This is a genomic window from Flavobacterium nackdongense (assembly GCF_004355225.1).
Lineage (GTDB): Bacteria > Bacteroidota > Bacteroidia > Flavobacteriales > Flavobacteriaceae > Flavobacterium > Flavobacterium nackdongense.
This window is the reverse complement of sequence record NZ_CP037933.1, coordinates 1441786-1499456: the sequence shown is the minus strand read 5'-3', so window position 1 is coordinate 1499456 and position 57671 is coordinate 1441786. Positions and strand designations below refer to the sequence as shown.

Genomic DNA, 57671 nt, shown 5'->3' with positions numbered 1-57671 from the left:
GAGGTTTCGAAACTTTTTAATTTCAGAAATTCGATAGCCGGATGATCCTTTTCGTATCCTCTTGGCGGATTTTTCAAAACATTAGTTTCATTTCGATCGAAATCAGTAAACTCCTTTTTGAAGGTTTTTTCGCGTAGAATTTCCTCCAAGTCTTCGTAGAAGTAAGCAATCTCTTTGCGCACTTTTTTCAAATCCTCAGCTTCGGGACAGTAAAATCCTCCCGCTATAAAACTGCCTGAACGGGCAATGTGAACGTAGTATCCTGCTCGATTATTTCCTTTAGATCCGCTAGATAACCAAACTCCAAGGTGGTCTTTATAAGGAGATTTGTCTTTAGAAAATCGAATATCACGATTGATTCTGAACGTACAATTTTTGACTTCAAGCATTTCAAGCGAAGGATCGAGCGGTTTCATAACATCGAGAAAAGCGCCAACCAATTGATGATAGTCTTTTTTGAAAACCTCATACCGCTTTTTATTGTCCAAAAACCAATCGCGATTGTTATTGGCTTTTAAATCATCCAGAAATTGTAAACTGTCTTTTGAAAGCATATTTCCTTGGTTATTGTAATTGTTTTTTCAAATCTTCTTCGCTCATAAAACCAGTGTGTTTCCATTGTAATTCCTTGTTTTTATATAACAATAGCGTCGGAAGTTCATCAATTTTCATTTCGTTGATTAACGTTTTATTTTCGTCAGCGTCCAAACGGATAATAAGCAGTTGGTCAGCCATTTCCTTTTGGATTTTGTCTATATACGGAGCCATTTTTTTGCAAGGAGCACACCATTTCGCATTAAAATCAATCAGCACTTTCTTGTCGGTATTCAGTAAATTGGCAAATTCCTGCGGGCTCATCCCAATGATTTTGTTGCTTGGTTTGGCTTCGCCCTGTTCGCCTTCGGCTCGGGTGGATAAACCGGCGGCATCCCATTTCATTATTCCGCCTTCGAGGTTGTAGATTTTTTTGAATCCTAATTCTTCTAATTTTGCTGCAGCTTTTGCACTTCTTCCACCACTTTTACAATACACAAAAATAGGTTGGGATTTGTCCAGTTTTTCAGTAGCGGCGACAAAATTATTGCTCAGCCAATCGATATTTTCAGCGTCTAAAATATGTCCTGCATTGAATTCGCCTGGAGTCCTCACATCTATAAGTTGAGGTTCTTCTAGCTGTGCTATTTCTTTTGAAAAGGTTACTGGGTCTACAGATTTTAAACTTTTACTAGGTTGTCCGGTGCACGATAACATTGTAAAAGTTACAAATGAAATAAAAATAAGAGAACGAAATTTCATAATAAGTATCAATTGATTTATAAGGGCTAAAATAGGCAATTTCTATCTCAGATTTTGAAAGTAAAAGTTAAAATATTTGCGTTTTAAAGATTAAAAATTTTATAGGTTTGATGGGTCGATTTGACGATTTTTTCAGTTCGTTCAGGATGGGTGTCTGAAATAAATAACTGTCCAAAGGTGTCGCTGTTGACCATTTCTACAATTTTCGACACTCGGTTTTCGTCTAATTTGTCGAAGATGTCATCGAATAATAAAATGGGTTTAAATCCACTTTGTGTTTTAAGAAATTCGAATTGCGCGAGTTTCAAGGCAATTAAGAACGATTTTTGTTGCCCTTGGGAACCAAATTTTTTAATCGGAAAATTATCGATTTCAAAGGATAAGTCGTCTTTATGAATACCCACGCTGGTGTAATGTAAAGCCCTGTCTTTATTGATATTTTCCTCTAATAATGACAATAAATCTTTTTCGAATAAATGGCTTTCGTAAACCAATTGAACTGTTTCTTCTGAGCCCGTAATGGCTTGATGATGTGCATTGAAAATCGGAATAAACTGTTCTATAAATTCTTTTCTTTTTTCGAAAATGTATTTGCCAAAAGTATCGAGTTGCTCATTGTAAATGGAAAGGGTGTCATTGTCGAAAACATAATTCAAAGCGAAATATTTCAATAAAGCATTGCGTTGACTCATCACTTTTTGGTACTGAATGAGTTGTTTCAGGTATTGCGAATCGAGCTGCGAAATGACGCTATCCATAAATTTACGTCGGGTTTCACTGCCCTCGACAATTAAATCTCGATCGGCAGGCGAAATGATTACTAAGGGAATAAAACCAACGTGTTCCGAGAATTTCTCATAGATTTTTCCGTTGCGTTTGAGGATTTTTTTTTGTCCTTTTTTGAGGCTACAAACGATTTGCTCGTTTCTTTCGTTGATTTCAAATTCGCCGTCAATGACAAAAAACTCCTCGCCGTGCTTGATATTTTGGACCGCTTGGGGATTGAAATAGCTTTTTCCTTGAGACAAATGATAAATAGCATCCAAGACATTGGTTTTTCCGATTCCGTTTTTGCCAACAAAACAATTTATTTTGCTAACCAATTCGAAATTAGCTTCCGAAAAATTTTTGTAATTGAATAATGAAATTTTTTTTAAATACATTTTGGTCTTGCTCGAGTGGAAATTTAGCTTCTTTCAGAGGGCGCAAATTATTGAAAATTATCCATAAAAATGGCTTTTATGCAATTTCAAATGGTAAAAATTTTTCAATTGGAAAGAAAGGAATACATAAATAGTAGATAATGTATTTTTATTTGAATTTAAAGTTACTTTTTTTATGACGATATGAATAAAAATTTTATTTTTGCGGCTCACTAAATTAAAATTTAAATGGCTACTTATAACAAAAGAGGATATAAACCAGCAAAAGAAAAAGAAGTTAAAGAAGTTAAAGAAGTTTCCGAAGATATTTCTGTATTAGAAAAAAACAGTACTACAGCAGAAGTTTTTTCTACCCTTGATGCCACTGCATCAAAAACAGAAGATTTTGTAGCCAAAAATCAAAGAATCATCATCGGTGTTGTAGGGGCAATTGCATTATTGACCGTGGGCTATTTAGCTTACCAAAAATTTGTAGCTACACCTAAAGAGGAAGAAGCTGCCAACGAAATGTTTGTTGCGCAACAAAATTTTCAAAAAGCGACAGACGGTGTTGCAAGTGATTCTTTGTATAAATTAGCATTGAATGGGTCTGAGGGTAAATTTGGTTTTGTAAAAATTGCCGATGAATATTCAGGAACCGATGCCGGAAACTTGGCAAATTATTATGCGGGTATCGCTTATTTAAACACAAAAAAATACACAGAGGCAATTGATTATTTAGGGAAATTCAAATCGGAAGACCTACTATTGTCTGCTATGGCAACTGGCGCTATAGGTGATGCTTATTCTCAAAAAAATCAAGCCAAAGAGGCGTTAGAATATTACGTAAAAGCTGCTGAATCGAATAAAAATGATTTCACCACACCACGTTTCTTGTTGAAAGCTGGAAAAACTGCTTTGGCGATGGGAAATAAAGAAGAAGCTTTGAAATATTTTACCGATATTAAAGATAATTACGATGCTTCACCAGAAGCAGCTACCATTGATGGTTTGATTGGTTTAGCACAATAAATCCAGAGGGCAGTTGACTAGATGGCAGTTTTTCTGCAATCTGCAATCTGCAATCTGCAATCTTAAATAAGAGATGGCAACTATAAATAAAAACTTATCCGAATACGATAAAAACACAATCCCAGACGCGAAAAATTTTCGGTTTGGGATTGTTGTTTCAGAATGGAATGATACCATAACAGAAGGGCTTTGTTATGGGGCAGTTACTGGCCTTTTGGAAAATGAAGTGCCATCGGAACACATCATTCGTTGGAATGTGCCTGGAAGTTTTGAGCTTATTTACGGAGCAAAAAAAATGCTTCAAACTCAAAATGTCGATGCGGTAATTGCTATTGGATGCGTGATTCAAGGGGAAACCAAGCATTTTGATTTCGTTTGCGAAGGCGTCGCACAAGGTATAAAAGATTTGAACGTGCAAACCGATGTTCCCGTTATTTTTTGTGTATTGACCGACAATACGATGCAACAATCTATCGATAGGAGCGGAGGAATACACGGTAATAAAGGAACCGAAGCCGCTATTGCAGCGATCAAAATGGCGTATTTGCGACACCAAGCTTCGTTCAGTCACCAATTGAAAAATCAGCAACTCCTATCAACCGGACCTTTACAAATTGAAGGTTTGAAAATGATAGAAGAATAAATACTATTTTTACTTCCGATAGCTGTCGGAAATAAAACCTATACTATTCTGATGATGGTATAGGTTTTTTTATGATTACTTTAGGTAGTAATCCCAATAGAAATTACTTAAATTTGTGAACTTTGGGTTTAAACCTTAAACCCTAACTTTAAACCATTTTTTAATGTCGAGTATCATACAATTACTTCCTGATCACGTTGCTAATCAAATTGCCGCTGGCGAAGTCGTACAGCGTCCGGCGTCGGTTGTCAAGGAATTACTCGAAAATGCCGTCGATGCTGGAGCTACCGATATTAAATTGATACTAAAAGACGCGGGAAAATCGCTGGTTCAAGTGATTGATAACGGCAAGGGAATGAGTGTGACTGATGCGCGATTGTGTTTTGAACGTCACGCCACTTCCAAAATTCGTCAGGCCGAAGATTTGTTCTCTTTGCACACCAAAGGATTTCGTGGCGAAGCGTTGGCGTCGATTGCTGCAATTGCTCATGTCGAAATGAAAACCAAGCAAGACCAAGAGGAATTAGGAACTCATATCGTAATCGAAGGCAGTAAATTTGTATCGCAAGAAGTAGCGGTTTTGCCAAAGGGAACTTCGTTTGGGGTCAAAAATTTATTTTTTAATATTCCGGCTCGTCGTAATTTCCTGAAATCGGATACCGTGGAATACCGCCATATTGTGGATGAATTTCAAAGGTTGTCCTTGGCACATCCCAAAATATATTTTACCTTTTTTCATAACGGAAGCGAAATGTTCAATTTGCCTCCTTCCAGTTTGAGGCAGCGTATTGTGGCTGTTTTTTCGGGTAAAACCAATGAAAAATTAGTACCGGTGACCGAAGAAACTGAAATTGTAAATATTCAAGGTTTTGTTTGTAAACCCGAATTTGCAAAAAAAAATCGGGGAGAACAGTTTTTCTTTGTCAATGATCGATTTATAAAAAGTGGGTATCTGCACCACGCCGTTATGGCTGCTTATGATGGTTTGCTCAAAGATGGTGCCCAACCCAGTTATTTCATTTACCTGCAAGTGCCACCCCATACGATTGATATAAATATTCATCCCACGAAAACGGAAATCAAATTTGATGATGAGTCGGCTTTGTATGCCATTTTACGGGCATCTATAAAACACAGTTTGGGGCAGTTTAATGTGGCGCCCGTATTGGATTTTGAGCGTGATGCCAATTTAGACACACCTTATCATTATAAAGACCTAGAGGGAGCTACTCCAACCATTCAAGTGGATCGAAGTTTCAATCCTTTTGCGGAAGATTCCAAACCCAATAAGCATTTTACCAATTCCAATTCTAGTTTTAGAAAGGCAGAGCCAAGTGCAAACTGGGAAAGTTTGTATGTAGGCCTTAAGCAAGATTCCGAGGAAATAGACACCACGATATTTGAAAATGAAGCGGTAACTTCTTCCTTATTCAACACGGATGAGGTGGAGCAAAAAGTCAATAAAACTTACCAAATTCATAAAAAATATATTGTAAATCCGATAAAATCAGGAATGATCATTGTCGATCAGCAGCGGGCACATCAACGGATTTTATACGAACAATTTTTGACCAATATCACGGTTCATCTAGCGTCGAGCCAGCAATTGTTATTTCCGTTGCATTTGTATTTTTCCATAGATGAAATGCAGTTGATAGCCGAGTTGAAACCTTCGTTGACCAATACTGGTTTTGTTTTCGAAGAAACCTATGAAGATAGTGTAGTCATTTCGGGATTGCCTGTCAATGTTTCCGAGAGTGAAGCTTCGATAGTTTTAGAACAGCTTTTGAGTGATTTACAAAACGGAATTCCCGAAAGCAGTTTCAGTCAAAACGATACGATTGCCAAATCGATGGCTCGAAGTTTAGCTGTAAAAACAGGTACCTATATGACCGAAAAAGAACAAGAAAACTTGGTCAACGGTCTTTTTGCCTGCAAAGACCCTAATGTTTCTCCCTTTCAAAAACCTACTTTCATCACCATCCGTGTGGAAGATTTAGACAAAAAATTTGCCTTATGATGAACATCACACCGGTTGTAAAACAACTATTGATTATTAATATTTTATTCTTTATTGGTTCCTATTTTGTACCAGTAGCCTATGATTTTTTTGCGCTGTATTACCCTGAAAGCGATAGTTTTAAGGGATGGCAATTCATAACTCATATGTTCATGCACGCGCCATTTCCGAATATTGCACATATTTTATTCAATATGTTTGCGCTTTATTCTTTTGGAAGTGCTTTAGAACATTTTTGGGGTGGAAAAAAATTCTTGTTTTTCTACATTTCTTGTGGGCTAGGCGCTGCTTTGTTGCATACAGGAGTCAATTATTATGAAATACATTCCTTGTTATCCGATGTGTCCAATTTGAAATTAACTTCTTCTGAAATTCATCTTTTATTGAATGCTGATTATAGCTCCTTATTTGATGCCAAAGGCCAAATGATGGCGGGCGAAATACAAAGTATTTTAGAGCGAGTGAATTGTAGCCAACAACAGTTCAATACTATTGTTCAGGCTTCGATGATTACCAAAGGCACTGTTGTAGGTGCTTCAGGAGCTATTTATGGATTATTGGCGGCCTTCGCTTTTATGTTTCCCAATGCTGAATTGGCTTTGATGTTTATTCCAGTTCCCATTAAAGCCAAATATTTTGTACCCGGAATTTTGGCGATCGATTTGTTTTTAGGATTCAAAGGAAGTTCCATTTTTGGGGCAGGAAGTACCGGAATTGCCCATTTTGCACACGTTGGTGGAGCCATAACAGGTTTCCTGATGATGTGGTTTTGGAAGAAAAATCAATTTAATGGAAATCGTTGGAATTAAACCTCCACACGAGCGATAGTGAGCTGGCGAAGCAAACCCTCGAAGCGGGAATTAGTAATAAACTTTATATTTAAATGGCTAGTATAATAGATGACTTAAAAATGCAGTACAAATTCGGTGGATTGGCCCAAAGGCTGATCTATTGGAACGTAGCCTGTTTTTTGGTATCCTTGTTTTTTTATGATTTTGCTGTGGGAGCTTTTAGGTTCCCAAATTGGATTGCACTCAGTTCTGACCCCTTGGTTTTTATCACCAATCCTTGGACTTTGCTGAGCTATGCTTTTTTTCACGATGGATTTGGGCATATTTTTTTCAACATGATTATTTTGAACTTTTCCTGTACCTTATTTCTAACTTTTTTCACTCAAAAACAATTGCTTGGATTGTATGTTTTGAGCGCCATATTTGCTGGAATGGCTTTTGTAGCAGGATATTATTTTTTGAATTTAAGTGCTTCTATAGTTGGTGCTTCGGCGGCGATTATGGCTGTTTTGGTGGCCACTACCACTTACAGTCCTCTAATGAATGTACGGTTGCTACTCATTGGTAATGTCAAACTTTGGCACATCACCTTGGTCATTGTCGTTATTGACCTGATGCAAATCCGGATTGAAAATACAGGCGGACATATAGCGCATTTGGCTGGGGCATTTTTCGGTTTTCTTTATATTAAATTTCTTGAAAACGGAACCGATTGGAGTAAAATTGTTTCGAACGTATCCGATTTTTTTGTTAATTTGTTTACTAAATCATCATCAACGCCTCTCAAAACGGTGCATAAAAATTATAAAAAACCGGAAACAAAGTCAACATCAAGAATAGTTGTCAAGGATAAAACCCAGCAGCAAATCGATGAGATTTTGGATAAAATAAGCCGCTCGGGTTATGATTGTTTGTCACAAGAGGAAAAAGAATTTTTGTTTAAAGCAGGGAAATAAAAGGTTTGTAGTTTGGAGTTTGTAGTTTGGAGTTGTTCGAAACCGCAAACTAAAAACCATAAACCATAAACAACAAACATAAAATGAAAAACCTTTCTTGGTTTAATAAAGTGATGTTTATTTTGAATATAGTACTAACTGTATCCACATTTGTTGCTTACGTTTTACCTTTTTTAGCACCTACATTATTCCCCATACTTTCCGTTTTTACACTGTTTATGCCCTTGTTTTTTATATTGAATGGGCTATTTTTTTTCTATTGGGGAGTTCAATTCAAAAAGCGAATGATTTTGTCCGGTTTGGTGCTTTTGATGGGCATTACTTTTATTAATAAATTCTATAAGTTTTCTGCTAAAGAGTATCCCGAAAACGAAAAAGATTTTACTGTGATGAGTTATAATGTTCGCTTGTTTAATGTGTTCAAATGGCTGAGCAGAGATGACGTACCCGATAATATTTTGACCTTTATCAATGAAAAAAATCCTGACATTTTGTGTATTCAGGAATATTCAAATTCTGCCGATATCGATTTGAAAGTGTACCGTCATAAGTACATCCTGATGGAAGGCAATCAGATTAAGACTGCTCAGGCTATTTTTTCTAAATTTCCGATCATCGACCAAGGAAATATCGTTTTTCCCAATTCGAATAATAATGTGGTTTATGCGGATATCAAAAAAGGGAAGGATATTATTAGAGTCTATAATATGCATTTGCAATCGATAAAAATTTCGCCGGATGTCTCGGAAATCGATGAGAATATTGAGACCATCAATCAGGGAAAATCGCAGAAATTGTTTTATAGAATTAGCAAGGCTTTCAAAAAGCAACAGCAGCAGGCGGAGATTATCAAAGAGCACAAAAAAGATTGTCCTTATCCTATCATTATCTGTGGGGATATGAATAATAGCGCGTTTTCGTACGTGTATCGAAATATTAAGGGTTCCTTGAATGATACTTTCGAAGAGGCGGGAGTTGGTTTTGGAGCAACCTATAAATTCCGGTATTATCCAGCTCGAATAGACTACATTTTTGCCGATGATAAAATGAAAGTCAGAAGATTTGAAAGTTTTCCAGATTTCGAAAATTCAGATCATTACCCGATTATGGCAAAACTTTCGATGGAGTAGAGGAATTCCAACTTCATTAAATTGACTTTTTTAACCACATAGATTACATTTTTTTGACATAGCTTTTTAGATTTTAAAAAAGAAAGCTTCGCTTTTGGATAGAAAGGCATAGCTATGAGTACAATGAAATTTCTATGTCTGCCTTTTAAAGTTAAGATAAAATTAGAACTATGTGGTTTAAAAAAAAGATGATGCTTTTAAATAAACTTCTGGCTTTTCAGATAATCCAGAGCATATTTCCCTTCGTTGAACAACAAATCCAAAACGCTTAAGTTGCTTAAGAATCCGTGTTTGTCATCAAAAACTTGGGTGTAACTTTCGAATTGGGATTTATCTTTTTTTCCATCAGCCAAAAACCTAAAATCTTGAATAGAATTTGAATCTACTTCGTGGAAATATTCTGTTGTAGTCTCGAAATTCAATTTCAATCTGAGGCATTTTGAGACAAATTCCATCGTTTCAAAATTCAAATCCATCAAGAATTGGTGTTTTTTTTCGAAAATTGGGAAAAGTTCATCTTCAAAAAACTCAAAGAAAGGCGAAGTTCTATAAGCAGCTTCTAGTGATTTGAAATGCTGTTTTTGCCAATTGAAATCATTTTCGATCCTGATTTCTTTTGTTTTTTGGTGCGCTTCTTTCGAATGTTTTACAGGAATATTCAGCAACTGAATGCCATTAGGGCTATAAATATACGTTCTATTTCGGTTGGTTTGTTTTTGGAAATTATCCTCCATTTCAAACACAATTGTATCACATTGAGCCATCGCAACATAATGGCTAATCGAGGGGAAATAGGAGGGGTGTATAAGAATGTTCATTTATTAATTGTTTAAGGTTTAAAGTTTAAGGTTTATGCGATATTTAACCTTAAACTTTAAACGCTTTTAAACTTTTGAATTTTTTGCTTTTCTCTTTTTCCAAAAATAGTCACCTATAAAAAAGACTGCCAAAAGTATCAAGAAAATTTGGAAATACGATTGTGGTTGTCCATCACCGCCGACAGTAGTAAATAGGCGTTCCCAACGAATTTTGCCCAATCCTTTGCCATTGGTATCCCAACTCATCCAAATAAAAACGGGTTTCCCTACGATATGGTCTTCGGGAACAAAACCCCAGTAGCGGCTGTCTTCTGAACGATGGCGATTGTCTCCCATCATCCAATAGTAGTTTTGTTTGAAGGTGTACGATTTGGCAATTTCACCGTTTATTTTTATGGCTTGACCATTGTTTTCCAGTGTATTGCCTTCGTAACTTTCGATAATTCTTTTGTAAAGAGGAATGTTTTGTTGCGTCAATTGAACTGTTTTCCCTGCTTCAGGAATTGTGATTGGACCATAATTGTCCACAGTCCAATTGGTATTGTGCGGAAAAATACTGGGATCTACTACAGTTTTTTTAGCAATATGTCGTATTACAGAATCGATTGCCGTGTTTTTGCGCAATTCCGCTGCCGCTTTTAAGGTAAGATTGACATCGTTTTTGGCATCGTACACTTCTTGAGCATAAATTCCTGTTTTTTGGATGACACTCAGTGGAATTCCATTAAAACCAGTCATCACCGTAAAGGATTTGTCTTGGTTTTGTGATGCGTTTAAAACGTAAGGTTGCACGGCGGCAATTTGCTCCTCACTATTTGGTTTTAAGATATAAACTCTATTAAATTCGGTTGATCCAGAAGCGACCAACAGCTCATTCGAAACCCCTTTTGCCGAATACACAGTATGTTCGTATTGTGATTTGGCTCTTTCAGGCAGCACTAAAGGTTTACCGTCGATATAGACCATTCCCTCTTTAATTTCCAGAACATCACCCGGAGTTCCTTGGCATCTTTTTACATAATTCGATTTTTTATCAATAGGTTTAAGAACCGCTTTTCTGCCTGATCTATCAAAAAATTGGTACACTGTATCGGCAGGCCAATTGAAAACTACAATATCATTTTTTTCAATTTTCTGAAACGAAGGCAATCTCAAATAGGGTAGTTGTGGCCAACTCAAATACGACTTCTTTTTCGTCAACGGGATAGAGTCATGAACCATGGGCAGAGCCACTGAGGTCATCGGAACTCTCGCGCCATAATTCATTTTGCTTACAAATAAAAAATCACCTATCAATAACGATTTTTCTAAGGATGAGGTGGGAATAGTGTAAGGTTGAATGAAATAAGTGTGTACAAAAGTGGCAACGATTATCGCAAAAAGTAAGGAACTCACTGTGTCTGCAGCTTTGTTTTCAGGATTTAATTTTCTGTCAGCAATGTAATGTAAGGGTTGAGTATAATTGATATAATAAAGGTAAAAACCACAAGTAACTACGCCTAAAAAAGTATCTAATGAAGATCGTTTTCCGAAGCTTCTTAGGGTTTCGACCCAAATAACCGGAAACATAATCAGATTGATAATTGGAATGAAAAGTAATAGTGTCCACCAACTGGGACGACCAATTATTTTCATTAAAACGATAGCGTTATATACTGGAACAGCGGCTTCCCAACGTTTTCTGCCTGCTGCTTCATACAATTTCCAAGTGCCTAAAAAGTGAATTAGTTGTACCAGTAAGAAAAATACAAACCATTGATATGCTGTCATAATATTTTAGATTTCAGATTAACGATTTCAGATTTTGTATCTGTATGAATAGGTTTTAATTTTGGAATTTGGAATTTTTTATTTGGAATTTAATTCTAGTACATCTTTCATTGTAAATACGCCTTGCTTTCCTACAATCCATTCGGCGGCAATCACTGCGCCAAGTGCAAAACCATCGCGATTGTGTGCTGTGTGCTTAATTTCGATGGAATCGATACCTGAATGGTACGATACGGTATGTGTTCCGGGAACATCGCCCGTTCTGACAGCTTCAATATGAACCTGATTTTCTTTCGCCTCGTCCAAGGTCCAATTGGTGTAATTGCTGTTTTCGATTACGCCTTTGGCTAGAGAAATTGCGGTTCCGCTTGGTGCATCGAGTTTTTGGGTATGATGAATTTCCTCCATTTCGACTTTATACGAATCGAATTTGGACATCATTTTTGCTAGATATTCATTGAGCTCAAAGAAAAGATTGACCCCCAAGCTGAAGTTAGAACTGGAAATAAAAGCCCCATTTTTTTCTGTGCAAAGAGCGAGCATTTCATTGTATCGGTCTAACCAACCTGTCGTGCCAGAAATAACAGGAACGTGGTTATAAAAACAGTTTGAAATATTTTCTACAGCAACCGCTGGAATACTAAAATCGATAGCCACATCGGCATTCGAAAGTCCTTCGTAGGTGTTGAATTCGTCCTTTTTCAAAACAATCTCGTGACCTCTTTCTAAGGCAATTCTTTCGATGGTTTTACCCATTTTCCCGTATCCTAAAAGTGCTATTTTCATTTATTGTACTATTTGTTTTTCAATTCTCGATCTAGGAATTAAAAATTATAATTAAAAGTTAGTCCAAAATTGGCTCGATATGTTACATCATTAATATAAACATCCGGTTTGACCGATAAGTTTTCATTGACATTAAATTGAATTAAAGCCGCGTCAACATTGGCATCCACAATATTTAATACATAAAATCCAACCACAAATAAAGCTGAAAAATCTTTGTTTCGTTGGTAAAATTTTTGTGCAGAAATTAACTGTTCGTCATTGTAATAGCTGAATTCATCGTCTGTATAACCCTCTAATCTCCGTTTGTAGGCATCCCTGTATTGATGGTATTTTTGGCTGCTATCAATATAATAGTACAAACTGACGCCAATTGCTCCATACACAATGGGGATTTTCCAGTATTTTTTATTGTAAGCTTGACCTAAACCCGGAAGAATAGCCGAATAAAAAGCTGCTTTTGCGGGTGTTAAAGGGTCGATGTCCTTTGATTTCAGAGTGTCTTTTGCTATCAAAACTTCCTCTGTTTTCTTTTGAGAAAAAACGGAGCAATTTCCAAATGCAAAAAGGAATAGCACTATGAAATACAATTTATGCACTAGCCTTTTATTAGTTTAATAATTCTGTTGAAATCCTCTTCAGAATGAAACGGAATACTGATTTTTCCTTTGCCATTTCCAGCGATTTTCACCTCTACTTTGGTTCCGAAATAGGTATTGAACGTATTTTTCTCCGCATCGGCAATTTCAAAACCAGCTGATTTTGGTTTTCCTGCTGGCTTGGGCTTCAAGCTTTCCTGGTAATTTTTGACCAAGGCTTCTGTTTCGCGAACTGATAAATTCTGGCTCACGATTTTTTGGTAAATATCGGTTTGAATATCTTGATTTTCGATATTGATAATGGCTCGTCCGTGTCCCATACTGATAAAACCATCTCGGATTCCGGTTTGGATAACGGGATCTAATTTTAATAGTCTAAGATAATTGGCAATAGTCGAACGTTTTTTTCCTACGCGTTCGCTCATTTGCTCTTGTGTGAGTTGAATTTCGTCAATCAATCTTTGGTAGGAAAGTGCAATTTCTATGGGGTCTAAATCGTGGCGTTGAATGTTTTCAACCAGAGCCATAATCAAGGATTCGTTGTCGTTTGCAATACGAATATAGGCAGGAATGGTGGTCAATCCAACCAAGGTCGAAGCACGTAAACGGCGTTCTCCCGAAATCAATTGGTATTTATTGAAGTCTAATTTTCGGACAGTAATAGGTTGAATAACTCCTAATTCCTTGATAGAAGTGGCCAATTCTCGAAGGGAATCTTCGTTGAAATTACTTCGGGGTTGAAACGGATTGATTTCTATCGCCTCAATTTCAAGCTCAATAATATTACCCACCACTTTATCGGCGTTTTTATCGTTTACTGATTTGATATCGTTTTCAGGATCTTTCAATAAAGCCGATAATCCTCTTCCTAAAGCTTGTTTTTTTAGTGCTTGTGCCATAAAAATTAGTTGCTATTTTTCTTTATAATTTCTTGAGCCAGTTGTAAATAATTATTGGCACCTTTACTTGTAGCGTCATAGTTTATAATGCTTTCGCCAAAACTTGGTGCTTCACTCAATTTGACATTTCGCTGGATTATTGTTTCAAAAACCATATCGTTAAAATGTTTCTGAACCTCTTCTACAACTTGGTTGGACAACCGCAATCTCGAGTCAAACATAGTCAACAGCAGTCCTTCGATATCCAAATTTGGATTGTGGATTTTTTGAATACTTTTGATGGTATTTAATAATTTTCCTAATCCTTCGAGTGCAAAATATTCGCATTGAATGGGGATAATCACAGAATCGGCAGCTGTTAATGCGTTCAAAGTAAGCAATCCCAATGATGGAGCGCAATCGATAATAATATAATCGTACTCGCCTTTGATGCTTTCCAACGAATTTTTGAGCATATACTCGCGTTCGGGTTTGTCAACGAGTTCAATTTCGATAGCCACAAGGTCAATATGAGCCGGAATCACATCGACATTGGGAGCAGTGCATTTCAACACAGCCTCCATCGGACTATTGCTGTGTTCGATAATTTGATAGGTTCCAATTTCAACCGTATTAACATCAATTCCAAGACCTGAACTCGCATTTGCCTGAGGATCAGCATCAATCAATAACACTTTTTTTTCTAAAACACCCAGTGATGCTGCCAGATTTACTGAAGTTGTCGTCTTTCCAACACCGCCTTTTTGATTCGCTATCGCTATGATTTTGCCCATTTATTTTTCTAAATTTTGAACGGTAAAAATACAATTAATTATGGTTTCTGAAAATCTATTTTGTTAACAAATGTTAAGGGTTGATTAGCAGTGGTTTTTTGAAGAATCTCGCTATATTTACAACAACAGGCTTTTATTTATTGGTAAAAAAATAAGGGAAATCTAAATATGCAATCCCGTGTTGAAAATGAATAGATTTAGCAATACATTTACCACTAGAAATTTTAATTGCAATCGAAAACTATACAATGACTTTTGCCATCATCACCCATGTTCCTCATATATTGGAGCAAAATCGATATTATGCTTACGCTCCCTATGTACGTGAAATGAATATTTGGACCAAATACGTCGAAAATGTAGTTCTTATTGCCCCCATATCCAAGGCTAAAAAATCACCAATTGATTTGAATTATGACCATCAAAATATTGATTTTGTTGCTATTGAAAGTTTCGATGTTTTAAGTATTTTGGGTATTTTCAAAACGATTTTCAAAATTCCACAAATCTGTTGGAACCTATATTCTGCGATGCAAAAAGCAGATCACATTCATTTGCGATGTCCCGGAAATATCGGTTTGTTGGGGTGTTTGGTTCAGATTTTATTTCCAAAGAAACCCAAAACAGCCAAATATGCTGGAAATTGGGACCCCAATTCGAAACAGCCGTTGTCGTATCGATTGCAAAAGTGGATTTTGAGCAACAGTTTTTTGACTCGGAATATGCAGGTTTTGGTTTATGGCGAATGGGAGGGAAGTGCAAAGAATATCAAACCATTTTTTACAGCAACTTATCACGAACTGGACAAATCGCCAATTATTCCGCGGGATTTACAAGCACAAATTCGTTTTATTTTTGTGGGAACAGTGGTTGCCGGAAAAAATCCTTGGTACGCCATTCAATTAGTAGAAACCTTATATAAAAAAGGATATGATGTCGTTCTAGATGTATATGGTGATGGAATAGAGAGAAGTAAATTGGAAGACTATATTGATCAAAATGCACTAGAAAACTTCATTTCTTTGAAAGGAAATCAGCATCAGGAAACGGTAAAAAAGCAGTATCAAACGAGCCATTTTGTGATTTTGCCCTCGGAAAGTGAAGGTTGGCCAAAAGCCATTGCCGAAGGGATGTTTTGGGGTTGTGTTCCACTAGCTACCAAGGTTTCCTGCGTTCCCTTTATGCTGGATTATGGAGGTCGAGGCATTTTGCTGGAAACTGATTTGGAGCACGATGTACATCAATTAGAAACTCTTTTAAGTAATGAAATTCTTTACAAAAGAATGAGCCAAAACGCTAGTGATTGGTCTCGAAACTATACTTTGGATGTATTCGAAAAGGAGATCAAAAAAATGCTAGTATCATGAGAATTATCCAAATCATAGATTCGCTTGAAGCGGGCGGTGCAGAACGAATGGCGGTGAATTATGCCAATGCTCTTGCCCATAAAATTGATTTTTCGGGACTAGTTGCTACGCGAAAAGAAGGCGCGTTAATCAATCAACTTGATAGTGATGTTTCCTATCTTTTTTTGAATAAGAAAAGCGCATTTGACTTGAAATCTTTAGGTCAATTGCGACAATTTGTAAAAAAAAATAAGGTCGAAATAATTCATGCGCACAGCACTTCATTTTTTACCGCCTTTTTGTTGAAGCTTAGTTGTCCTAAAACAAAATTGATTTGGCACGATCATTATGGCGACAGCGAATTTTTGGCTAAAAGATCCTCTTTTGGGTTGCAGCTAGTGCTTCCATTTTTTAATGGAATAATTGCGGTAAACCAGCAACTTAAAAATTGGGCAGAACAGCAACTGCATTTTAAAAATGTTATTTATTTGCCTAATTTCCCTGCCGCAGACAATAGAATCGCAGCAAAAACCATTTTGGATGGGATGCCAGGGAAACGCATTGTATGTTTGGCCAATTTGCGAGTTCAGAAAGATCATTTTTTATTGCTTGAAGTGGCAAAAAAAATGCAAAAATCCCATCCTGATTGGACATTTCATTTGGTTGGAAAAGATTTTGAAGATGATTATTCTAAAAAAATCCGTGCTAAGATTTTGGACTATAATCTACAGAAAACAGTCTATTGTTATGGATCTAGAAATGATATTTCGGCTATTCTTGAACAATCCGAAATCGGCATATTAACATCACAATCCGAAGGTTTGCCTGTTGCTTTGTTGGAATATGGTTGGCATTCAAAACCAGTTGTTGTGACAAGTGTAGGTGAAATTCCATTAGTGATTCAAAATGGAATTAACGGATTTTTGGTTGAAACAGGTTCGGTAGAATTGTTTTTTGATGCATTGGTCAAATTAATGGAAAAGGAGTCTTTGAGGGCCGATTTAGGGAAAGCTCTTCAACAAACAATAGTAAGTACGTATTCTGAAAAGGCCGTTTTGCTTGAATATTCTAATTGGATAGCAAAAATGATGAAATGAATACAGCGTATCTAGTTTGTAATTTTAAATTCGATTTTTGATAATTACTTGCCATTAGTCGATTTTTTATTGATTTCAGCAGATGTTTATGTAGATTTGTCCACATTGAAGACAGTAGCTTAAGTAAGTATGAATAAAAATAAAAAAATACATTTTGAAGTTTCTGAACGAAAGGTTTTGCTCAGAGGTTTTGATGTCCTTTTTGTTTTGCTATCCTTGTATTTAGTCGGTCACTTTTTCGAAATGCAGTACATTGAATCTTCGGTTGGTACTTATTATTATATGTTATTGCTTGCTTTTTACATCTCAATTATAGGTTCTGTATTTGAAATGTATGACTTACAAGTGGCTAGTAATCAATTTAAAGTTTTAAGAAGTACCATTTTAACCGCTTCTACGGCCGTTTTACTCTATTTATTAACGCCTGTTTTTTCGGCTGAGTTACCCAAGAATAGATTTCAAATTGTTGTTTTTTATTTGACTATACTTTTTGCTTTACTTCTTTGGAGAACTTTTTATGTTAATTTTCTGGCATCCAATCGGTTTGTGCAGAATGTTTTATTGGTCTGTGATCAAGAGCAGGTCGAGCAATTAATTCTTGATCTTGAAAAATCGGATCCTCATTATCGCGTGGTAGCCTATGTAAATTCTGTTAGGAATAATAATGATTTTGCCGAATATAGCTACGTGCAACAAGTTTGGATCGATGATTTAGTTTCATTTGTGAACGAAAATAAGTTATTTGAAATAGTAGTTGCCTCGCAAAATACGGAAGATATTACAGCCGATTTGTATTTGCAATTACTGCATTTGCTAGAATCTGGAACTACGATTCGGGAGTACGTCCAAGTCTACGAAGATAAAACACAACGCATTCCGCTTCAATTTATAACGAAAGATTTCTACAAATTTTTTCCTTTCAATAGAAGCAATAATAATCAATTGTATTTGCTCCAAGTGCGAGCCTTAGAAATTACAATTTCATTAATTGGTTTGTGTGTAGGAGTGCTTTTGATTCCTGTAATTCTATTGGGAAATGCTTTAGGCAACAGAGGAAAACTGTTTTATACTCAGGAACGAGTAGGCAAAAACGGGAACATATTTCAGATTCTTAAGTTTCGGACCATGGTCGCTAATGCCGAGTCGCAAGGCGCTGTATTTTCGGGTGGAAGTGACTGCAGGGTCACTCCGTTTGGAAAATTCATGCGAAAAACGAGAATGGATGAATTTCCGCAATTTGTCAATATTTTAAAAGGAGAAATGGCAGTTATTGGACCCAGACCTGAAAGGCCTTTCTTCGTAAAAGAAATTTCCCAACTTATGCCTTTTTATGAAACACGGCACGTAATAAAACCGGGGCTTACCGGTTGGGCTCAGGTCAATTTTTCTTATGGCGAATCCATAGAAGATAGTCTAATAAAACTGCAATATGATTTGTATTACATCAAACATCGAAGTATTTTTTTGGACTTAAATATTACCATAAAAACCTTTAGTACGATCTTGTTTTATAGAGGTCAATAATCAAATTATTACAGGAATTCGTTTGCTGATTTTATAAATAAGTCTTGCCATTATAAAACTACTGGCCACCACTAATGGCAACACAATGAATAAATGTGCCTTGTTGATCATAATGATGAGGTACACCAGGAGGCAAAGAAAATTAAAAACCGCTAGATTGATAATCCATTTGTCTATTTTCTTTACCGAATAGTAGAGTAAAAGAAGTAAGCTAGGGTTGAATAACAATACGTTATAATTGTTAGCTAACTCTTGGTGAAAAGAATAAAATCCTACCGTAGCAAAGAATATTCCCAACAATCCCATTAGTAAAAGGTAAAAATTATCAAGGTATTTTTTGTTTAAAATTAAAATTAGCCCAAGAAATATCAAATAGGAATACACATTATTCCACCACGAGGCAGGCGCTTGTTTTTCGAATTTTAAAAGAGTTTTACTTTCCTTACAAAGCGGTTGATTTTTGAATTGCGTCTGTTCCAGACTTTGGAGCAGTTGCAAAGGCAAAAAAATGTGATTGCTATATTCGTCCACTTTGGTACCGAAAATAATGCTTGTTCCCAGTTTTTCGTAAAAGAAATTGTCGAAATAAGGGAATAAAATGCTTCGGTAGGTTTTGTCGGTGTCAATTTTAGAAACAATTGCTTTAGATTCTAATGTTTTATTTAACATATCGACCACCATCGATGTGCAGTTTTTGTCAATGAATTTATAGGTATAATAACTTTCGCTTGACGCTAAAACGGCAGTCAAATTATCAAATAATTTTTGTTTGTACGCCAATGGTATATTCAATTCTTGTTCGAAAACACTTCTTTGTTCATAAGTATATTGACTCATAAAGTCCGAAAAGGTATTGGCAACAGCAAAATATTGTAAATCTCCTTTGGCAAATTTTGCCACAAAATTAGGAGTTCTAAAATCAAAAGCGCCGTAATTATAAACCACATCCAAATTGTTTTCTGCATCCGAAATTCGAATGGCGGTGTGACCAAAAAGCGAATAGGATTCGTTACCTGTATCGCAAGTAATTACGCTGGCTTGAGCGTTTTTAGTCAATTGAATATTTTGCCCAAAACTAGAGAGTGTTCCAATAAAAAAAAGGAAAACAATTATATTTTTTAATGAAGAACAGCTCATTTTTAATGTTTTATAATTTAATTTCTAAAAAGTCCCAAATCTACTTTCACCGAAAAGATATTCGAGTACAAAGAAGCACTTTGGTTTCCTAAATTGGTCAGCGCATAGTCGATTTGAATGCCTTTGTATTTGAATCCTAAACCGATATTGGGCTGAAAACCTACTTTCTCAGTATTGTCTATTTGTTGTATATTCTGAAAATTCCCAACTCCAGCACGCAAGAAAACCAAGTCGGTATAACCAAATTCAAAACCCAAAGCGGGATCAATACTCACAAAATCGGTTGAAATAATATCGTTTGTTCTTGTAAACTGCATATTCAAATTGGCGGCCGCCAAAATGCTGTAATCGTAGTGAATTATAAACTTTTTGGACATACCCAATTGTGCTTTTGGAGCCGTAATCTCTGTGCTTTCGGGTAATTCCTGATTTTGTCCCGGAATGGCATCGGCAATTTTTTTATATTCGGCTTCGTCAATGCTCCAAACATTATAGGTGGTCGTAATATCTCGGAGCATCAAACCAAATTTCCAATCATTTCTTTCGAATTGGAGCCCAGCATCAAAGCCAAATCCCCACGAACCGGCAAATTTTCCAATGATTCGATGAATAATTTTAGCATTTACACCATATTGAAATCCGGGAACTTGCAGTTTTCGGGCATACGAAAAGGTAAATCCATAATCGGCTGTCGAAAAAAGACTGATGCGATTGTAATCAATATTGCCCTGACTGTCGATCAATTCAGTGGTATTCAAAATGTCATCTACACCAAAACGGATGAGTGAAATGCCCCAAGCGCTCTCATTATCGATAGTATTGGCGTAAGCGATATAATCGTATTGAGCGATATTCGCAAAATAATTGGCGTGCATTAACGATATTTGATGGTCTTCTAGATGCACCAAACCCGCGGGATTCCAATAACCTGAATTGACATCATTGGAACTTGAAGTTACAGCGTTTGCCATTCCCAGTGCAGCGGCGTCAACGCCAATATTCATAAATTCGTTGGAATATTTTCTGACGGTTTGAGCAGGCGAACTGGCGCAAAGTAGGAGGAGGATGAAGAATTGAATTTTTTTCAACATGAATTCTTTTGCAGACCTGAGGGCTGTTTAATTTTTTCCAAAAATATAATTTTTTACCGAGCTAATCTTTATTTTAACAAGCCTTTCAGAATTGTGCAGGCTGAATAATTAAATCTCTTTTAAAAAACGCACTTCTCTTTCACTTATTATATTAAATTTGTGAACTTTGTCAATCTAATTCATACTCCAATGCAAATTAAAAAACACCTGCCGAATTTTATCACCTTGCTCAACCTTTTTTGTGGTTGCGTCGCTGTCGTTTATATATCGGATTTGAATTTTGAAATGGCATTCTTTTTTGTGAGTTTGGGTATATTCTTAGACTTTTTTGATGGTTTTTTTGCCCGATTATTTAAAGTTACCGGTGACTTGGGTTTGCAACTGGATTCACTTGCCGATATGGTAACTAGCGGTGTTGCCCCGGGATTTGTGATGTTTTGGTTGTTAAAACAAGGACAAAATCCAGCAGATGCCAATCAGATAATACCGTATTTAGGCTTTATTATCACTTTGGGTTCGTGCTATCGATTGGCCAATTTTAATATTGATACCCGGCAAAGCGATTCTTTTATTGGGCTGCCAACGCCTGCCAATGCTTTGTTTATATTGAGTTTGCCTTTGGTTCTAAAATATTCTGATTCGCTGGTGATTTTGGAACTTTTGACCAATCAGTGGGTTTTGCTGGCTATTACTTTGTTTAGCGCTTTTATTCTCAACGCCGAAATCCCGTTATTTTCCTTAAAAATTAAAGAATTTAGTTTTAAAAAATATTCGCTACAAATCATCTTCCTGATTTTGTGTGGATTATTGTTGATTTTCTTTCAATATTTGGCGATTCCTTTGGTAATCCTTACTTATGTTTTGTTGTCCGTCATTAACAATAAATTTTTGAAAAAGTAGGTTGCCGAATGAGCAGAACATCAAGCCGAAGTAAGACCACCTACAGACGAAAACCCCGAAAGAAGACCCCGATTTTCTCAGGAAAGATTCGTAGTTATTCGATAATTGCATTTTTTATCTTGCTGCTTCTTGGAGTGGGCTATCATTACCGAAACGGATTGTTATATTATTTGGGTTTCAAATCCTATAAAATACGCTACGAACAGGCCGAAGCCAAACGCATTTCGGATATTCGTAATTTTCAGGTTTTGGAAAATCATCAAGGAAAATCCATCGGTCTGGATGTATCTGAGTATCAAGGAAAAATTGATTGGAAATCGGTCGAAAACATCGAAGGTGATTACCCTATTGAGTTCGTTTTTATTCGTGCCACAGCAGGAAACGATAGGGAAGACGATAAATTTGATGAAAATTGGCTAGGTGCCAAAAACAGAAAAATCATTCGCGGAGCCTATCATTATTATCGTCCCAACGAAAATTCATTGGAACAAGCTCAACTTTTTATCAAAACAGTTCGACTGCGAAAAGGCGATTTACCACCTGTTTTAGATATAGAAAAACTCCCAAAAGGACAATCTTTAGACAGTTTGAAAATAGGTTTGCGACGATGGTTGAAAGCGGTTGAAGCGCATTATAAAGTGAAACCTATTATTTATACTGGCGAGAAATATTACGATGATTTCTTGAAAAAAGATTTCTCGGATTATCTTTTTTGGATTGCCAATTATAATTTTTATCGCGAAAAAATAGAAGATGATTGGTTGTTCTGGCAGTTCACCGAAAAAGCATCTGTTTCAGGAATCAAAGGCAATGTGGATGTCAATATTTTTAACGGCGATGTGGAGCAGTTGAAGTATATTACAATGGAGTAGTGTCTTCGAGTAATTTGGCTATTTCAATTTTCAGTATAGGTAAATGATTAGTGAGGATAGCCCAAATTGTTTCATCAGAAATATTGTCATAAGCGTGGATTACCTGATTTCTTAAACCAACAATAGCTATCGAATCAGTAATTTTTGAAGAAAAAGAATTGTCGGTTTTTATAATTCTATTTATGGCTTCGCCAATGATTTCAAGATTCCTTTCAACCGCTCTTTTTCTCATAGAATTTTTCTTGTATTCTGAAAAATCCATTTGTTCCTTTATAAAATAGCTTTCGATTTCATCAATCGCGACTTTAACATCAAACAACCATTTTAGAATTTTTTTATCCATAGATTAATTCTTTATTTTCTTCAATGGAACGAATGAGATATGGGTTTTTTAAGGTTTGTTCCTCTAACAAATCGATTTCCCTTCGTAATAATTCTTTTAATTTCGATTTGAAATCAACGTAGTTTATGAAGTACAACTTAAGATCGAAAGGTTTGAATTTTACCAAGAAATCAATGTCGCTTTCTGCGTTGAATTTTGTTGTTGTTGCGGAACCAAATAGATATAGTTTATCCACATTATGTGTTTCGCATAAATTTTTAATAATTTCTTTATTTTGGTTTATTAAATGCATATAACAAATGTATATTTTTTTTGGTATAATAAACGGTAATCAAGGGGATTAGATAATAATTATTTATTGATTTTTGTCATTATCACAACAAACAGAATAATTAGCAGCATCGTAAATACAAACAAAAACACGGAATTTCTATTGGCAAAATTCACTGTCCAACCCATATATGGGATTCTTTTTGGAGGCAATAAGCGTTTGTCTTCTTTATTGTAATAAAACATTCCCCAAATCCAATTATTAGGGTCTTTTCGCCATCTTTCTTTAGTTTTTTGACTTGGTTCTTCTTGATTTTCCATTTTAAAAAATTAAATTTCACCAATTATAACCTGCATTCTGAGATCTGCCATCTGTTATTAAAATTCCAATTTCTTTTTTCGCAATTCGAAATTTTGGCCTAAATAAACGCGGCGCACCATTTCGTCTTCCACTAATTCTTCTGGAACACCGGCTTTCAAAATTCCACCTTCAAACATAAGGTAGGTTTTGTCAGTAATGGCAAGGGTTTCCTGAACATTATGGTCGGTAATCAGTATGCCGATATTTTTATTTTTTAATTGGGCTACAATGCGTTGAATGTCTTCTACGGCAACAGGGTCAACCCCAGCGAAGGGTTCATCAAGCAGAATGAATTTTGGATCGGTCGCTAAGCATCGTGCAATTTCGGTACGACGACGTTCGCCACCCGAAAGCAAATCTCCGCGGTTGGTCCGAATGTGGCCCAAGCTAAATTCTTCGATTAAGCTTTCCATTTTGGCTTCTTGTTCCTCTTTGGTGTATTTTGTCAATTGCAAAACACTCAAAATGTTGTCCTCCACACTTAGTTTTCTAAAAACAGAGGCCTCTTGAGCCAAATAGCCAATGCCTTGTTGGGCTCTTTTGTACATTGGAAATGCTGTAATGTCTAAATTATCTAGGTAAATATTGCCCATATTGGGTTTTACCAAGCCTACAATCATATAAAAAGAAGTCGTTTTTCCGGCACCATTGGGACCCAAAAGACCTATAATTTCGCCCTGATTTACCTCTACCGAAACGCCTTTTACAACACTTCGTCCTTTGTATGTCTTTACTAGATTTTCGGCTCTTAACTTCATTTTTTATTTGTTATGCAAAATTATTATTCAAAACTTCCAACTTCTAACTTTTCTAGTTCTTCCCAAAATTCATAGGCTCTGCGCAGATGCGGAATAACAATCGTTCCGCCAACAAGTGTCGCAATTCCCATAGCTTCCATCATTTCTTCTTTCGAAATCCCTTCTTTGTGGCAATTTTCTAAATGGTATTTTACACAATCATCGCATCTGAGAACGGTCGAAGCGACCAATCCCAGCAGTTCCTTAGTTTTTACATCAAGTGCTCCCTCGGCATAGGCATTGGTATCGAGATTGAAAATTCGTTTTACTATTTTATTGTTGTCTGCTAATAATTTTTCGTTCATTTTAGAACGATAATCATTGAAATCTTTAACTAAGTTGCTCATTTTTTATTTTTCTTTTGTAAACTATGGAGGAAATTATTACACTCAATTCAAAAATAATCAGCATCGGAATGGCGACAATGGTTTGGCTCACTACGTCGGGTGGCGTTACAATGGCAGCTACAATCAATACAATGACGATGGCGTATTTTCGGTATTTTCGAAGGAATTCGGGGGTTACTAATCCTAATTTGGTTAAGAAATAAATGATGATGGGCAATTCAAAAAACAATCCGCCTGCAATCACCGATGTTTTAAACATTCCGATATAGGATTCTAAGGTAAACTGGTTTTTAACCATTTCACTTACTGTAAATGTAGCCACAAAATTGACCGACATCGGGATGATAATAAAATAACCAAATAGTACGCCAAAGAAGAATAATAAGGAAGAAATAAAAATGAAAAATTTGGCATTTTTTCTTTCGTTAGGATACAAAGCAGGACTAATAAAACCCCAAATTTGCCATAAAATATAAGGAAAAGCGAGGATGAAACCGGCTAATAAACACATCCAAACAAACATGTTCACTTGACCTTCCATTTCCGTATTTTGAATTATAAAAGGCAATTCTTCGATACAAATACTTTCGCCAAAATTCAACTGGTGTGATAAATCACAAAACCAACGGTAAGTATAAAAAGAAGGTCTTGTTGGGCCAAATATTATGGTATCGAACAAGTAGTCACTCACAAAATACGTCAGGAATGCCATTATTATAATAGCTAAAGTACTTCGAACTAATAACCATCTTAATTCTTCGAGATGGTCTAAAAAAGACATTTCTTTGAGTTGTTTTTGTCCCATTATACGATTCCTTCTTTTAATATATCGTGTAAATGAACAATTCCTTGGTATGCTCCATTATCTGAAACAATCAATTGTGTAATTGAAAAGTCTTCCAGAATATTTAATGCCTCAACGACCATCGTTGTGGATTGAATCATTTTTGGCGTTTTGGTCATAATATCTTTTGCGGTCAAATGCGCGAACGTATCATTTTCGTTAAGCATTCTACGAATATCCCCATCGGTAATTACTCCGATTACTTTTTCGTTTTCGACTACTGCTGTAGCTCCAAGTCTTTTTTCGGAAATTTCGAAAATAACTTTTTTTATAGAAGTGTCAGGAGATACCGTTGGTTTCAATGAATTTTCGAGCAAATCTTTTACTTGCAGTAATAGTTTTTTGCCCAGAGCCCCACCTGGATGGTATTTTGCAAAATCTTCTCGAGTGAAATTGCGCATATTCATTAGGCAGATTGCCATCGCATCACCCATAACGAGTTGAGCAGTTGTGCTATTGGTCGGAGCGAGATTTAGCGGACAAGATTCTGCCTCAACCGTCGTATCCAAAACATAATCAGATTCTTTCGCTAAAAAGGAAGTTGTATTTCCTGTAATGGCAATTAATTTGTTGCCAAAACGTTTTATTAAAGGAACTACTATTTTTATTTCAGGGCTGTTACCGCTTTTTGAAATACAAAGAACTACATCATCCGTTTGTACCATACCCAAATCGCCGTGAATGGCTTCGGCAGCGTGCAAAAATAGAGCTGGAGTTCCAGTAGAATTAAAAGTGGCAACCAATTTTTGAGCTATTATGGCACTTTTTCCGATGCCGGTGACAATCAATCGTCCTTTGGAATGATACAGTAATTGTGTGGCTTCTACAAATTGAAGGTCAATATAATCAATGAGTTTGGCAATAGACGCGCTTTGGGATAAAATGGTGTTTTTTGCTAAAATCAAAATGTTTTCTTTTGTGTCCAAAATAGAATTTTTATAAAAATTTGTAAATATGAAAGAAATTAGTATCTTTATGAAACGCAAATTTAGATAAAATACCATTAATAAAGAATGAATTCAAACGAAATTGACATCCACAGAGAATTAAAGAAGTATTTTGGCTTCAGCCAATTCAAAGGTTTACAAGAGCGAGTTATAAAAAGTATTCTTAATAAAGAAAACACTTTTGTAATTATGCCTACAGGCGGTGGCAAATCGCTTTGTTACCAACTGCCTGCTTTAGTTCAAGAGGGAACAGCGATTGTTGTTTCCCCTTTAATTGCCTTAATGAAGAATCAAGTCGATGCCATTCGTAGCTTGTCATCCGACAATGGAGTGGCTCATGTATTAAACTCTTCACTGACCAAAACTGAGATTTCCCAAGTAAAAAAGGATATTTCTGCAGGAATAACCAAACTTTTGTATGTGGCGCCGGAATCGTTGACTAAAGAGGAGTATGTTACTTTTTTACAGTCGGTGCCCTTGTCTTTTGTAGCAATTGACGAAGCGCATTGTATCTCGGAATGGGGGCACGATTTTAGGCCTGAATATCGAAATCTAAAACATATTATCAAGCAATTAGGTGACGTTCCAGTCATTGGACTTACCGCCACGGCTACTCCGAAAGTACAAGAAGATATTCTTAAAAATTTGGATATGGTCGATGCAACCACTTATAAAGCGTCGTTCAATAGGCCTAATTTATATTACGAAGTTCGTACCAAAACCAAAAACATAGAATCGGATATCATTCGTTTCATCAAGCTTCATAAGGGAAAGTCCGGGATTATTTACTGTTTAAGCCGCAAAAAGGTGGAAGCGATTGCCGAAGTTTTGCAAGTAAACGGAATCAGTGCAGTGCCTTACCACGCTGGCTTAGATGCAAAAACGCGTGCCAAACATCAAGATATGTTTTTGATGGAGGATGTAGATGTTGTTGTGGCTACTATTGCTTTTGGGATGGGAATTGATAAACCCGATGTTCGTTTTGTAATACATCATGATATTCCAAAATCATTAGAAAGTTATTATCAGGAAACTGGACGTGCTGGCCGTGATGGAGGAGAAGGTCATTGTTTGGCTTATTACTCCTATAAAGATGTAGAAAAGTTGGAGAAATTTTTATCCGGAAAACCAGTCGCGGAGCAAGAAATTGGTTTTGCATTATTGCAGGAAGTGGTGGCTTATGCCGAAACTTCTATGTCTAGGCGAAAATTCCTTTTGCATTATTTTGGTGAAGAATTCGATAACGAAACCGGCGAAGGAGGCGATATGGATGACAATGTTCGCAATCCAAAAGTGAAGGTAGAAGCCAAAAAAGAAGTCGTAAAATTACTTGAAGTAGTTCGCGATACCAAGCATATTTATAAATCCAAAGAAGTAGTTTTTACTTTGATTGGCCGCGTAAATGCGATTATAAAAGCACATAAAACCGATGTGCAAACTTTTTTTGGTTCTGGTGTGGATCAGGACGAAAAATATTGGATGGCCCTGTTGCGACAAGTTTTAGTAGATGGTTTATTGTCTAAAGATATTGAAACCTACGGTGTGGTGAAAATCACGAAAAAAGGACTGGATTTTATAAAAAATCCAACTTCTTTTATGATGTCTGAGGATCACGAATACAACGAATCCGAGGACGAAGCGATAGTAACTGCAGCCAAAGGTACAGGCGTTGCCGATGAGGTTTTGATGGGAATGTTGCGTGACTTGCGTAAAAAAGTAGCCAAAAAATTAGGCGTACCACCCTTTGTCGTTTTTCAAGATCCTTCGCTCGAAGACATGGCTTTGAAATATCCCATTTCAATGGATGAATTGATTAATACCCACGGAGTTGGAGAGGGAAAAGCAAAAAAATATGGTTCTGAATTTATCGCTTTAATCAATCAATATGTAGAGGATAATGACATTATTCGACCAGAAGATTTGGTGGTAAAATCAACAGGAGCCAATTCGATTAATAAACTGTATATCATCCAAAATATAGATCGGAAATTATCGCTTGATGATATTGCTTCTGCCAAAGGTTTGACGATGGAAGCCTTGATTACCGAAATGGAACAAATCGTTAATTCGGGAACTAAACTCAATATTAAGTATTGGATTGATGAAATGCTTGATGACGACCAACAAGAAGAAATTCATGATTATTTTATGGAGTCACATTCCGATAACATCGAAGATGCACTCAAAGAATTTGATGGTGATTATGATATCGACGAATTGCGCTTAATGAGAATTAAATTTATTAGTGAAGTAGCTAATTAAAAAAAATCCAATTAAAAAATTCCAAATTCCAAACTTGTTGATTGGAATTTGGAATTTTTTAGTTGGAATTTAACTTTCAAAAACTTCCCCTCGATGTGGTTTTAAGGCATCTCGAACTTGAATCATCGTTTCATCCGTTACGACCATAAATGCAGTCGCATACATTTCGTTTAGAATTTCAAAGCCGGTAATATTAGGTGATAATTTCTCGGCAATGATATATTCTTTCAAATGAATTTCGTGATGCTCGGCCGTTTTTGCTGAAGCTGGACCTCGAAAATCCCAGATTAATTTTATTTTTCTAGACATGATAAACTATTAATTTTTCAAAGGTAACTTTTTGTTAATTTTGAAAAAAAATTATGCAATGAAAAATTATAAATATTTACTACTATTTTTTTCGATTACAAGTTTTTCTCAAGAACTTACCATCGTACAAGCAAATCATTTGGCTTCTCTTCCAATCAAGTGTATACAGCAAGAATATCCGAATAAATTAAGTCAAATGCTTTTAGATAGTACCGAAATTCAATCACCCAAAAAACTTCATCCCGCTTTTTATGGTTGTTTCGATTGGCATTCTTCAGTTCATGGACATTGGAGTTTGGTTTATTTGCTGAAGCGTTTTCCGAATTTAGAAAAGAAAGAAGTAATTATATCCAAACTCAAAATCAATCTGTCAAAAGAAAATATTCAAAAAGAGATTGAATATCTTTCAAAAAATCATGAGAAATCATACGAACGGACTTATGGTTGGGCTTGGATTTTGAAATTACAATTGGAATTAGACACTTATAACGAACCTTATGCGCAGGAATTAGCGCAAAATTTAAAGCCTTTGACCAATTTATTTATCCAACGATATTCTGAATTTTTGCCAAAACTATTATACCCAATCCGAGTTGGAACACATACGAATACTGCTTTCGGATTGTCATTTGCATACGATTATGCACTGTATTCTAAAAACCTAGCTTTTCAAAAAGTGATTAAAGAAAATGCTATACGAATGTATCAAAAGGACCAGAATTGTCCTTTTAATTGGGAACCAAGCGGCACCGATTTTCTTTCACCTTGTTTGGAAGAAATGGGTTTAATGCAAAGAGTTTTGTCTAAAAAAGAATTTTTTGTGTGGTTGAAAAAGTTTGCACCTCAACTTTTTAATCCTAAATTTTCTTGGGAAGTAGCTAAAGTTTCCGATAGAACAGACGGACATTTAGTGCATCTCGATGGATTAAATTTTAGTCGCGCTTGGAATATGTATCATTTGATGAATCAGTATCCAAAAGAATTTGCTCATCTAAAAACTTTGGCGGATAGTCATTTCAATTTTTCTTTGTCTACAATAGTCGATGGGAATTATGAAGGCGAACATTGGTTGGCTTCTTTTGCTTTGCATACTTTTGAAGAAAAAAAATAACTGCAATTCCGTACTTTTGCCAAAAATAATTTCATGCCACAAGAACTTCTTTTTCAAGTATCTCCAGAAATAGCTACAAACGAATTGTTGCTGAAACAACATATTTCCAAATTGATTCGGGTCGATCTCAAAGAAATTCAGCATGTTTCGATTTTAAAACGTTCGATAGATGCACGTCAGAAAGCGGTGAAATTCAATTTGAAAGTCAGTATTTATTTGGTTGGTGAACCCATTCATGAAGCTAAAATTGAATTGCCAGACTATAAAAATGTCGAAAATTCCCAAGAAGTTATCGTCGTTGGAGCAGGTCCTGCGGGATTATTTGCCGCTTTGCAATTGATAGAATTAGGCTTGAAACCAATAGTTATCGAGCGAGGGAAGGACGTTCGCGGAAGGCGAAGAGATTTGAAAGCCATCAATAGAGACCATATTGTCGATGAAGATTCCAATTATTGTTTTGGTGAAGGTGGAGCAGGAACTTATTCGGATGGGAAATTATATACTCGTTCGAAAAAACGCGGAGACGTAACTCGAATTCTCGAGCTATTTGTTGCTTATGGAGCTTCACATGATATTTTGGTCGATGCCCATCCGCATATTGGAACCAATAAGTTGCCCCAAATCATTCAAGATATGCGGGAGAAAATTATTGAAATGGGCGGTAAAGTCCTTTTCGAAACCCGATTGACGGATATTATCATCAAAAATAATGAAGTTCAAGGTATCGTGACCAAAAATGGCGACACGATTTTGGCCAACAAAATCATCTTGGCAACAGGACATTCTGCACGAGATATTTATGAATTATTAGATAGAAAACAAATATTTATTGAAGCCAAAGCCTTTGCCTTGGGCGTTCGAGCCGAACATCCACAATCCTTAATCGACAGCATTCAATACAGTTGCGATTACCGAGGACAACATTTGCCACCATCGCCTTATTCTATCGTCAAGCAAGTAGGAGGTAGGGGAATGTACTCTTTTTGTATGTGTCCCGGTGGTGTGATTGCACCTTGTGCGACAAGTCCCGGCGAAGTGGTTACTAATGGTTGGTCGCCCTCTAAAAGAGATCAAGCTACTGCCAACTCTGGGATTGTGGTCGAACTTAGACTCGAAGATTTCAAACCGTTTGCTAAATTTGGTGCTTTGGCTGGAATGGAATTCCAAAAAAGTATCGAACAAAAAGCTTGGCATTTGGCTGGAGAGACCCAAAAAGTTCCTGCTCAAAAAATGGTCGATTTTACCCAAAAGAAAGTTTCGTCTAATATCCCGAAAACTTCTTATGTTCCCGGTACAACTTCGGTGGAAATGGGCGAAGTTTTCCCCGGATTTTTAACACAAATATTGCGAGAAGGTTTTGTCGCATTCGGCAAATCGATGCGTGGTTTCTTGACCAACGAAGCGGTTTTGCATGCGCCAGAATCGAGAACTTCTTCTCCGGTACGCATACCGAGAGATGCAGAAACCTTGGAACATCTTCAAATAAAAGGCTTGTATCCTTGCGGAGAAGGCGCAGGTTATGCAGGTGGAATTATTTCTGCAGCAATTGATGGAGAGAAATGTGCAATGAAAATTGCTCAGATTCTCAACAAAATTACTTAACTATTTTACTTTTTGACGAACGCATGTTCATAGTAAAGTCAATTAAATTTTTTCCTGCAAGGCTTTTATTTCATCGCGAAGTTTTGCTGCTTGCATAAAATCCAATTCTTTTGCAGCTTTTTCCATGGCTTTCCGTTTTTCGCGAATGCGTTTTTCAATTTCGGGTTTCGAAAGATATTCAGCGATGGGTTCAGCAGCAGAAGGGAGCGTATAGCCCAATTCATAATCTACCAGAGGATTTTTAGTAAAAGCAGTTTCGATTTTTTTATTCAACGCCATTGGGATAACATTGTTGGCAGTATTGAAATTGATTTGTTTCTCCCTGCGGTAATTGGTCTCGTCGATGGTTTTTTGCATACTCGCCGTAATTTTGTCGGCATACATAATGGCTTTTCCGTTGAGGTTTCGCGCGGCACGACCAATAGTTTGAGTCAACGAACGGTGGCTTCTTAAGAATCCTTCTTTGTCGGCATCAAGAATGGCAACGAGTGAAACTTCAGGCAAATCCAAGCCTTCACGCAATAAATTGACGCCAATTAACACATCGAACAATCCTTTTCGTAAATCTTGCATAATCTCGATGCGTTCTAATGTATCAACATCAGAATGGACATAGCGGCAACGAATGGAAACTTTATCTAAGTATTTCGCCAATTCTTCCGCCATTCTTTTGGTCAGAGTAGTGACCAGAACTCGTTCATCAATCTCGGCTCGGGTTTGTATTTCTTCGATTAAATCATCAATTTGATTCAAACTAGGACGGATTTCAATGATTGGATCTAATAATCCGGTGGGACGAATCACTTGTTCTACATAAACACCATCGCATTTTTGCAATTCATAATCCGCTGGAGTTGCCGAAACATAGATAACTTGGTTTTGCATCGCTTCAAATTCCTCAAACTTCAACGGGCGATTGTCCATCGCAGCGGGAAGTCGGAAACCATATTCTACCAAGTTTTCTTTTCGAGAGCGGTCACCGCCATACATAGCGTGAACTTGAGAAATGGTGACGTGACTTTCGTCTACAACCATTAAATAATCTTTTGGAAAATAATCTAACAAACAGAAGGGTCTTGTGCCAGCTTCTCTTTGGTCGAGATAACGGGAATAATTTTCGATGCCAGAGCAATATCCCAATTCGCGAATCATTTCCAAATCAAAATTGGTACGTTCTTCTAGTCTTTTGGCTTCGAGATGTTTGCCAATTTCCTTGAAATAATCGACTTGCTTGACCAAATCCTGTTGGATTTCCCAGATGGCATTTTGCAAAACATCTGGCGAGGTCACAAACATATTGGCAGGATAAATGGTGAGTTGCTCCATGCGTTCAATTACCTGCGAGGTTTTCACGTCAAAACTTTCGATTTCTTCGATTTCGTCCCCAAAGAAATGAATTCGAAAAGCATCATTAGCATAACTGGGATAAACTTCGAGTGTGTCGCCTTTGATCCGAAAATTTCCCGGATTGAAATCGGCCTCGGTTCTCGAATATAAACTTTGAACCAAACTGTGTAATAATTTGGTTCTTGAAATGACTTGATTTTTTTCGATTGCAATGACATTCTTTTGAAATTCCACGGGATTTCCAATACCATAAATACAGGAAACGGAAGCCACCACGATGATGTCCCTTCGTCCCGAAAGTAGGGAAGAAGTGGTGCTCAAACGCATTTTTTCCAACTCCTCGTTGATGGACAAATCCTTTTCTATGAATACACCAGTGACTGGCATAAAAGCTTCGGGTTGGTAATAATCGTAATAGGATACGAAATATTCTACGGCATTATTCGGAAAAAATTGCTTGAATTCGGAGTACAATTGTGCCGCCAAGGTTTTGTTGTGTGCCAAAATCAGGGTTGGTTTTTGTACTTCCTGAATCACATTGGCAACAGTAAATGTTTTTCCAGAACCTGTTACACCTAACAAAGTTTGATAGCGTTCATTAGCTTGTATACCTTGGGCTAATTTTGTTATAGCTTGCGGTTGGTCGCCTTTGGGCTGGTAATCTGAGATAACTTGGAATTTCATTGACTAGAATTCAGAATGGCAAAGTTACAAAGGAAATCCCGAAATATGAGTTTAGAAAAATTTAAAACTTCCGCTTTGCAATGCCGTTTGGATTTAGTATTTCAATTTTTCAGGGTTTTGTCTGGTGTCCCAAACAGATAGAATTATAATGTGGGTTTCATTTATTTCATAGAAAACATAATAATTTTCAATTAATAAACCTCGAACATTTATAGAATCAGTTTTTTTGCCAATATTGGGCTGTTGGAGTAGAGTTTTTAATTCAGTTTGAATTAGGCTATTCAATTTTCTAGAATATAATTTACTTTTATTTCTAAAATTAAAATATTCAAAAATGGTTTTTAATTGCAGTTTTGCAGATGATGACCAAACTATTCTTCTTGCAACCATCTTTCCATTTCTTCATTTAGGACATCGTTTTCAATAAAATTCCCATCCACATATTCTTTTTGAGCATTTTGAATTTCCTTTTTTTGCAGTTCAGAAAGAATTATAATTTTTTGTAAATCTTGATTGCAGTTGGGGACGCTTCTCGATTTGCTTTCCAAAATGGTGTTTATTGCTAACAAAAATGTTTCATCATCTATTTTGTCTATTTTTGATTTCAATATTTCTCTAAGTTCAATAGTGCTCATAATAAAACAGTTTATACAAATTTAGTCAAAAGAGTGTTAGGAATTTTAAAACACGCAAAATTGTTGTTGACTCCCTAAATGGAAAGTAAAAGCTAAGAATTGTGGCAACTTGTTTTGTTAGGTCTGCTGTTTTGTAGATGAGTTTATCAATCTGTGACTAATAAAAAATTATTAATCTGCAATAAATCAGTTGAAAACTTAAAGTCATATCTACAAAGGATCATAATTTACAGATCTTGATAAAATATCCAGCTTTAAAAAATTATTTTAAATCCGAAATTTTGATTTAGCAGTAAAGCTTCTTGTTGTTGCTGCAGCTGCTGTGGGATTTTATTGTTGTGAAAATCAAGTTGTTTTAGATTTTTTAAACTGTTCATTTCTTTTGGGATCTGAATAAAATTGTTATCATTCAAAAAAAGTTGCTCTAATTTCTTTAATTCATAAATCTCTTTGGGTAGATTTTTTAATGCGTCATTTTCTAAATGCAAAATTTTTAAATTCAAAGGAAGATTCAGTGCTGTACTGTTTGGGTTAAGAAACAAGTTTTTTTCTTCATTCAAATACAATTCTTCGAGGTGGTTTAATTTTCGCAACGACTGTGGCAATACAGTAAAATCATTGCCACTCAAATCCAACACTTTTAAATTCGGCAAGTCACCTATTTCCTGTGGGATTTCCTTTAAATGATCGTTTCTAAAACTTAGTGTTTCCAAGTTGGTAAATTTGGCCCAAGCTTCTTTGGGAACAACAACGTTATTTTGGTTGCTTAAATTTAAGTTGTACACCTTTTCAGGATTTTTAAGCGCTTCTTCAATCGAGGTATATTCTTTATGTTTGGTTTTCGAATTAGTTTTCGTTTGACAAGTCACAATTTGCGAAGTCATAACTAACAGAAAAATAGATATTATTGATTTCATAATGTATGGTTTAATATAAAGTAAACTTACAAATCCTATTTTTATAAATGTTTAAACAAAACTTAAAATTTCCATATTTTTTGTTGCGTCTTTGTCTGAAATGTCCACGCCAAAATTCTGCTGGATTTTTGTCCTTGAGCCATATCAATTGTTTTTATTTCAACAACATTTACTTTGTTCAGGGTTTTGTATAAACTAGAAAGGTTTTCTTTTTTGGATACCAAAGTGGTGAACCAAAGACACTGCATTGGGTATTTGGCACTTTCGAAAATCATTTGAGTGATGAAACCCAATTCGCCGCCTTCGCACCATAATTCGCCGTTTTGTCCACCAAAATTTAAGACAGGCTTCGTTGTGCGGGTGTTTTCGAGGTTGTTAACTTTTCGACTAGCCGCTTTTGTGGCCTCTTCTTGTGAGTTATGAAAGGGGGGATTGCAAATGGTGAGCGAAAATCGGTCTTCGGGCGTAATGATGTTTTTGAAAATAAAACGCGATTCGGTTTGCAATTGCAAACTGATGAAATCGATTAATTTTGGATTGGATTCAATGATTTTTTTGCAGTTTTGAAGGGCTTTTTCGTCGATTTCTGTTCCCACGAATGACCAACCGTACACGGAATTCCCTAACATTGGATAAATACAATTGGCGCCAATACCTATGTCCAAGACTTGTACGTTTTCACCTTCAGGAATGATACCGTTGTTGTTGGAAGCCAACAAATCAGCGATGTAATGAATGTAATCCACTCGACCGGGAATCGGCGGACAAAGATAATTTTCCGGAATATCCCAATTTTGAATATTGTAATTGGCTTTAAGCAAGGCTTTGTTGAGCGCTTTCACTGCCTTCGGATTGCTGAAATCGATAGTTTCTCCAGCTTCGGGATTGTATTTATTGTCGGCAACAAACTGTTGGAGTTCAGGACAAGCAGCTGTTAATTCTCTGAAATCATATCCCAATCGATGTTGATTTCTGGGATGTAAATTCGGTTTTTCGATAATCGGTTTTTGTTTCATTTTTTATATTTCGATGCAAAGATAGTTTAAAAAGAAGAATAAGTTGGTGAGGAAGTAATTTCTAAGGTCTTCATTATAAAAAGGTTTGCTTTTTAGAGTTGGCTTTAATGATTAGCCTGCTTTTTCGAATTTTTGTGTTAATACGATCGATTTATTCGATGAAAATACGAACGGTTCGATATTATCTTTATTTTTGAGAAATTATAAATAGTTAGGTTATGAAAAAATGTGTTGTGTTATTGGTAGTAATAACTTTCGGATTCACCTTTGCCAATATTTCGTGTAACAAGAAAACAGAAGATACTAGAGAAATTGTTGCGAATAATATTGCTGTAACTCCAGTTTATAACAGTTTTATACCTATTGATAGTGCAGCCATTGTATCTTTTTATAAAAGCTATCCAGATTTGAAAAAGTACCAAGCGGAGACTATGGCTTTGTATCGAAAACATAATTTCAATCAGGTTTGGTATGATGATCAGGGAATTATTGAATTCGGAAATTCATTGTATGCCAAATATTTAGATATCGAAAAAGAAGGATTGAAAGTGGTTTTTCCATATCACAAAAGTTTAGAAGGGATTTTTCATGATGATGTTGAAAATAATTTGAGCCAAGAAAATGCGGAATTGATGATCAGTAATCTTTATTTTTTTTATGCCGATAAAGTGTATAATGGATTAAATTCGAAAGTGACTACGGAAATCGGATGGCTTTTGCCGAGGAAGCAAATTTCATACGTGAATTTGTTAGACTCATTGATGTCGCCGTCTAAAACGACATTGGAAACTGAAAAAGTACAAATCAGTCAGTATTATAAACTTCGAAGTTTTTTAGAAAAATATAAAAAAATAGAAAAAGCGGGAGGATGGAATCCCATCGATGTGGCTCCTGATTTTAAGTCGTTTAAACCAGGTGATAGCACCAAAGCGATAGGTCAAATTAGAGAGCGACTATTTATTACAGGCGATTTGAAAACGAATTCGAAAAGCAATGTTTATGACCCAGAATTGGTTGCCGGGGTAGCACGATACCAGCTGAGGAATGGCTTTAAATCAGACAATCTAATCTTGCCAAAACACATTAATGAAATGAACAAACCTATTGCTGATAGGTTGAAACAGATTTTGGTTAATATGGAACGATGCCGCTGGATGTCTCCAGAAATAGCCAATTCATACGAGTATATTTTGGTGAATATTCCATCCTATACGCTCTCTTTTTTTAGAGATGGAAAACTGGCTCTGGCCTCGGCAGTAGTAGTGGGAAAAACAATGAATAAAACGGTTATTTTTAGTGGCAAAATGAGTTATATCGTTTTTAGTCCCTATTGGTACATTCCTACAAGTATTATCAAAAAAGAGGTGAAACCAGGAATGGCCAAAAACCCCAATTATTTGGCACAACACAATATGGAGTGGAACAATGGCAATGTGCGACAAAAACCGGGGAAAAGAAATTCGTTGGGATTGGTAAAATTTATTTTTCCAAATTCAAATAACATTTATTTGCATGATACTCCTTCGAAAAGTTTGTTTGAAAATGAGACTAGAGCCTATAGCCACGGTTGTGTGAGGGTTGGAAAACCGAGAGATTTAGCTATAAATATTCTGAAAGAAGATAAAAATTGGACGCCGGCCAAAATTGATGCTGCGATGAATGCAGGCAAAGAAAATACCTATGTTTTAAAAAAGAAAATTCCGGTCTATATCGGTTATTTTACCGCTTGGGTTGATGAAAATGGTCAGATTAACTTTTTTGACGATGTTTACCAACGAGATGATCGATTGGCAAAACTGATTTTTAGTGACAATTAACCTGACTGTTTGGTTTTTTCAAGGAATGCTTTTAGAATGTTTTTGCAAAAGGGACTTTCAGAATCGCTCATTCTTTCGGGATGCCATTGCACAGCAATTAAAAATTGTTTTTCGGGATTTGAAGATTCTATGGCTTCGATAACACCATCTTCTGTTTCTGCGACAGCTTTCAAGCCTGAACCTAAACGATCAATAGATTGATGATGTGCGCTGTTAACTATCCCAAACTCTTGTTGCACCATCGAGTAAAATATCGAATCTTTTTCAACTTTAATGGGATGTGTTTTATCCTCAGATTCTTTTTTATGTATTTTATTTTTGGCTTCGCCATTGTCTAGATGCAAAGTTCCTTCCAGAAAAACATTGATCAATTGCAAGCCTCTACAAATGCCAAGAATGGGTTTTCTTTCCTCTAATGCTTTTTTCAAAACGGCCATTTCAAATTGATCTCGAATGAGATTGAACTCTTTTGGCGCATTTGGATATTCGATCTGCTCGCCGGGATCCATATCGATACCACCCGAAAAAACTATAGCGTCACATTGAGCGACCTCCTGTAAATTTTGCGATTCATAAGAAAGTTCAATGATAGCAATAGATGCATCATTTCCTTTAATCCATAAAGGGTAATTTGGATAATTCGATTCAGATAAGGTAATTCCAATTTTTGTCATAAAGATGATGGTAGTTGCGAACAGTATAGATTTACGAAAGTCTTAAAAAATTAAAAAAGGCTATCAATAATTCCGCTTATCTTTTGAATTCTAGTCCAAAAGGATATATTTGCTATATTTATAATTGGCTAAAGATTTATTTTATTTATCTTTATGACCAATAGCTGCAGAATTGAATTTGCCCTGATTCTATGAAAAATTTTCGAGACCTAAATACCTATTTCAAACTACTTGTTTTAATTATAAGTACTAGTGTTTTATTCTTCTTGTTATATGTTGCTCTTTATTTATATACTGCAAAACAAGAAAATAATTTATACAAAACTACTCAAAAACAATATTATAAAGAAGTATCCTCTATCATTCAGCTTAATTCCAAAACGCCCATTTCAACTATAATCGATATCACTTTTTGGGATGAGTTAGAAAAATTTACAAAAACCAAAGACAAGAACTGGTATGAAACTTATATTTCCAGTCAATTCGAGACCTATGGCGTCGACTATCTTGGTATTTATGATATTGAGGGACAGTTTATCATAAAAACCTCGAATTCTAAAATTAAGTCCAGTCAATTTATTCCTGCGGAGGCGATGAAAAAATTGTATCAATCGAAGTTGATGCAATTTTATGTACAAATTCCTGAAGGCGTTGTTGAGGTTTTCGGCGCGACCATTCATCCATCAGACGACCCAAAGAAAATCAAGTCGAAGCCCTCAGGCTATTTTTTTATGGCAAAACTTGTAGATAAAAATTACTGTAAAATTTTGAGCGATTTTAGTAGTTCCGAGGTTAATTTGCACCCTGTAAATGCGATTGCTACAGTTGATGAAGATGTTTTGGAAGCGGATGTCAAGCTAAAAGATTATAAAAATTCTGGATTGGTCTTTTTAGAATTTACAAGACCTTTTAATCTGCATTTCAAGAATACCAAGGAAATTCTGTTGATACTGATGCTCGTGTCCTTAATAAATATAGTGGTGTATTTATATTTTGCGAGAAAATGGATTTATAAGCCCTTGAAGTTTATTACTGATTTTTTGGAAACGGGAAATGAATCTTCCATTTCTTCTTTAAAAAGTGAACCCGGCGAGTTTAGTTATATTGGTAACCTATTTGAAGAGAATAATTATCAAAGGAAACAATTGGAAATTTCAAAGGAAAAAGCAGAGGAAAGTGATAGATTAAAATCCTCCTTCTTGGCCAATTTATCACACGAAATACGTACTCCAATGAATGCCATTGTTGGTTTTAGCGATTTGTTGAATGACCCAAATTTGAGTGAGGAAGTGCGAAATGAATACCTCACTATAATTCAAAACTGTGGAATTAACTTGGTTTCGATCATCGAGGATTTAATAGAAATGTCGAAAATTGATTCGAAACAAATAACGCCGAATATTGTTTCAATAGATTTAGAGTCGTGCATCAAAGAATTATATGAAACCATAAAAGTCACTATTCCAGAAGGTAAAGATGTCGACTTGCATTTTGTTGAAAATAAGGATGGTATCGGTAAAAATGTTTTAACGGATGCGATCAAACTCAAACAAATCATCGTCAATTTGATTTCAAATGCCATAAAATATACTGACAAAGGTAGTGTGACTTTTGGCTACCAGCTCAATGAGTTGAATAATACCATTGTGTTTTCAGTAAAAGACACGGGCTTAGGTATCGACAAAGAAAATTTAAAAGTAATTTTTGATCGATTCAGGAGGATTGAAGATGAATTTTCAGTCGAATTGAGTGGTTTAGGACTTGGCCTAGCTATTTCTAAGGCTTATGTAGAAATGCTTGGGGGCACAATCAGTGTGCATTCTGAGCTAAAAGTGGGGTCCGTATTTACCTTTACAATTCCGTTGCAGTACGATTATTCTACTCCTGAGCGAAATCAGTTTGCCGATCCAAAAGTATTCGAAAAATCGAAAGGTGAAACCATTTTAGTCGCCGAAGATGATAATATTAATTTCTTGCTCCTCAAGAGAATTTTGGAATTAAAAAAATACACGGTTTTGAGGGCAACAAATGGAGAAGAGGCTGTTGAGCTATGTCGCTTGAACTCTGAAATTCATTTGGTATTTATGGATATAAAAATGCCGGTTTTAAATGGTTTTGAGGCTTTCAAGATGATCCACGCTTTACATCCAAACCTTCCAGTTATTGCCCAAACTGCCTACGCTTCGGCAGATGATTTTGAAAAAATTATACAAGCAGGTTTCACCGCTTATGTATCTAAACCTTTAGACAAAGAAAAAATATTCGATTTGGTAGATTCTATTTTTCACCATCAATAAAATAAAAAATTAAAATTCTTCGGTCCAGGAAAAATATTTTTTTGCTATTTGTTCCTTTTCATTTTTTAGATAGTTGAGATAGGCTTGAGCTACAGGGCTTAGTACTTTGTTTTCTAACCAAACTATTCGCCACTCGGATGTAATCGGAAAACCAGATACCGGTATAATGCGAAGTTCGTCATTGATTAATTCATTGTTAGATCCAATTAGGGGCATGATGGAGTATCCTAACCCAGCAATGACGGCCTGTTTCACAGCTTCGTTTGAGGTCAGTTCCATTTTCATCGGTGCCTTGATTTCGTTGCGGTCGAAAAATTGTTCCATGATCAGTCGTGTTGCCGATCCTTCTTCTCTGTAAATGAGTGGTATCTCAGCAAAAATGGATTTCTCGAACGGAGTGGTAGATTGAATTGCCTCTTTATTTCCAATCAAATGCAATTTGTTTTCGAGCAAAACTTCTGAATTCAAATTTACGTTTTTGGGTAATACAGAAACCAGAGCAAAATCAACTTCATTATTTTCTATACTCGCGATTACCTTTGCTTTGTTGGTAACATCCATACTTAAATCGATGCCGGAGTTCATTTTCAAAAAATCAGTTAGAAAATAAGGCATCACATATTTTCCCGTCGAAACCACAGAAAATCTTAATTTTCCTGAAAGAATTCCCTTAAATGACATTGTTTTGTAATTGATGGCTTGGACCTCGTTGATTATTTTTTGGGCCGTTTCTGCAATTTCGAGACCAAAGTCGGTAACGAACAATTGCCTACCAACAACTTCAGTTAGAGGAATATCGAATTGATTTTGCAAATTTTTTAATTGGATAGAAACGGCAGGTTGGGTCAGATGTAATTCCTCAGCCGCCTTTGTAATGCTTTTTGTTTCAGTAACTTTGAGGAATATTAGCAATTGATGAAGGGTGTAGTTCATAAAAATAGTTAATGTTTAACATAGCAAATATAAATATTTATTTATCAAAAATCCGAAATATATTTGCAAAAACATAAAAATAACAAAAAAATGAACGCGCAATCTACACACGAGTTTAAATTAATTGATGGTCAATTTTATCCAAATGAGGCTTTGCAGGTGCTGATATCTTTATTTAACAGTAAAATTAATTACCATCAACTAGAGTCTTTTAGTAATCATATTCGACATGGCAGTGATCTTTCCCTCTCTGAAAATCGGGTGCAATCGTTGCGAGATTCTATCGAGGGAATTAAAGAGTTAATTAAGATTGCTGGCACAAATGGAAAACAATTAAAAATTCAAAGTTTAGTTCAAATTACCTTTGAAGATTAACAATTGACTGTAATAAACTAATTTTTAGCCCAATAAATGATTAAGACAATTTCAAAAGCAGCCACATTACTCCAAGACGGTGAGGTAGTTGCTATTCCAACCGAAACCGTATACGGGTTGGCAGCCAATGCCTTTAATGATGAAGCCGTCGCTCAAATTTTTCAAATTAAAAATAGACCTTTATTCAATCCTTTGATTGTACATATAAAATCCATTGAATATTTAGATGTCGTTGCCACAAATATTCCTCCTATTGCTTACCAACTCGCCCATACATTTTGGCCAGGACCACTGACATTAGTTTTAGAAAAAAAATCAAATGTGTCTACTATGGTCACAAGCGGAAAGAACACCCTTGGCGTACGAATGCCATCACATCCTGTTGCCCTAGCCTTGCTAAAACAGCTGGATTTTCCCCTCGCCGCTCCCAGTGCCAATCCGTTTGGTTATATCAGTCCGACGACCTCGGAGCACGTCAGATCTCAATTAGGCGATAAAATTCCCTACATACTTGAGGGTGGCAGTTGCGAGCGAGGAATTGAATCGACAATTGTGGGTTTTGACGGTAACAAACCCATTTTGTATCGAGTAGGGGCTATATCGAATGAGGAAATTGAAAGTTGTATTGGAAAACTAACGGTCATAAATACAGCTTCCGCCAATCCTGAGGCTCCGGGAATGATCAATAAGCACTATTCTCCTAGAACCAAGTTTGTGGTTTCGGAGCAAATCGCCGAAGTGGTTTTAGAAAATGTGAATCGGAACGTTGGTTTCTTATTTTTCAAAAATGAGAATTTTTCTTTACCTTCTAGCCGGTATATTGAATTATCTGATACCAAAAATTTGGTAGAAGCAGCGAGTAATTTATATGCTGCAATGCATCGATTGGATCAGATGAACTTGGATGTTATTTATGCTGAAAAATTTCCTGATAAAGGACTGGGAATAACAATAAATGATAGATTACATCGAGCGCAAGAAGAAAACTTTGAAATGAATATTACATTATAAATTAAAAAAAATAAGTTATGAATACAGATCTATTAATGGATAATCTTACAAGTCCGGCATTATTATTTTTTCTATTAGGGATTATCGCAGTTCAAGTAAAAAGCGATTTAGAAATACCGGAGAATACCTCCAAATTTATTTCACTTTATTTATTATTTTCAATTGGATTCAAAGGTGGGCAGGAATTGGCGCACAGCTCCTTTACATTAGATATTATTTGGGGAGTGGTGTTTGGAATTGCGATCTCTATTATAATCCCGTTTTATTCTTTTTTTATCCTGAAGAAAAAGTTAGGCCCATATAATGCCGGTGCAATTGCAGCTGCTTACGGATCGGTAAGTGCGGTTACTTTTGTTACTGCTATTTCTTTTTTAGAGGTTCAAAATTTGGAGTTTAATGGGTATATGGTCGCTATTATGGCTTTGATGGAAGCGCCAGCAATTATAATCGGTGTTATTTTGATTTCTTTTTATAAGAAAGACAATGCGTTAAGGATAGGAGGTATTATAAAACATTCGTTCACCAACGGAAGCGTTCTTTTGATAATGGGAAGTTTGATAATAGGTATGCTTGCCAGCGACAGCCAAGCAGCTGGTATAAAGCCCTTTACAACGGATATATTCAAAGGGTTCTTAGTGCTCTTTTTGCTTGATATGGGTATGACTAGCGGTCGGAAATTATCAGCCTTCATCAAAAATGGATGGTTCACAATCGCGTTTGCATTACTTATTCCTTTAATCAACGGTTGTCTGGTGGCCGTATTAAGTGGATTTGTAACGCAGGAAACAGGAGATCGTTTTATATTTGCTATTCTGGCGGCTAGTGCTTCCTATATTGCGGTGCCGGCCGCGATGAAAATTGCAGCACCAAAGGCAAATCCGGGTTTATATTTGCCAATGGCTCTCGCGGTAACCTTTCCGTTCAACATCACCTTGGGATTTCCAGTGTATTTTGCAGTAATTCTGTCGACTTAGGTAAAAAAGAACGGTGCCGATTCCCTCAATTTTCAGAATAAGTTTGTTGGGTTTATATCGAAATAGTTGAAATTTGCAAGATGATAAATTACAGCGATTTACAGCAGAATTATTCGTAAAATATTAGTAGTGGTACATCGCTTTTATTATGGAAGTCCGCTAGTATCTAATTGAGCTCAATTAGTCCTTAGTTTTTGAATTACCCTGCGGATAATTCATATTCTCTTCTTTAACTAATTTTCCCTGTTGGAAAAACTGCCAAATTCCTGTTTTTTTACCATCGGTAAACTTTCCCTTTGACACGATTGTACCGTCATCTGGATCCCTGAAAATGGCAAGGCCGTCAAATTGATTGTTCTTATAATTCGATTCTTCGATGATGATTCCAGATTCAGTGTATCGTTTGTAAAGACCGTTTTTTAGGTTGTTTTTGTACATCATCTCCTCGGCAATTTTTCCGCTGGGATAAAAAACAGAACGCATACCTTCCAATTTGCCTTTGCTGTAATTTTCAATCGTCATTATCGATTTTGAGGCTTTGTGGTAGTATTTCCATTCCCCTTCATACACTTTAGTAAGCACTTTGCCTTCGCTTACTTTGTTTTTGAGAGGATCATAAAAAATGGTGTAAGCTGAATTGTCTTTGGGATTGAATGTTCTGGTTGCAACTATGGTCTTTGTTTTGGTGTTATCATAATAGGTAAAAACACCTACTTCTTTTCCATGCTCAAAAGTTCCCTCGTATTTTAAATTTTTGGTATCGGAATAAAATCCTTTCCAAGGTCCGTTTTTACTTCCATTTTCGTCCACTTTATTCATAGCTGTTTGCGCCACGATACAAATGCTCGTTAAATAAAAAAGTACTGCAAAAAATTGTTTTTTCTTCATTTTTAGGTCATTTCAATACACATTCTACGCCCAACTGATTTTGAACATCATAGCTAAACCCCCGATTTCAGTGGCAAAGCAAAATTACAAAATAAATTAAGGATCGGTAAGGTATTCTAAAATAAATTTTGTTTAACAAATTAGTATATTAAATAAACAATAAATATAGTAAAAACCAAAATATCTTTAAAAATCCTTTGAAATACAGTACAACGAGAGTTAATTATTTCATAAAATATATTTTTGTTTAATCTTTTCTTTATAAATTTGAACAGAATTTAAAACTAAACATTAATTTTTTAAAATTAAAACTATGAAAAATTTATTGAAATTTAAAGTTATCATTGCACTAGTTGCACTAACCTCTTTCACAATCTCTTGTGATAATGACGACGATGAAGTTATGGCAGACAACACCATTACTGGTCTTGCAAAGTCTAATGCGAATTTGTCTATTTTAGTTCAAGCTTTAACTAGAGCTGAATTAGCTGCAACCCTACAAGGTGTAGGACCGTACACTGTTTTTGCTCCTACAGATGCCGCTTTCGTGGCTTACTTGAAAACAACTCCTTATGCTACATTGAACGATGTACCTAAAGATGTGTTGAAACAAATTTTATTGAATCACGTAGTTAGTGGAAAAGTAAAATCTACCGATTTAACTACTGGTTATGTAAAAACTCTAGCTACCAGTGCTACTTCTGGAACCAATACAATGAGCATGTACGTTGATTTACGTTCTGGTGTGAAATTGAACGGAACCGCGATGGTTACCACTGCCGATGTTATGGCTTCAAACGGAGTGATTCATGTTGTAGACAAAGTAATTGGTTTGCCAACTGTCGTAACTCACGCTACGGCTAACCCTAATTTTACTTCATTAGTAGGCGCTTTGACAGGTGCTGGACAACCTAATTTTGTAAGCATTTTGTCTGGTGTAGGTCCATTTACCGTTTTTGCTCCAACTAACGATGCTTTTACTGCTCTAAATACTGAATTAGCGCCAGGGGGAATCGCTGGTGTTTCTACAGCTAATTTGACAAAAGTTTTACAATATCACGTTGCCAACGGGAATGTTTTAGCTGGTAGCTTGACTGAAGGACAGATGGTTAGCACATTGCAAATGCCACAAAAATTCACTATACTCCTTGCTGGTGGGGCAAAGATCAGAGATGTTAATAATAGAATTTCAAACATTACTGCTACCGATGTACAATGTTCTAATGGTGTAATACACGTAGTAAGCAGAGTTTTATTACCAACATTTTAAGTAGATAAAGTCGTTGAGAGTAAAGCCGAACTTACTCAAATGAACTGCTTAACTATATAATTATTCAATTCAATGCCTTCTAAAGTAGCTACTTTTGAAGGCATTTTTTTATTAGAAAATATTAATTGAAAATATTAATTTGTAATATAATGTTTTCAATTTTTTAAAATAAATGTATTTTGTCGGTTTTATTTGTGTTTTAATCGTTGTTACTGTAAGTTTACTAGACCAACCTAACCTACTTACTATGAACACATTTAACCTAAAAGAAGTCAATTTCTCCAGCAAAATTTTGTGCGCTCTATTTGGTCATAAAATAACCACAACCCGGACGGTTACCAATCATTTTAAGGAATACAAATGTTCTATTTGTGGTTTAGAAATGACAAACGACATTCAGGGTCATAAAATATTCCTCACTCCTGAGCTGAAAGACATCAATGAAATATTGAATAGATTGTATATTAAGAAACATTACCCTGTTTAACGTATCAATCTAAAGTCGAAATTATGCTACTATTGCTACTCATAAAAAGTATCTTGCTTTTGAAACAATCGGCAAATCGAAAGCGTTTGGCCAAAATTTTGGAAATAAACCCAAATCGATAAATTAATTCTTAGTGTTTTCTAATTTGGCCTAATCAGTTAGTTATAAAAACATTTTTATAATTTCTAGTCACAAAATCGAAAGCCGAGTCAAGCACTTTTCCCATTGAATTTGCCCTTTTAAAATTGATGTCGTGGGTCAATCGATACAATTCCATTTTCAGTTGTTCTACATGGCTATCTGGAGCTAAATTATCATTTCCCATAATGTGCAACAGCTTATTAACTCGCGTTTCGTTGCTAAAAATTCGTTTGGCCAGAGCAGCTCGCTCTTCATTTTTATATTGTTCGATCGAACTATTCTCCAGTTTGTCTTTAACCAATTTTACCATTGGATAATTTTCTTTAAAAAATTGTGGACGATACACTTTCAAATTGCCTTCGTAGCATTGTTGATCAAAATCTATCGGACGAATTTTGAAAACCACTTGATCAAAATCGTGAATCGGCACAATCACATAATTATAGGCTCTCATATCGCCTAAAAGCCGAATCATGCAGCGCTCATTGAACTTGACAAACTCTTTGGCAATCTGAGATTTTTCGACCTCGGTACAATTAATAAGGAGCGTTTCCATAAAGACATCGCCTGGAATGCCCATAATGTGTTCTTCAATAAGTGTATCTTTGTATACTAAAAAATGGATTTTATCGGGCGAAAGAATGTGCTCCAATTCTAAGCCATACACGCGGGATGCATCGGCTTTTTTTACATAAAAATAGGTGTAATTGTCATTGAGAATGTTTCGGACTTTTATGCGAAACGGCTTAGAGTTTCCAAAAGTACAGTAGTCAATAGCATCGACATTTAAAAACTTAATGATATCGGTGTTTCCGTCGGAGTGCAGGTAGGAGTATATTTTTTTTAAATTCAAATCAATTTCTGCCCTTTCGAACTCGTTGTAATACACTCGAATCCATAAAGTATCGACTTCATTTTTATCAAAAACAGTAATGGAACCTGAAAACCGCAATAAATCATCGTAATAAATAGACACTTTGGACACCCGATCAAAACGCTCTAAATACTCTAGGAAAGCTGGATTTATTGGGTAAGAAGGTTTTTTGAAAACCATTAATTGCTCGTCACTCATCTTGAAACATTTTGATACAAATTTACAGTATTATGCCTTCTTAATTCCAATTTTCGACTTAAAATAGCAACTTATACTTTGTGAGAAAGGTTGAATTCTGAAGATCAGTCGAAGCGTATTGCAATAGTTTAAAAAAAAATCGAAATTTAAGTATATTTGTATAACTATGAAGTGGGCACAAACCTTATTATTTTTTGGCATAATATACTGCACGATGCCAATTGTATCAGCACAAAATATTACTGTTGATGATACCAAATCAGCACAATATTTAGTCGAAAATGTATTGGTCAACAGTTCGTGTGCGACGGTTTCGAATGCTTTTGCCAGTGGAGATGTTGCCGTTCCGGTTGGGCTAAATAGTTATGGATTTTTTACCAATGGGGGAGGGAGTTTCCCCTTTTCCGAAGGTGTTCTTTTGAGCACACAATATGCACAAAAATCCGTTGGTCCTTATGCTTTTGTCGTAGGTAATGACAATGATACTGCTTGGCTGGGCGATGCTGATTTGAATCAAGCAGTAGGAATTTCAACTTCTATAAATGCTACTGTATTAGAATTTGATTTTATTCCTTTGACCAATTTTTTGAGTTTTGACTATATTTTTGCCTCTATTGAATATAACGGTAATGGTTCTTGTCGCTTTACAGATGCATTTGCATTTTTGATACGAGAAAATATACCGGGAGCAACTTACCAAAATTTAGCCGTTATTCCGGGAACTTCAACTCCAGTATCTTCTACAAATATCCGCCCTACAATTCCTACCGTTGGAAATAATGTAGGTTGTCCGGCTGTAAATCAACAATATTTTAATGGGTTTAATGGTAGCACAAGCCCAATAAATTATGCGGGGCAAACCGTGGTAATGAATTCGCAGTCCAATGTTATTGCAGGAAAAAGCTATCATATAAAGTTAGTTATTGCAAATGATAAAAATGAATTTTACGATTCAGCCGTATTTCTAAAAGCGGGGAGTTTCGCCCCAAAAATTGACTTAGGTCCGGATAGATTATCCTCGAACAACCCTGTGTGCTTTGGGTCAACCTACACCATTGATACTAAATTATCTGCAAGTTACAGTTACAAATGGTTTAAAAACAACGTCGAAATTAGTGGAGAGACCAAACCTAGCCTCGATGTCAAGGATACGGGTACATATAAAGTTGAAGTTGTTTTTTTGCCAGCAAGCTGTATGGCAACAGATGAAATTAGACTGGAATATGCTCCAGAAATTATGCTCTCTGATGCCACATTAGCCCAATGTGACGACAACGGCGATGGTATTTCGATTTTCAATTTAACCCAATTGGATAACATCATAAAAAATAACAATACTAGTTTAGGACCTGTAGTGTATTATGAATCGTTTACAGATGCCCAAGGCAAATTAAATCCTATAGTGAACCCTACAACTTATAACAATAAGCCGGCAATTCCAATGCTTTACGCCAGTGTTAGCAATTCATTTGGGTGTGCCAATTTTGCAAAAGTAAACCTTGTTATTGCCAATAATACGATCCCATCACAAAACCCAATAGCTACTTGTGATATCGATGCGGTCCAAGATGGTTTGTACCAATTTGATTTGAATGCGCAGGTGAGTCCACAAATTATGAGCAGTGTACCGGCAGGAATGATTGTCGAATATTATGCAAATACTGCCGATGCTATTTCACAGAAGAACATACTACCAAATATTTTTAAAAATACTACTCCAAACCAACAAATTATTCAAGCGCGAATTGTAAATGGCCCTGATTGTTATGGTATTATTCCAATTAGATTGATTGTAAATACTTTTAGCCCTCCCAATTTTCAAGAAGAAACTGTTGGTCTCTGCTCGGGTTTAAAAACCGATTTGCGCGTAGCTTCTGGATTTTCGCGCTATTTATGGAATACAGGAGAAACAACCGAACAAATCACTGTGTCCTCTGCCGGCAATTATTCGGTTACGGTTACCGATGCAAATGGATGCGAAGCCACAAAAAAATTCACAGTTACGAGTTCTGAAATAGCCGTCATCACAGGAGCAGTAGTAAACGATTTTTCTGGCAATAAAAATATTGTTGAATTAAAATTTTCTGGTAACGGCAATTACGAATTTTCGCTTGACGGACTAATTTATCAGGAAAGTCCAATTTTTGAAGCCATTGCGCCTGGCAAATATTTTGCATTGGCCAATGATAAAAATGGTTGTGGCTTATCAGTTCCCTTTGAAGTATACGTGTTGGACTACCCGCGATTTTTCACTCCCAATGGTGATGGATTCAATGAGGTTTGGGAAATAAAAAATCTAAATTTGTTTCCATCTGCCACAAGTATCATTTACAATCGTTTTGGCAAAATCCTTTTTGAAATCAATTCCATAAATACCGGTTGGAACGGAAAATACAAGGGTACCGCCTTGCCATCCGACGATTATTGGTTCCTTTTAAACTTTGGCGACGGAAAACTAATAAAAGGCCATTTTTCATTAAAAAGGTAAATTAATTTAAGAAATACTATTATTTAGTACATTTACTAGCTTTTTTGAATTAAAAAATGATGCATTAAATAATTTAGCCTTAAATTTAAACCAATTTTATATTTTGCTATCTAAAAATAGCCCAGTTATTATCCCCATTCAATGAAAAAAATATTTCTTTTTGCTATTGTATTAACTTCTTTTGTTTGTTTCCCGCAATTTAGTAAAACGCATTATATACCACCACTTACTGCCCAGACGAATATGGCTGAAGATCAGTATATCTTCATTTCAACTCCCAATTCAAGCAATGTCAATTTTAAAATTTTTGAAATTGGTGGGGCAATAATTTCTGGAGTGGTTAGTAATTCGACCCCCTATATTTATAGTATTGGTTCAGGTGATAATTCAAGATTACTCACTCCAAAAACAAGCATTGGAAAAATAAGTGACAAAGGGTATGTAATTGAAGCCGAGGATTTAGTTTACGTAAGTGTGCGAGTTAATGCCTCAAGAAACAATAACGGAACCTACAATCACGCAGGTGGATTGGTTTCCAAAGGAAATAGCGCTTTGGGAAAATTATTTAGACTAGGAGGAATGTTAAATCCTAATGTTGACAACAGTTTATTGAATTTTGCCTCCATCCTTTCTACAGAAAATAACACTAAGATTACCCTTTCCGATTTTCCCATTGGCACCGTATTTACAGACGGTACTACCTATTCTACTCCAATTGTTGTAACCTTAAATAAGAATGAAAGTTATGTTTTGGCTTTAGAAAACATTGCAGCCAATAATAGTCCTTCGAACAGCTCAAAAATGCTGGGTGCACTTGTCGAATCGGACAAACCCGTAGTAGTAAATTCTGGTTCTTTCGGCGGCACTAATAGTACCGGAAACGGACGAGATGTTGGGTTTGACCAAATTGTGTCTTACGAAAAAACGGGTAAAGAATATATCTTCGTCAAAGGAATTGGCGCCAATGATATGGAACGCGTTTTGCTAGTTGCTCAAACGGCAAATACAATTATCTATTTGAATGGCAACACAACACCATTTGCTACCTTATTAAACCCAGGTAATTATATCGTGGTTGATGGCAGCCAATTTCTCAATGGAAACTTATACGTAAGCACCTCCGAAAATGTATTTGCTTATCAAAGTATCGGAGGTTCGGGATCTCCAGCCAATCAAAACTTATTTTTTGTTCCACCTATCAATTGTGCCACACCAAATACGGTAGATAATATTCCTCTGATTCAATCAATAGGTAGTATTAATTTCAATGGAGGATTAAATATTGTAACAGAAACTGGTGCTTTGGTAAAGATAAATGGAGTGAACACCACAGCTAGTCCGGTAGCTATTACAGGAAATGCTGGATTTGTCCGATACACCATCAATGGTTTAACGGGTAATATATCTGTTAAATCAGACAGGCAAGTGTATGTTTCCTATTTTGGAACCAATGGAGCAGCAACTTATGGTGGTTATTATTCGGGTTTCGATCTTAAACCAGAAGTAGTCTCTGATAAATTAACGGTTGCTAGCTCTTCTTGTATTCCAAATGTTGTCTTAAAAATTAGCAGTCTATCTTCCTATAATACTTTTCAGTGGTTTTTTAATGATGTAGCCATTCCCGGAGCTACCAGTAGCCAATATACGCCAACCGTTCCCGGATATTACCAAGTGCGGGGTGGAATATCCGGTTGTCCGAGCAATGGTTTTGTTTTCTCAGATAAAATTCCCGTTAGCGAATGCCCAACGGATTCGGACAATGATAAAGCCAACGACAATATAGACGTAGATAACGATAATGATGGTATACTCAACTGCACGGAATCATACGGAAATCAAAACATAGACATTTCAAATCCTCTATCAGGAACAGTAAGTGTTGGTACTTATTCGAATTCATTTACGGGAGTGATTTCAACCGCAGGAGATGGATTGCCACCCGGAACCTTTACAGGGAGTGTCGATGGTAGTTTTATTTCAGAAATTCCTGCCGGAAAAGAAAATAAAGAAACAAATAAGCAAGCAAGCAGTGTTACTTATACACTGACTTTTGCCCAACCTATGAGCGTAGGAATGGAATATATCACAACAGCAAATGCGACCGATTTAATCAATTCAGATGCGGAATATGTGATTCATTCGGATCTCAACAAAACAATAACAGTCTTGAATCCCAATAACCAACTTTTGATCGATATCAACTATGATGGAATATACGAAACCGGAGTAACCGAATATTCCTCATTTGAAATCCGTTGCAGACTCAATGGTACGGTGCCATTACCGGCGGGAACTGGTACTTTCAAATTTTTAACGTATTTGGCTAATTCGATCAGTTTTACTCATAAAAATCTTTCAGATACTAATGCCAATAAATCGACATTTCAATTTTTTGTTCCGTGCGTACCAAAAGATTCCGATGGAGATGCCATTCCCGATCAATTGGATACCGATTCTGACAATGATGGAATTTTGGATACCATCGAAGCACAAGTGAATAACACTGTGCTAATTTCAAATTCTGATACCGATAAAAACGGTTTAGACAATGCATTTGAACCCGGATTTACTCCTCTGGATTCTGACTTGGATGGAATTCTAGATTATTTGGATTTAGATAGTGACAATGATGGTGTTTTGGATTCCGTCGAGACCGGAAATAACTTCGACGCAGATGTATTAAAAAATTATCGTGATTTAGACAGTGATGCAGATTTATGTTCAGATGTTATCGAAGCCGGTTTTACAGATGCTGATGGCGATGGAAAATTTGGAACTGCCCCACTTTCGGTTGATGGTAACGGTCTTGTAATAGGTGCTCCTTATACCACGCCAAACCCTAATTATTTAATTTCGGCACCGATAGTTATCACAAAACAGCCTATTGTTGCACCAACTTGTGAATTGCAAAACGCAACAATTACTCTAGTCGACAACGGTGGAAATACCTATCAATGGCAACTTTCGACGGATGGTATCAATTGGAACAACTTGACGAACGATTTGACCTATTCGAATGTCACCACAAACACATTATTGATTTCGGCTGTAACTAATGCGATGAATGGTTATAAATACCGGGTGCAATTGAGCAAAATAGGCAATTCCTGTGGGTTGACCTCTGCCGAGACTAGCCTCAATGTATATGTTTTGCCCGTAGTAAATGATATATCAATTATCCAATGTGGCGCTGATTTGCTAGGTTTTTCTACCTTTAATCTTACCGTAAAAAACAATGAAATTTCTAGCGATTTTGCTAATGAAACATTTACGTATTACACCTCTTTGGCAGGAGCCAATTCTGCCGACAGTACGCAATTAATTACCAATCCATTGGCCTATACCAACTCGATTCCTTTTACGATGCCAGTTTGGGCCAGAGTTGTCAATAAAAATGGATGTTTTCGAACTGCGCAAATTACTTTAAAAGTTTTGGTGACGCAAATCCCTGCAACTTTCAAAAGATCATTTGAAACTTGTGATGATTTTCTGGATAGCAATGGGGTCAACAATGCCAACAATAACAAAAGAGATGGTGTGTCAACCTTTAATTTTAGCAGCGTTACAACGGACATCCAAGCATTATTACCCCCAGGAAACTATTCGATAACATATTATAGAAATCAAGCCGATGCCTTAGCGGAACTCGATGCGATAACTGATATTTCCAATTACAGAAATATAGGGTATCCAAATACTCAAACCATTTGGGGACGTGTCGATAGCGATGTAGATAATGCTTGTTTTGGCCTCGGACCTTATGTGGATCTCACCGTTGAAAAATTGCCTTATGCCAATCCCGTAACAATTTCTAGACAATGCGATGACAATCAGGACGGAATATTCAATTTTGATACCGCTACTTTAGAAGCAACTTTGTTAGGAACGAATCAATCATTTCCGGTAACTGTGACTTATTTTGACGCTGCCAATAATCCGTTGAAAGATGCCAATGGAGTTTTGATTACAAGTCCGTTTCCCGCTATTTTTGCCTCAAGTTCACAAATTATAAAAGCCGTAGTTACCAATACTACTGCGCTAAAATGTTTTGATGAAACCACCATTCAATTTATAGTTGATGATTTGCCCGAAGCCTTTCCGATTCCAAATTCATTAACCACAATTTGCGATGATGAAGCAGACCCTTTGGCACAAGATGGCAAAATTGCTTTTGACACTTCTACATTTCAATCTACCCTTTTGGGAACACAAACAGGAATGAAAGTGTATTACTTTGACGGTAGTGGAAATGCACTACCAAGTCCATTACCCAATCCATTTGTGACTGCAACTCAAAATGTAAAAGTTATAGTTGAAAATCCAATTAATACAAATTGTACAGCCACATTCACTATTCCGTTTATCGTGCATCCATTGCCAAATATTGACTTAAATAAAGACAAAAGTGACGATAATTTAGTGTGTCAAAATGATCCTACATTCTTTATACAGATTGATGCGGGAATCCAAGATGGTAGCTCTCCAAACGACTACGCTTATGTATGGGAAAAAGATGGTGTTGTCATTGGTGGCAATACTTATACTTTACCGGTAAACGAAGAAGGATTGTATTCTGTTGAGGTTATCAATGCAAGTGGCTGCAGTAGAATTAGAACCATAAAAGTTACTGCTGCCGATGTCGCTAAAATCGATTCTATAGCTATTGTGGATATGGCCGACATCAACACGGTGACAGTAAATGTATCAGGCTTAGGAGACTATGAATTTAGTTTGGATGAGCCTACGGGTTATTTCCAAGATTCCAATTTCTTTGACAATGTTCCAGCGGGAATACATGAAGTATATATTCACGATAAAAACGGTTGTGGCACAGTTTCTAGAACTATAGCGGTGGTGGGAGTACCAAGATTCTTCACGCCAAACGGCGATGGATATAACGATTATTGGGGAGTCAAAGGCGTAAATGCCACATTCAATAGCCAATCTGTTATTTATATTTATGATCGATTTGGCAAATTGCTCAAACAATGGGTTCCATCGACTAGCGAGGGCTGGGACGGCACATTCAATGGTGCTCCACTGCGCGCCGACGATTATTGGTACACCATCAAACTAGAAGATGGTCGGGAGGCCAAAGGTCATTTTAGTCTGAAAAGGTAAAACGCTGAGGTCATGCAAAAAATCTGTTTTATACTGATCACTTTTTTCCTTACAAGTGTAATTTCTGCTCAGGAATTGTCTGTGTCATCGGGAACGATAAAGCGATTTTCAAACTATAAATCTCAATTCGTCGATGCCCGAACCATTGATGTTTGGTTGCCAGAAGGTTTTTCTGAAAATGAAAAATACGCCGTTTTGTATATGCAAGATGGACAAATGCTATTTGATGCTAAAAGCACTTGGAACAAACAGGCTTGGGAGATTGATGAGGTAGCCGCAACATTACTTACTCAAGGAAAAATACAAAAATTTATTGTGGTAGGTATTTGGAACAACGGCCAAAAAAGGCATTCTGAATATTTTCCACAAAAACCATATCAAACTTTAAACAGCACCCAACAAACCAATATTTCAAATATTTTACTTAAAAGAGGGAAAATAAATTCGGAATTCATTCCAGCGTCTGACAATTACTTGAAATTCGTTACTGCCGAACTAAAACCCTTTATTGATAGTAATTTCCCAACCCAAAAGGACGCAAAGCATACCTTTATAGCGGGTTCCAGTATGGGGGCATTGATTTCTTTGTATGCTATCTGCGAATATCCTACTGTTTTTGGTGGTGCGGCCTGTTTGTCGACCCATTGGACCGGTATTTATCAAAACGAGGACAACCCAATACCCGATACTTTTTTTTCGTATTTAAAAAATAAGCTCCCTGATTCAAAAAATCATAAAATATATTTTGATTATGGAGACCAAACTTTAGATAGCCTGTACCAACCATCACAGCAAAAAGTAGATGCTATAATGAAATCTAAAGGATATACTAGTAAAAACTGGGAAACCCGATTTTTTCCGGGCGAAAATCACTCCGAACTAGCTTGGGCAAAAAGAATGCAATTTCCCTTATTGTTCTTGTTGTAAAAATAAATAAAACGAAACGTTATGGGTGTTTTTGAAACCAGGATCGAATCTAAATCCAACGAGTCTCCAACTACTCCATGCAATCGTTCCTTCATCAAGGCTACTGCAGCCTCAACAATATCCTTTTGATAACAAGTTGGTAAATCCGCTCCAGATAGTGTCAAAAAAAAATCCCAAACTCCGGTAATTTGGAATTTGGGATTTGCAATTTGTTATTTTAGAAAATTTATACTTTAAATCTTTTTCTATCTGTTTCTGTCAAATATATTTTTCTCAAACGAATCGATTTTGGTGTAACCTCCACATATTCGTCTTTTTGAATGTATTCTAAAGCTTCTTCTAATGAGAAAATAATCGGTGGAATAATTCTTGCTTTTTCATCATTTCCAGAAGAACGAACGTTAGATTGTTTTTTCTCTTTAGTTACGTTCACACACATATCATCTCCACGAGAGTTTTCACCAATTACTTGGCCTTCGTATATTTCAGCATTTGGTTCAACAAAAAACTTACCACGATCCTGCAATTTATCGATAGAATATGGAATCGCTTTTCCTTTCTCCATAGAAATCAATGAACCTTTGTTACGACCGGCAATCTCACCTTTGAAAGGTTCGTATCCTATAAAACGGTGCGCCATAATCGCCTCACCAGCAGTAGCAGTCAATAATTGATTACGCAATCCAATAATTCCACGAGATGGGATATTAAATTTCACAACCATACGTTCGCCTTTAGTTTCCATTGAAAGCATTTCGCCTTTACGCATAGTAACAAATTCT

General features: G+C 36.1%; 53 protein-coding genes (2 of these 53 only partly in view). 24 read left to right on the top strand and 29 right to left on the bottom strand.

All coding sequences use genetic code 11. The annotated features are described in order from the left end of the window. The 3 genes from E1750_RS06145 to recF all read right to left on the bottom strand — a co-directional run. Window positions 1-554, bottom strand: partial view of a DUF2461 domain-containing protein gene (locus E1750_RS06145; RefSeq protein ID WP_133275932.1) — the 5' portion only. 121 nt of this gene lie to the left of the window's left edge; the window shows 554 of its 675 coding nt (coding positions 1-554); it begins with the start codon at window positions 552-554; its stop codon lies off the left edge, out of view. Between the two features lie 10 nt (window positions 555-564). Further along, entirely contained in the window at window positions 565-1296 is a 732-nt protein-coding gene (locus E1750_RS06140) for a thioredoxin domain-containing protein (protein ID WP_133275931.1), read from the bottom strand. A gap of 83 nt (window positions 1297-1379) precedes the next feature. Next, the gene (gene recF / locus E1750_RS06135; protein ID WP_133275930.1) at window positions 1380-2459 is read right to left on the bottom strand and encodes a DNA replication/repair protein RecF; all 1080 of its coding nucleotides are present in this window, start codon (window positions 2457-2459) and stop codon (window positions 1380-1382) included. Window positions 2460-2687: 228 nt separating this feature from the next. On the opposite strand from recF, the gene E1750_RS06130 reads away from it, so the two are divergent. The 6 genes from E1750_RS06130 to E1750_RS06105 all read left to right on the top strand — a co-directional run bounded on the left by E1750_RS06130 (window position 2688) and on the right by E1750_RS06105 (window position 9010). Continuing rightward, window positions 2688-3470 (top strand): tetratricopeptide repeat protein, encoded by a 783-nt coding sequence (locus E1750_RS06130; protein ID WP_133275929.1) that lies wholly within the window; start codon window positions 2688-2690, stop codon window positions 3468-3470. Between the two features lie 73 nt (window positions 3471-3543). Beyond that, complete coding sequence (gene ribH, locus E1750_RS06125; RefSeq protein WP_133275928.1) at window positions 3544-4113, top strand: 6,7-dimethyl-8-ribityllumazine synthase; 570 nt, start codon at window positions 3544-3546, stop codon at window positions 4111-4113. Between the two features lie 163 nt (window positions 4114-4276). Continuing rightward, a complete protein-coding gene (gene mutL / locus E1750_RS06120; RefSeq protein ID WP_133275927.1) occupies window positions 4277-6133 on the top strand; it encodes a DNA mismatch repair endonuclease MutL in 1857 nt (618 codons plus the stop codon). After that, window positions 6130-6942 carry a rhomboid family intramembrane serine protease gene (locus E1750_RS06115; RefSeq protein ID WP_133275926.1) on the top strand — a complete coding sequence of 271 codons (813 nt, stop codon included), beginning with the start codon at window positions 6130-6132 and terminating at the stop codon, window positions 6940-6942. The genes mutL and E1750_RS06115 overlap by 4 nt, the downstream gene beginning before the upstream one ends. Window positions 6943-7043: 101 nt before the next feature. Continuing rightward, window positions 7044-7880, top strand: coding sequence for a rhomboid family intramembrane serine protease (locus E1750_RS06110; protein ID WP_133275925.1), 837 nt, complete (start codon window positions 7044-7046; stop codon window positions 7878-7880). A gap of 83 nt (window positions 7881-7963) precedes the next feature. Then, window positions 7964-9010: an endonuclease/exonuclease/phosphatase family protein gene (locus E1750_RS06105; protein WP_133275924.1), complete on the top strand. Its 1047-nt coding sequence runs from the start codon at window positions 7964-7966 to the stop codon at window positions 9008-9010. Between the two features lie 197 nt (window positions 9011-9207). Here the strand turns inward: E1750_RS06105 and E1750_RS06100 are convergent, their stop codons facing one another. The 6 genes from E1750_RS06100 to E1750_RS06075 all read right to left on the bottom strand — a co-directional run bounded on the left by E1750_RS06100 (window position 9208) and on the right by E1750_RS06075 (window position 14655). Further along, window positions 9208-9828 carry a WbqC family protein gene (locus E1750_RS06100; RefSeq protein WP_133275923.1) on the bottom strand — a complete coding sequence of 207 codons (621 nt, stop codon included), beginning with the start codon at window positions 9826-9828 and terminating at the stop codon, window positions 9208-9210. A 66-nt stretch (window positions 9829-9894) separates the two neighbouring features. Then, entirely contained in the window at window positions 9895-11598 is a 1704-nt protein-coding gene (lepB, locus tag E1750_RS06095; RefSeq protein WP_133275922.1) for a signal peptidase I, read from the bottom strand. 78 nt (window positions 11599-11676) lie between these two features. Further along, window positions 11677-12384, bottom strand: coding sequence for a 4-hydroxy-tetrahydrodipicolinate reductase (gene dapB / locus E1750_RS06090; protein WP_133275921.1), 708 nt, complete (start codon window positions 12382-12384; stop codon window positions 11677-11679). A gap of 38 nt (window positions 12385-12422) precedes the next feature. After that, window positions 12423-12983, bottom strand: coding sequence for a DUF5683 domain-containing protein (locus E1750_RS06085; protein WP_133275920.1), 561 nt, complete (start codon window positions 12981-12983; stop codon window positions 12423-12425). Then, on the bottom strand, window positions 12983-13882 hold the full coding sequence (locus E1750_RS06080; protein WP_133275919.1) for a ParB/RepB/Spo0J family partition protein: 900 nt from the start codon (window positions 13880-13882) through the stop codon (window positions 12983-12985). Before E1750_RS06080 ends, E1750_RS06085 begins: the two co-directional genes overlap by 1 nt. A 5-nt stretch (window positions 13883-13887) precedes the next feature. Beyond that, window positions 13888-14655: a ParA family protein gene (locus E1750_RS06075; RefSeq protein ID WP_133275918.1), complete on the bottom strand. Its 768-nt coding sequence runs from the start codon at window positions 14653-14655 to the stop codon at window positions 13888-13890. Between the two features lie 248 nt (window positions 14656-14903). On the opposite strand from E1750_RS06075, the gene E1750_RS06070 reads away from it, so the two are divergent. From E1750_RS06070 to E1750_RS06060, 3 genes are all read left to right on the top strand, one after another. Then, window positions 14904-16022: a glycosyltransferase family 4 protein gene (locus E1750_RS06070; RefSeq protein ID WP_133275917.1), complete on the top strand. Its 1119-nt coding sequence runs from the start codon at window positions 14904-14906 to the stop codon at window positions 16020-16022. Continuing rightward, window positions 16019-17098 (top strand): glycosyltransferase family 4 protein, encoded by a 1080-nt coding sequence (locus E1750_RS06065; protein WP_133275916.1) that lies wholly within the window; start codon window positions 16019-16021, stop codon window positions 17096-17098. The genes E1750_RS06070 and E1750_RS06065 overlap by 4 nt, the downstream gene beginning before the upstream one ends. Before the next feature lie 129 nt (window positions 17099-17227). Then, window positions 17228-18622, top strand: a complete 1395-nt coding sequence (locus tag E1750_RS06060) for an exopolysaccharide biosynthesis polyprenyl glycosylphosphotransferase (protein ID WP_133275915.1) — start codon at window positions 17228-17230, stop codon at window positions 18620-18622. On the opposite strand, the gene E1750_RS06055 is transcribed toward E1750_RS06060, so the two are convergent. Then, complete coding sequence (locus E1750_RS06055) at window positions 18623-19759, bottom strand: lipoprotein N-acyltransferase Lnb domain-containing protein (RefSeq protein ID WP_133275914.1); 1137 nt, start codon at window positions 19757-19759, stop codon at window positions 18623-18625. 17 nt (window positions 19760-19776) lie between these two features. Continuing rightward, window positions 19777-20847: a putative type IX sorting system protein PorV2 gene (locus E1750_RS06050; protein ID WP_449404087.1), complete on the bottom strand. Its 1071-nt coding sequence runs from the start codon at window positions 20845-20847 to the stop codon at window positions 19777-19779. Between the two features lie 192 nt (window positions 20848-21039). Between E1750_RS06050 and E1750_RS06045 the strand changes: the two genes are divergently transcribed. Next, window positions 21040-21750: a CDP-alcohol phosphatidyltransferase family protein gene (locus E1750_RS06045; protein WP_133275913.1), complete on the top strand. Its 711-nt coding sequence runs from the start codon at window positions 21040-21042 to the stop codon at window positions 21748-21750. Between the two features lie 8 nt (window positions 21751-21758). Next, the gene (locus E1750_RS06040) at window positions 21759-22622 is read left to right on the top strand and encodes a glycoside hydrolase family 25 protein (RefSeq protein ID WP_133275912.1); all 864 of its coding nucleotides are present in this window, start codon (window positions 21759-21761) and stop codon (window positions 22620-22622) included. Here E1750_RS06040 and E1750_RS06035 read toward each other — a convergent pair. Genes E1750_RS06035 through E1750_RS06005 form a run of 7 tightly spaced genes read right to left on the bottom strand, consistent with a single transcriptional unit; the run spans window position 22609 to window position 26510 of the window. After that, complete coding sequence (locus tag E1750_RS06035) at window positions 22609-22965, bottom strand: HepT-like ribonuclease domain-containing protein (RefSeq protein ID WP_133275911.1); 357 nt, start codon at window positions 22963-22965, stop codon at window positions 22609-22611. The two genes, E1750_RS06040 and E1750_RS06035, sit on opposite strands and share 14 nt — an antisense overlap. Further along, window positions 22958-23257, bottom strand: coding sequence for a nucleotidyltransferase family protein (locus tag E1750_RS06030; RefSeq protein WP_133275910.1), 300 nt, complete (start codon window positions 23255-23257; stop codon window positions 22958-22960). Before E1750_RS06030 ends, E1750_RS06035 begins: the two co-directional genes overlap by 8 nt. A 59-nt stretch (window positions 23258-23316) precedes the next feature. Next, the gene (locus E1750_RS06025) at window positions 23317-23556 is read right to left on the bottom strand and encodes a DUF5808 domain-containing protein (protein WP_133275909.1); all 240 of its coding nucleotides are present in this window, start codon (window positions 23554-23556) and stop codon (window positions 23317-23319) included. Between the two features lie 57 nt (window positions 23557-23613). Beyond that, the gene (gene lptB, locus E1750_RS06020; protein WP_133275908.1) at window positions 23614-24354 is read right to left on the bottom strand and encodes an LPS export ABC transporter ATP-binding protein; all 741 of its coding nucleotides are present in this window, start codon (window positions 24352-24354) and stop codon (window positions 23614-23616) included. A 23-nt stretch (window positions 24355-24377) separates the two neighbouring features. Next, window positions 24378-24740: a carboxymuconolactone decarboxylase family protein gene (locus E1750_RS06015; RefSeq protein ID WP_133275907.1), complete on the bottom strand. Its 363-nt coding sequence runs from the start codon at window positions 24738-24740 to the stop codon at window positions 24378-24380. Then, on the bottom strand, window positions 24724-25545 hold the full coding sequence (gene tatC, locus E1750_RS06010) for a twin-arginine translocase subunit TatC (RefSeq protein WP_133275906.1): 822 nt from the start codon (window positions 25543-25545) through the stop codon (window positions 24724-24726). The genes E1750_RS06015 and tatC overlap by 17 nt, the downstream gene beginning before the upstream one ends. Beyond that, window positions 25545-26510 (bottom strand): KpsF/GutQ family sugar-phosphate isomerase, encoded by a 966-nt coding sequence (locus E1750_RS06005; protein WP_165698011.1) that lies wholly within the window; start codon window positions 26508-26510, stop codon window positions 25545-25547. The genes tatC and E1750_RS06005 overlap by 1 nt, the downstream gene beginning before the upstream one ends. Window positions 26511-26597: 87 nt before the next feature. On the opposite strand from E1750_RS06005, the gene E1750_RS06000 reads away from it, so the two are divergent. Further along, entirely contained in the window at window positions 26598-28793 is a 2196-nt protein-coding gene (locus tag E1750_RS06000) for an ATP-dependent DNA helicase RecQ (RefSeq protein WP_133275905.1), read from the top strand. A 69-nt stretch (window positions 28794-28862) separates the two neighbouring features. Here the strand turns inward: E1750_RS06000 and E1750_RS05995 are convergent, their stop codons facing one another. Then, the gene (locus E1750_RS05995) at window positions 28863-29102 is read right to left on the bottom strand and encodes a hypothetical protein (RefSeq protein WP_133275904.1); all 240 of its coding nucleotides are present in this window, start codon (window positions 29100-29102) and stop codon (window positions 28863-28865) included. Window positions 29103-29160: 58 nt separating this feature from the next. On the opposite strand from E1750_RS05995, the gene E1750_RS05990 reads away from it, so the two are divergent. After that, window positions 29161-30213, top strand: coding sequence for a DUF2891 domain-containing protein (locus E1750_RS05990; RefSeq protein WP_133275903.1), 1053 nt, complete (start codon window positions 29161-29163; stop codon window positions 30211-30213). Between the two features lie 33 nt (window positions 30214-30246). Beyond that, window positions 30247-31815, top strand: a complete 1569-nt coding sequence (locus E1750_RS05985; RefSeq protein WP_133275902.1) for an NAD(P)/FAD-dependent oxidoreductase — start codon at window positions 30247-30249, stop codon at window positions 31813-31815. A 42-nt stretch (window positions 31816-31857) separates the two neighbouring features. Here E1750_RS05985 and uvrB read toward each other — a convergent pair whose 3' ends face one another. The 5 genes from uvrB to rlmF all read right to left on the bottom strand — a co-directional run bounded on the left by uvrB (window position 31858) and on the right by rlmF (window position 36414). Then, window positions 31858-33846, bottom strand: a complete 1989-nt coding sequence (gene uvrB, locus E1750_RS05980) for an excinuclease ABC subunit UvrB (RefSeq protein ID WP_133275901.1) — start codon at window positions 33844-33846, stop codon at window positions 31858-31860. A gap of 93 nt (window positions 33847-33939) precedes the next feature. Then, a complete protein-coding gene (locus E1750_RS18005) occupies window positions 33940-34236 on the bottom strand; it encodes a type II toxin-antitoxin system RelE/ParE family toxin (RefSeq protein ID WP_133275900.1) in 297 nt (98 codons plus the stop codon). Further along, window positions 34218-34481 (bottom strand): hypothetical protein, encoded by a 264-nt coding sequence (locus E1750_RS05970; protein ID WP_133275899.1) that lies wholly within the window; start codon window positions 34479-34481, stop codon window positions 34218-34220. Before E1750_RS05970 ends, E1750_RS18005 begins: the two co-directional genes overlap by 19 nt. Window positions 34482-34735: 254 nt before the next feature. Continuing rightward, a complete protein-coding gene (locus E1750_RS05965) occupies window positions 34736-35398 on the bottom strand; it encodes a leucine-rich repeat domain-containing protein (RefSeq protein ID WP_133275898.1) in 663 nt (220 codons plus the stop codon). Between the two features lie 62 nt (window positions 35399-35460). Beyond that, window positions 35461-36414: a 23S rRNA (adenine(1618)-N(6))-methyltransferase RlmF gene (gene rlmF, locus E1750_RS05960; RefSeq protein WP_133275897.1), complete on the bottom strand. Its 954-nt coding sequence runs from the start codon at window positions 36412-36414 to the stop codon at window positions 35461-35463. Window positions 36415-36632: 218 nt separating this feature from the next. Between rlmF and E1750_RS05955 the strand changes: the two genes are divergently transcribed. Next, the gene (locus E1750_RS05955; RefSeq protein WP_133275896.1) at window positions 36633-38231 is read left to right on the top strand and encodes a L,D-transpeptidase family protein; all 1599 of its coding nucleotides are present in this window, start codon (window positions 36633-36635) and stop codon (window positions 38229-38231) included. Here the strand turns inward: E1750_RS05955 and E1750_RS05950 are convergent. Beyond that, a complete protein-coding gene (locus E1750_RS05950; RefSeq protein WP_133275895.1) occupies window positions 38228-38905 on the bottom strand; it encodes a gamma-glutamyl-gamma-aminobutyrate hydrolase family protein in 678 nt (225 codons plus the stop codon). The genes E1750_RS05955 and E1750_RS05950 overlap by 4 nt on opposite strands. 191 nt (window positions 38906-39096) lie before the next feature. On the opposite strand from E1750_RS05950, the gene E1750_RS05945 reads away from it, so the two are divergent. Continuing rightward, window positions 39097-41202: an ATP-binding protein gene (locus E1750_RS05945; protein ID WP_133275894.1), complete on the top strand. Its 2106-nt coding sequence runs from the start codon at window positions 39097-39099 to the stop codon at window positions 41200-41202. Window positions 41203-41211: 9 nt separating this feature from the next. Here the strand turns inward: E1750_RS05945 and E1750_RS05940 are convergent, their stop codons facing one another. Continuing rightward, window positions 41212-42135: a LysR family transcriptional regulator gene (locus E1750_RS05940; protein ID WP_133275893.1), complete on the bottom strand. Its 924-nt coding sequence runs from the start codon at window positions 42133-42135 to the stop codon at window positions 41212-41214. Between the two features lie 90 nt (window positions 42136-42225). On the opposite strand from E1750_RS05940, the gene E1750_RS05935 reads away from it, so the two are divergent. Genes E1750_RS05935 through E1750_RS05925 form a run of 3 tightly spaced genes read left to right on the top strand, consistent with a single transcriptional unit; the run spans window position 42226 to window position 44495 of the window. Beyond that, window positions 42226-42510 carry a hypothetical protein gene (locus tag E1750_RS05935; protein WP_133275892.1) on the top strand — a complete coding sequence of 95 codons (285 nt, stop codon included), beginning with the start codon at window positions 42226-42228 and terminating at the stop codon, window positions 42508-42510. A 36-nt stretch (window positions 42511-42546) separates the two neighbouring features. Further along, window positions 42547-43521: an L-threonylcarbamoyladenylate synthase gene (locus E1750_RS05930; protein ID WP_133275891.1), complete on the top strand. Its 975-nt coding sequence runs from the start codon at window positions 42547-42549 to the stop codon at window positions 43519-43521. A gap of 17 nt (window positions 43522-43538) precedes the next feature. After that, window positions 43539-44495: a sodium-dependent bicarbonate transport family permease gene (locus tag E1750_RS05925; RefSeq protein ID WP_133275890.1), complete on the top strand. Its 957-nt coding sequence runs from the start codon at window positions 43539-43541 to the stop codon at window positions 44493-44495. Between the two features lie 180 nt (window positions 44496-44675). Here E1750_RS05925 and E1750_RS05920 read toward each other — a convergent pair whose 3' ends face one another. After that, window positions 44676-45383, bottom strand: a complete 708-nt coding sequence (locus E1750_RS05920) for a toxin-antitoxin system YwqK family antitoxin (RefSeq protein ID WP_133275889.1) — start codon at window positions 45381-45383, stop codon at window positions 44676-44678. Between the two features lie 313 nt (window positions 45384-45696). Between E1750_RS05920 and E1750_RS05915 the strand changes: the two genes are divergently transcribed. Together E1750_RS05915 and E1750_RS05910 are read left to right on the top strand one after the other, a co-directional pair. After that, a complete protein-coding gene (locus tag E1750_RS05915; RefSeq protein WP_133275888.1) occupies window positions 45697-46653 on the top strand; it encodes a fasciclin domain-containing protein in 957 nt (318 codons plus the stop codon). A gap of 247 nt (window positions 46654-46900) precedes the next feature. Further along, entirely contained in the window at window positions 46901-47140 is a 240-nt protein-coding gene (locus E1750_RS05910; RefSeq protein ID WP_133275887.1) for a hypothetical protein, read from the top strand. A gap of 154 nt (window positions 47141-47294) precedes the next feature. On the opposite strand, the gene E1750_RS05905 is transcribed toward E1750_RS05910, so the two are convergent. After that, window positions 47295-48353, bottom strand: coding sequence for a hypothetical protein (locus E1750_RS05905; RefSeq protein ID WP_133275886.1), 1059 nt, complete (start codon window positions 48351-48353; stop codon window positions 47295-47297). Window positions 48354-48567: 214 nt separating this feature from the next. Here E1750_RS05905 and E1750_RS05900 point away from each other — a divergent pair, with 214 nt between their 5' ends. The 3 genes from E1750_RS05900 (at window position 48568) to E1750_RS05890 (ending at window position 56889) form a co-directional block, all read left to right on the top strand. After that, window positions 48568-50841, top strand: a complete 2274-nt coding sequence (locus E1750_RS05900; protein WP_227873969.1) for a T9SS type B sorting domain-containing protein — start codon at window positions 48568-48570, stop codon at window positions 50839-50841. A gap of 141 nt (window positions 50842-50982) precedes the next feature. Beyond that, window positions 50983-55962 carry a T9SS type B sorting domain-containing protein gene (locus tag E1750_RS05895; RefSeq protein ID WP_133275884.1) on the top strand — a complete coding sequence of 1660 codons (4980 nt, stop codon included), beginning with the start codon at window positions 50983-50985 and terminating at the stop codon, window positions 55960-55962. A gap of 12 nt (window positions 55963-55974) precedes the next feature. Then, window positions 55975-56889, top strand: a complete 915-nt coding sequence (locus E1750_RS05890) for an alpha/beta hydrolase (RefSeq protein WP_133275883.1) — start codon at window positions 55975-55977, stop codon at window positions 56887-56889. A gap of 226 nt (window positions 56890-57115) precedes the next feature. On the opposite strand, the gene typA is transcribed toward E1750_RS05890, so the two are convergent. Beyond that, on the bottom strand, window positions 57116-57671 hold the final stretch of the coding sequence (typA, locus tag E1750_RS05885) for a translational GTPase TypA (protein ID WP_133275882.1). Its footprint extends 1241 nt past the window's final position; 556 of the gene's 1797 nt are visible here — the last part of the coding sequence; its start codon lies beyond the right edge, outside the window — the gene reads right to left on this strand; its stop codon occupies window positions 57116-57118.

Bases quoted from the DNA above. Each gene is read 5' to 3' on its own strand.
- uvrB (WP_133275901.1), bottom strand. From the start codon at position 33,846: ATGAAATTCCAAGTTATCTCAGATTACCAGCCCAAAGGCGACCAACCG.
- E1750_RS05995 (WP_133275904.1), bottom strand. From the start codon at position 29,102: ATGTCTAGAAAAATAAAATTAATCTGGGATTTTCGAGGTCCAGCTTCA.
- E1750_RS05910 (WP_133275887.1), top strand. From the start codon at position 46,901: ATGAACACATTTAACCTAAAAGAAGTCAATTTCTCCAGCAAAATTTTG.
- E1750_RS05890 (WP_133275883.1), top strand. From the start codon at position 55,975: ATGCAAAAAATCTGTTTTATACTGATCACTTTTTTCCTTACAAGTGTA.
- ribH (WP_133275928.1), top strand. From the start codon at position 3,544: ATGGCAACTATAAATAAAAACTTATCCGAATACGATAAAAACACAATC.
- mutL (WP_133275927.1), top strand. From the start codon at position 4,277: ATGTCGAGTATCATACAATTACTTCCTGATCACGTTGCTAATCAAATT.
- E1750_RS06025 (WP_133275909.1), bottom strand. From the start codon at position 23,556: ATGGAAAATCAAGAAGAACCAAGTCAAAAAACTAAAGAAAGATGGCGA.
- E1750_RS05970 (WP_133275899.1), bottom strand. From the start codon at position 34,481: ATGAGCACTATTGAACTTAGAGAAATATTGAAATCAAAAATAGACAAA.
- E1750_RS06130 (WP_133275929.1), top strand. From the start codon at position 2,688: ATGGCTACTTATAACAAAAGAGGATATAAACCAGCAAAAGAAAAAGAA.
- E1750_RS06075 (WP_133275918.1), bottom strand. From the start codon at position 14,655: ATGGGCAAAATCATAGCGATAGCGAATCAAAAAGGCGGTGTTGGAAAG.
- E1750_RS06030 (WP_133275910.1), bottom strand. From the start codon at position 23,257: ATGCATTTAATAAACCAAAATAAAGAAATTATTAAAAATTTATGCGAA.
- E1750_RS06045 (WP_133275913.1), top strand. From the start codon at position 21,040: ATGCAAATTAAAAAACACCTGCCGAATTTTATCACCTTGCTCAACCTT.
- E1750_RS06110 (WP_133275925.1), top strand. From the start codon at position 7,044: ATGCAGTACAAATTCGGTGGATTGGCCCAAAGGCTGATCTATTGGAAC.
- lepB (WP_133275922.1), bottom strand. From the start codon at position 11,598: ATGACAGCATATCAATGGTTTGTATTTTTCTTACTGGTACAACTAATT.
- E1750_RS06100 (WP_133275923.1), bottom strand. From the start codon at position 9,828: ATGAACATTCTTATACACCCCTCCTATTTCCCCTCGATTAGCCATTAT.
- E1750_RS05990 (WP_133275903.1), top strand. From the start codon at position 29,161: ATGAAAAATTATAAATATTTACTACTATTTTTTTCGATTACAAGTTTT.
- tatC (WP_133275906.1), bottom strand. From the start codon at position 25,545: ATGGGACAAAAACAACTCAAAGAAATGTCTTTTTTAGACCATCTCGAA.
- E1750_RS05895 (WP_133275884.1), top strand. From the start codon at position 50,983: ATGAAAAAAATATTTCTTTTTGCTATTGTATTAACTTCTTTTGTTTGT.
- E1750_RS06035 (WP_133275911.1), bottom strand. From the start codon at position 22,965: ATGGATAAAAAAATTCTAAAATGGTTGTTTGATGTTAAAGTCGCGATT.
- E1750_RS06060 (WP_133275915.1), top strand. From the start codon at position 17,228: ATGAATAAAAATAAAAAAATACATTTTGAAGTTTCTGAACGAAAGGTT.
- E1750_RS05935 (WP_133275892.1), top strand. From the start codon at position 42,226: ATGAACGCGCAATCTACACACGAGTTTAAATTAATTGATGGTCAATTT.
- E1750_RS05915 (WP_133275888.1), top strand. From the start codon at position 45,697: ATGAAAAATTTATTGAAATTTAAAGTTATCATTGCACTAGTTGCACTA.
- E1750_RS06055 (WP_133275914.1), bottom strand. From the start codon at position 19,759: ATGAGCTGTTCTTCATTAAAAAATATAATTGTTTTCCTTTTTTTTATT.
- E1750_RS06070 (WP_133275917.1), top strand. From the start codon at position 14,904: ATGACTTTTGCCATCATCACCCATGTTCCTCATATATTGGAGCAAAAT.
- E1750_RS06015 (WP_133275907.1), bottom strand. From the start codon at position 24,740: ATGAGCAACTTAGTTAAAGATTTCAATGATTATCGTTCTAAAATGAAC.
- lptB (WP_133275908.1), bottom strand. From the start codon at position 24,354: ATGAAGTTAAGAGCCGAAAATCTAGTAAAGACATACAAAGGACGAAGT.
- rlmF (WP_133275897.1), bottom strand. From the start codon at position 36,414: ATGAAACAAAAACCGATTATCGAAAAACCGAATTTACATCCCAGAAAT.
- E1750_RS06040 (WP_133275912.1), top strand. From the start codon at position 21,759: ATGAGCAGAACATCAAGCCGAAGTAAGACCACCTACAGACGAAAACCC.
- E1750_RS06000 (WP_133275905.1), top strand. From the start codon at position 26,598: ATGAATTCAAACGAAATTGACATCCACAGAGAATTAAAGAAGTATTTT.
- E1750_RS05925 (WP_133275890.1), top strand. From the start codon at position 43,539: ATGAATACAGATCTATTAATGGATAATCTTACAAGTCCGGCATTATTA.
- E1750_RS05955 (WP_133275896.1), top strand. From the start codon at position 36,633: ATGAAAAAATGTGTTGTGTTATTGGTAGTAATAACTTTCGGATTCACC.
- E1750_RS05920 (WP_133275889.1), bottom strand. From the start codon at position 45,383: ATGAAGAAAAAACAATTTTTTGCAGTACTTTTTTATTTAACGAGCATT.
- E1750_RS06080 (WP_133275919.1), bottom strand. From the start codon at position 13,882: ATGGCACAAGCACTAAAAAAACAAGCTTTAGGAAGAGGATTATCGGCT.
- E1750_RS05985 (WP_133275902.1), top strand. From the start codon at position 30,247: ATGCCACAAGAACTTCTTTTTCAAGTATCTCCAGAAATAGCTACAAAC.
- E1750_RS18005 (WP_133275900.1), bottom strand. From the start codon at position 34,236: ATGGTTGCAAGAAGAATAGTTTGGTCATCATCTGCAAAACTGCAATTA.
- E1750_RS06115 (WP_133275926.1), top strand. From the start codon at position 6,130: ATGATGAACATCACACCGGTTGTAAAACAACTATTGATTATTAATATT.
- E1750_RS05930 (WP_133275891.1), top strand. From the start codon at position 42,547: ATGATTAAGACAATTTCAAAAGCAGCCACATTACTCCAAGACGGTGAG.
- E1750_RS06105 (WP_133275924.1), top strand. From the start codon at position 7,964: ATGAAAAACCTTTCTTGGTTTAATAAAGTGATGTTTATTTTGAATATA.
- dapB (WP_133275921.1), bottom strand. From the start codon at position 12,384: ATGAAAATAGCACTTTTAGGATACGGGAAAATGGGTAAAACCATCGAA.
- E1750_RS05905 (WP_133275886.1), bottom strand. From the start codon at position 48,353: ATGAGTGACGAGCAATTAATGGTTTTCAAAAAACCTTCTTACCCAATA.
- E1750_RS05900 (WP_227873969.1), top strand. From the start codon at position 48,568: ATGCCAATTGTATCAGCACAAAATATTACTGTTGATGATACCAAATCA.
- E1750_RS05965 (WP_133275898.1), bottom strand. From the start codon at position 35,398: ATGAAATCAATAATATCTATTTTTCTGTTAGTTATGACTTCGCAAATT.
- E1750_RS06140 (WP_133275931.1), bottom strand. From the start codon at position 1,296: ATGAAATTTCGTTCTCTTATTTTTATTTCATTTGTAACTTTTACAATG.
- recF (WP_133275930.1), bottom strand. From the start codon at position 2,459: ATGTATTTAAAAAAAATTTCATTATTCAATTACAAAAATTTTTCGGAA.
- E1750_RS06065 (WP_133275916.1), top strand. From the start codon at position 16,019: ATGAGAATTATCCAAATCATAGATTCGCTTGAAGCGGGCGGTGCAGAA.
- E1750_RS05950 (WP_133275895.1), bottom strand. From the start codon at position 38,905: ATGACAAAAATTGGAATTACCTTATCTGAATCGAATTATCCAAATTAC.
- E1750_RS05945 (WP_133275894.1), top strand. From the start codon at position 39,097: ATGAAAAATTTTCGAGACCTAAATACCTATTTCAAACTACTTGTTTTA.
- E1750_RS05940 (WP_133275893.1), bottom strand. From the start codon at position 42,135: ATGAACTACACCCTTCATCAATTGCTAATATTCCTCAAAGTTACTGAA.